Annotated in this window: 65 protein-coding genes (2 of these 65 only partly in view); 7 read left to right on the plus strand and 58 right to left on the minus strand. The window is 47.5% G+C overall.

Going from position 1 to position 56,846, the window contains the following annotated elements; translation table 11 throughout:
* From B3G15_RS02745 to B3G15_RS02780, 8 genes are all read right to left on the minus strand, one after another.
* A protein-coding gene (locus B3G15_RS02745) for a dihydrolipoamide acetyltransferase family protein (protein ID WP_035398284.1) crosses the window boundary here: on the minus strand, positions 1-206 show its start. It extends 1,063 nt beyond the left edge of the window; 206 of the gene's 1,269 nt are visible here — the first part of the coding sequence; it begins with the start codon at positions 204-206; its stop codon lies beyond the left edge, outside the window.
* Positions 207-220: 14 nt separating this feature from the next.
* Positions 221-1,204 carry an alpha-ketoacid dehydrogenase subunit beta gene (locus B3G15_RS02750; RefSeq protein ID WP_023467596.1) on the minus strand — a complete coding sequence of 328 codons (984 nt, stop codon included), beginning with the start codon at positions 1,202-1,204 and terminating at the stop codon, positions 221-223.
* Positions 1,201-2,214 (minus strand): thiamine pyrophosphate-dependent dehydrogenase E1 component subunit alpha, encoded by a 1,014-nt coding sequence (locus tag B3G15_RS02755; RefSeq protein ID WP_290715381.1) that lies wholly within the window; start codon positions 2,212-2,214, stop codon positions 1,201-1,203. Before B3G15_RS02755 ends, B3G15_RS02750 begins: the two co-directional genes overlap by 4 nt.
* A 13-nt stretch (positions 2,215-2,227) precedes the next feature.
* Positions 2,228-3,649 (minus strand): dihydrolipoyl dehydrogenase, encoded by a 1,422-nt coding sequence (lpdA, locus tag B3G15_RS02760; protein WP_058713637.1) that lies wholly within the window; start codon positions 3,647-3,649, stop codon positions 2,228-2,230.
* Positions 3,619-4,722, minus strand: coding sequence for a butyrate kinase (gene buk / locus B3G15_RS02765; RefSeq protein WP_290715388.1), 1,104 nt, complete (start codon positions 4,720-4,722; stop codon positions 3,619-3,621). Before buk ends, lpdA begins: the two co-directional genes overlap by 31 nt.
* 16 nt (positions 4,723-4,738) lie before the next feature.
* The gene (locus B3G15_RS02770; protein WP_023467593.1) at positions 4,739-5,863 is read right to left on the minus strand and encodes a Leu/Phe/Val dehydrogenase; all 1,125 of its coding nucleotides are present in this window, start codon (positions 5,861-5,863) and stop codon (positions 4,739-4,741) included.
* Positions 5,864-5,876: 13 nt separating this feature from the next.
* Positions 5,877-6,797: a phosphate butyryltransferase gene (yqiS, locus tag B3G15_RS02775; protein WP_041255026.1), complete on the minus strand. Its 921-nt coding sequence runs from the start codon at positions 6,795-6,797 to the stop codon at positions 5,877-5,879.
* Positions 6,798-6,941: 144 nt separating this feature from the next.
* Positions 6,942-8,597 carry a sigma 54-interacting transcriptional regulator gene (locus B3G15_RS02780; RefSeq protein WP_290715395.1) on the minus strand — a complete coding sequence of 552 codons (1,656 nt, stop codon included), beginning with the start codon at positions 8,595-8,597 and terminating at the stop codon, positions 6,942-6,944.
* A gap of 122 nt (positions 8,598-8,719) precedes the next feature.
* Between B3G15_RS02780 and B3G15_RS02785 the strand changes: the two genes are divergently transcribed.
* Both B3G15_RS02785 and B3G15_RS02790 read left to right on the plus strand, forming a co-directional pair.
* Positions 8,720-8,974 (plus strand): DUF2627 family protein, encoded by a 255-nt coding sequence (locus B3G15_RS02785; RefSeq protein ID WP_023467590.1) that lies wholly within the window; start codon positions 8,720-8,722, stop codon positions 8,972-8,974.
* 675 nt (positions 8,975-9,649) lie between these two features.
* Positions 9,650-10,228 carry a dihydrofolate reductase family protein gene (locus B3G15_RS02790; RefSeq protein WP_035398293.1) on the plus strand — a complete coding sequence of 193 codons (579 nt, stop codon included), beginning with the start codon at positions 9,650-9,652 and terminating at the stop codon, positions 10,226-10,228.
* A gap of 36 nt (positions 10,229-10,264) precedes the next feature.
* On the opposite strand, the gene spo0A is transcribed toward B3G15_RS02790, so the two are convergent.
* The 15 genes from spo0A to aroQ form a co-directional block, all read right to left on the minus strand.
* Positions 10,265-10,987, minus strand: a complete 723-nt coding sequence (spo0A, locus tag B3G15_RS02795) for a sporulation transcription factor Spo0A (RefSeq protein WP_035398295.1) — start codon at positions 10,985-10,987, stop codon at positions 10,265-10,267.
* A 3-nt stretch (positions 10,988-10,990) separates the two neighbouring features.
* Complete coding sequence (recN, locus tag B3G15_RS02800) at positions 10,991-12,697, minus strand: DNA repair protein RecN (protein WP_290715401.1); 1,707 nt, start codon at positions 12,695-12,697, stop codon at positions 10,991-10,993.
* Between the two features lie 12 nt (positions 12,698-12,709).
* Complete coding sequence (gene ahrC / locus B3G15_RS02805) at positions 12,710-13,159, minus strand: transcriptional regulator AhrC/ArgR (protein WP_023467586.1); 450 nt, start codon at positions 13,157-13,159, stop codon at positions 12,710-12,712.
* A gap of 154 nt (positions 13,160-13,313) precedes the next feature.
* Positions 13,314-14,120 (minus strand): TlyA family RNA methyltransferase, encoded by an 807-nt coding sequence (locus B3G15_RS02810; RefSeq protein WP_064300283.1) that lies wholly within the window; start codon positions 14,118-14,120, stop codon positions 13,314-13,316.
* Between the two features lie 6 nt (positions 14,121-14,126).
* Complete coding sequence (dxs, locus tag B3G15_RS02815; protein WP_290715406.1) at positions 14,127-16,013, minus strand: 1-deoxy-D-xylulose-5-phosphate synthase; 1,887 nt, start codon at positions 16,011-16,013, stop codon at positions 14,127-14,129.
* 117 nt (positions 16,014-16,130) lie between these two features.
* Positions 16,131-17,000, minus strand: a complete 870-nt coding sequence (locus B3G15_RS02820; RefSeq protein ID WP_064300285.1) for a polyprenyl synthetase family protein — start codon at positions 16,998-17,000, stop codon at positions 16,131-16,133.
* A complete protein-coding gene (gene xseB, locus B3G15_RS02825) occupies positions 16,997-17,218 on the minus strand; it encodes an exodeoxyribonuclease VII small subunit (RefSeq protein ID WP_023467583.1) in 222 nt (73 codons plus the stop codon). Before xseB ends, B3G15_RS02820 begins: the two co-directional genes overlap by 4 nt.
* A gap of 2 nt (positions 17,219-17,220) precedes the next feature.
* On the minus strand, positions 17,221-18,543 hold the full coding sequence (xseA, locus tag B3G15_RS02830; protein WP_290715414.1) for an exodeoxyribonuclease VII large subunit: 1,323 nt from the start codon (positions 18,541-18,543) through the stop codon (positions 17,221-17,223).
* The gene (gene folD, locus B3G15_RS02835) at positions 18,540-19,373 is read right to left on the minus strand and encodes a bifunctional methylenetetrahydrofolate dehydrogenase/methenyltetrahydrofolate cyclohydrolase FolD (protein ID WP_082665880.1); all 834 of its coding nucleotides are present in this window, start codon (positions 19,371-19,373) and stop codon (positions 18,540-18,542) included. Before folD ends, xseA begins: the two co-directional genes overlap by 4 nt.
* 69 nt (positions 19,374-19,442) lie before the next feature.
* Entirely contained in the window at positions 19,443-19,847 is a 405-nt protein-coding gene (gene nusB, locus B3G15_RS02840) for a transcription antitermination factor NusB (RefSeq protein WP_023467580.1), read from the minus strand.
* A gap of 120 nt (positions 19,848-19,967) precedes the next feature.
* Positions 19,968-21,320 (minus strand): acetyl-CoA carboxylase biotin carboxylase subunit, encoded by a 1,353-nt coding sequence (gene accC / locus B3G15_RS02845; RefSeq protein WP_290715420.1) that lies wholly within the window; start codon positions 21,318-21,320, stop codon positions 19,968-19,970.
* Positions 21,321-21,335: 15 nt separating this feature from the next.
* Entirely contained in the window at positions 21,336-21,785 is a 450-nt protein-coding gene (gene accB / locus B3G15_RS02850; protein WP_029341092.1) for an acetyl-CoA carboxylase biotin carboxyl carrier protein, read from the minus strand.
* A gap of 168 nt (positions 21,786-21,953) precedes the next feature.
* Positions 21,954-22,520: an elongation factor P gene (efp, locus tag B3G15_RS02855; RefSeq protein WP_023467577.1), complete on the minus strand. Its 567-nt coding sequence runs from the start codon at positions 22,518-22,520 to the stop codon at positions 21,954-21,956.
* Positions 22,521-22,555: 35 nt separating this feature from the next.
* The gene (locus tag B3G15_RS02860) at positions 22,556-23,620 is read right to left on the minus strand and encodes a M24 family metallopeptidase (protein WP_290715425.1); all 1,065 of its coding nucleotides are present in this window, start codon (positions 23,618-23,620) and stop codon (positions 22,556-22,558) included.
* The gene (gene aroQ / locus B3G15_RS02865) at positions 23,617-24,063 is read right to left on the minus strand and encodes a type II 3-dehydroquinate dehydratase (protein ID WP_214857097.1); all 447 of its coding nucleotides are present in this window, start codon (positions 24,061-24,063) and stop codon (positions 23,617-23,619) included. The genes B3G15_RS02860 and aroQ overlap by 4 nt, the downstream gene beginning before the upstream one ends.
* 156 nt (positions 24,064-24,219) lie before the next feature.
* On the opposite strand from aroQ, the gene B3G15_RS02870 reads away from it, so the two are divergent.
* Both B3G15_RS02870 and B3G15_RS02875 read left to right on the plus strand, forming a co-directional pair.
* Positions 24,220-25,152, plus strand: a complete 933-nt coding sequence (locus B3G15_RS02870; protein ID WP_064300286.1) for a DUF1385 domain-containing protein — start codon at positions 24,220-24,222, stop codon at positions 25,150-25,152.
* Between the two features lie 20 nt (positions 25,153-25,172).
* The gene (locus B3G15_RS02875; RefSeq protein ID WP_023467573.1) at positions 25,173-25,574 is read left to right on the plus strand and encodes an SA1362 family protein; all 402 of its coding nucleotides are present in this window, start codon (positions 25,173-25,175) and stop codon (positions 25,572-25,574) included.
* Positions 25,575-25,631: 57 nt separating this feature from the next.
* Here B3G15_RS02875 and hpt read toward each other — a convergent pair whose 3' ends face one another.
* The 3 genes from hpt to B3G15_RS02890 all read right to left on the minus strand — a co-directional run bounded on the left by hpt (position 25,632) and on the right by B3G15_RS02890 (position 27,587).
* Positions 25,632-26,159, minus strand: coding sequence for a hypoxanthine phosphoribosyltransferase (gene hpt / locus B3G15_RS02880; RefSeq protein WP_290715437.1), 528 nt, complete (start codon positions 26,157-26,159; stop codon positions 25,632-25,634).
* A 150-nt stretch (positions 26,160-26,309) separates the two neighbouring features.
* Entirely contained in the window at positions 26,310-26,732 is a 423-nt protein-coding gene (gene mntR / locus B3G15_RS02885; protein ID WP_035398709.1) for a transcriptional regulator MntR, read from the minus strand.
* Between the two features lie 24 nt (positions 26,733-26,756).
* Positions 26,757-27,587, minus strand: coding sequence for a lipoate--protein ligase family protein (locus tag B3G15_RS02890; RefSeq protein ID WP_290715446.1), 831 nt, complete (start codon positions 27,585-27,587; stop codon positions 26,757-26,759).
* A gap of 138 nt (positions 27,588-27,725) precedes the next feature.
* Here B3G15_RS02890 and B3G15_RS02895 point away from each other — a divergent pair, with 138 nt between their 5' ends.
* Entirely contained in the window at positions 27,726-28,106 is a 381-nt protein-coding gene (locus tag B3G15_RS02895) for a rhodanese-like domain-containing protein (RefSeq protein WP_023467569.1), read from the plus strand.
* Between the two features lie 66 nt (positions 28,107-28,172).
* On the opposite strand, the gene gcvPB is transcribed toward B3G15_RS02895, so the two are convergent.
* From gcvPB to B3G15_RS02960, 13 genes are all read right to left on the minus strand, one after another.
* The gene (gcvPB, locus tag B3G15_RS02900; protein ID WP_029341085.1) at positions 28,173-29,642 is read right to left on the minus strand and encodes an aminomethyl-transferring glycine dehydrogenase subunit GcvPB; all 1,470 of its coding nucleotides are present in this window, start codon (positions 29,640-29,642) and stop codon (positions 28,173-28,175) included.
* Positions 29,635-30,981, minus strand: coding sequence for an aminomethyl-transferring glycine dehydrogenase subunit GcvPA (gene gcvPA / locus B3G15_RS02905; RefSeq protein WP_056060214.1), 1,347 nt, complete (start codon positions 30,979-30,981; stop codon positions 29,635-29,637). Before gcvPA ends, gcvPB begins: the two co-directional genes overlap by 8 nt.
* 13 nt (positions 30,982-30,994) lie before the next feature.
* Positions 30,995-32,077: a glycine cleavage system aminomethyltransferase GcvT gene (gene gcvT, locus B3G15_RS02910; protein WP_035409121.1), complete on the minus strand. Its 1,083-nt coding sequence runs from the start codon at positions 32,075-32,077 to the stop codon at positions 30,995-30,997.
* A 184-nt stretch (positions 32,078-32,261) separates the two neighbouring features.
* Positions 32,262-32,576 (minus strand): hypothetical protein, encoded by a 315-nt coding sequence (locus tag B3G15_RS02915; protein ID WP_023467565.1) that lies wholly within the window; start codon positions 32,574-32,576, stop codon positions 32,262-32,264.
* On the minus strand, positions 32,573-33,058 hold the full coding sequence (locus B3G15_RS02920) for a shikimate kinase (RefSeq protein ID WP_214857095.1): 486 nt from the start codon (positions 33,056-33,058) through the stop codon (positions 32,573-32,575). The genes B3G15_RS02915 and B3G15_RS02920 overlap by 4 nt, the downstream gene beginning before the upstream one ends.
* Positions 33,051-33,323 (minus strand): hypothetical protein, encoded by a 273-nt coding sequence (locus tag B3G15_RS02925; protein WP_231884698.1) that lies wholly within the window; start codon positions 33,321-33,323, stop codon positions 33,051-33,053. Before B3G15_RS02925 ends, B3G15_RS02920 begins: the two co-directional genes overlap by 8 nt.
* The gene (locus B3G15_RS02930) at positions 33,320-33,613 is read right to left on the minus strand and encodes a hypothetical protein (protein ID WP_290715461.1); all 294 of its coding nucleotides are present in this window, start codon (positions 33,611-33,613) and stop codon (positions 33,320-33,322) included. Before B3G15_RS02930 ends, B3G15_RS02925 begins: the two co-directional genes overlap by 4 nt.
* Positions 33,606-33,965: a type II secretion system protein gene (locus tag B3G15_RS02935; protein WP_290715464.1), complete on the minus strand. Its 360-nt coding sequence runs from the start codon at positions 33,963-33,965 to the stop codon at positions 33,606-33,608. The genes B3G15_RS02930 and B3G15_RS02935 overlap by 8 nt, the downstream gene beginning before the upstream one ends.
* A gap of 5 nt (positions 33,966-33,970) precedes the next feature.
* Positions 33,971-34,432 (minus strand): type II secretion system protein, encoded by a 462-nt coding sequence (locus B3G15_RS02940; RefSeq protein WP_290715467.1) that lies wholly within the window; start codon positions 34,430-34,432, stop codon positions 33,971-33,973.
* On the minus strand, positions 34,401-34,712 hold the full coding sequence (locus B3G15_RS02945) for a competence type IV pilus major pilin ComGC (RefSeq protein ID WP_290715469.1): 312 nt from the start codon (positions 34,710-34,712) through the stop codon (positions 34,401-34,403). The genes B3G15_RS02940 and B3G15_RS02945 overlap by 32 nt, the downstream gene beginning before the upstream one ends.
* Positions 34,713-34,729: 17 nt before the next feature.
* Positions 34,730-35,671, minus strand: coding sequence for a type II secretion system F family protein (locus tag B3G15_RS02950; protein WP_290715472.1), 942 nt, complete (start codon positions 35,669-35,671; stop codon positions 34,730-34,732).
* 14 nt (positions 35,672-35,685) lie between these two features.
* Positions 35,686-36,528: an ATPase, T2SS/T4P/T4SS family gene (locus tag B3G15_RS02955; RefSeq protein ID WP_035398321.1), complete on the minus strand. Its 843-nt coding sequence runs from the start codon at positions 36,526-36,528 to the stop codon at positions 35,686-35,688.
* A gap of 62 nt (positions 36,529-36,590) precedes the next feature.
* Entirely contained in the window at positions 36,591-36,977 is a 387-nt protein-coding gene (locus B3G15_RS02960; RefSeq protein ID WP_023467556.1) for a Spx/MgsR family RNA polymerase-binding regulatory protein, read from the minus strand.
* 224 nt (positions 36,978-37,201) lie between these two features.
* On the opposite strand from B3G15_RS02960, the gene B3G15_RS02965 reads away from it, so the two are divergent.
* Positions 37,202-37,465, plus strand: coding sequence for a DUF2626 family protein (locus tag B3G15_RS02965; RefSeq protein WP_023467555.1), 264 nt, complete (start codon positions 37,202-37,204; stop codon positions 37,463-37,465).
* 41 nt (positions 37,466-37,506) lie between these two features.
* Here the strand turns inward: B3G15_RS02965 and B3G15_RS02970 are convergent, their stop codons facing one another.
* Entirely contained in the window at positions 37,507-38,124 is a 618-nt protein-coding gene (locus tag B3G15_RS02970) for an MBL fold metallo-hydrolase (RefSeq protein WP_058713645.1), read from the minus strand.
* A gap of 168 nt (positions 38,125-38,292) precedes the next feature.
* On the opposite strand from B3G15_RS02970, the gene B3G15_RS02975 reads away from it, so the two are divergent.
* The gene (locus tag B3G15_RS02975) at positions 38,293-38,472 is read left to right on the plus strand and encodes a DUF2759 domain-containing protein (RefSeq protein ID WP_023467553.1); all 180 of its coding nucleotides are present in this window, start codon (positions 38,293-38,295) and stop codon (positions 38,470-38,472) included.
* 359 nt (positions 38,473-38,831) lie between these two features.
* On the opposite strand, the gene B3G15_RS02980 is transcribed toward B3G15_RS02975, so the two are convergent.
* The 18 genes from B3G15_RS02980 to B3G15_RS03065 form a co-directional block, all read right to left on the minus strand.
* Positions 38,832-40,757, minus strand: coding sequence for an LTA synthase family protein (locus B3G15_RS02980; RefSeq protein WP_023467552.1), 1,926 nt, complete (start codon positions 40,755-40,757; stop codon positions 38,832-38,834).
* A gap of 216 nt (positions 40,758-40,973) precedes the next feature.
* Positions 40,974-41,924, minus strand: coding sequence for an ROK family glucokinase (locus B3G15_RS02985; RefSeq protein ID WP_290715484.1), 951 nt, complete (start codon positions 41,922-41,924; stop codon positions 40,974-40,976).
* An 83-nt stretch (positions 41,925-42,007) separates the two neighbouring features.
* Positions 42,008-42,211 carry a YqgQ family protein gene (locus tag B3G15_RS02990; RefSeq protein ID WP_023467550.1) on the minus strand — a complete coding sequence of 68 codons (204 nt, stop codon included), beginning with the start codon at positions 42,209-42,211 and terminating at the stop codon, positions 42,008-42,010.
* Positions 42,195-43,232: a M42 family metallopeptidase gene (locus B3G15_RS02995; RefSeq protein ID WP_195865654.1), complete on the minus strand. Its 1,038-nt coding sequence runs from the start codon at positions 43,230-43,232 to the stop codon at positions 42,195-42,197. The genes B3G15_RS02990 and B3G15_RS02995 overlap by 17 nt, the downstream gene beginning before the upstream one ends.
* 160 nt (positions 43,233-43,392) lie before the next feature.
* Positions 43,393-43,902: a GNAT family N-acetyltransferase gene (locus B3G15_RS03000; protein WP_023467548.1), complete on the minus strand. Its 510-nt coding sequence runs from the start codon at positions 43,900-43,902 to the stop codon at positions 43,393-43,395.
* A gap of 256 nt (positions 43,903-44,158) precedes the next feature.
* Complete coding sequence (locus tag B3G15_RS03005) at positions 44,159-45,115, minus strand: L-lactate dehydrogenase (RefSeq protein WP_023467547.1); 957 nt, start codon at positions 45,113-45,115, stop codon at positions 44,159-44,161.
* Positions 45,116-45,280: 165 nt separating this feature from the next.
* Positions 45,281-46,060: a DUF92 domain-containing protein gene (locus B3G15_RS03010; protein WP_290715495.1), complete on the minus strand. Its 780-nt coding sequence runs from the start codon at positions 46,058-46,060 to the stop codon at positions 45,281-45,283.
* A complete protein-coding gene (locus B3G15_RS03015; protein ID WP_290715498.1) occupies positions 46,054-46,599 on the minus strand; it encodes a 5-formyltetrahydrofolate cyclo-ligase in 546 nt (181 codons plus the stop codon). Before B3G15_RS03015 ends, B3G15_RS03010 begins: the two co-directional genes overlap by 7 nt.
* A gap of 57 nt (positions 46,600-46,656) precedes the next feature.
* The gene (gene rpmG, locus B3G15_RS03020; RefSeq protein WP_012369771.1) at positions 46,657-46,806 is read right to left on the minus strand and encodes a 50S ribosomal protein L33; all 150 of its coding nucleotides are present in this window, start codon (positions 46,804-46,806) and stop codon (positions 46,657-46,659) included.
* Between the two features lie 104 nt (positions 46,807-46,910).
* On the minus strand, positions 46,911-49,094 hold the full coding sequence (locus B3G15_RS03025) for a 1,4-alpha-glucan branching protein domain-containing protein (protein WP_290715516.1): 2,184 nt from the start codon (positions 49,092-49,094) through the stop codon (positions 46,911-46,913).
* A 32-nt stretch (positions 49,095-49,126) separates the two neighbouring features.
* Positions 49,127-49,852, minus strand: coding sequence for a DUF4912 domain-containing protein (locus B3G15_RS03030; RefSeq protein ID WP_050678393.1), 726 nt, complete (start codon positions 49,850-49,852; stop codon positions 49,127-49,129).
* A gap of 107 nt (positions 49,853-49,959) precedes the next feature.
* Entirely contained in the window at positions 49,960-50,622 is a 663-nt protein-coding gene (gene phoU / locus B3G15_RS03035) for a phosphate signaling complex protein PhoU (RefSeq protein WP_050678392.1), read from the minus strand.
* A gap of 18 nt (positions 50,623-50,640) precedes the next feature.
* Positions 50,641-51,417, minus strand: a complete 777-nt coding sequence (gene pstB, locus B3G15_RS03040; protein WP_053454494.1) for a phosphate ABC transporter ATP-binding protein PstB — start codon at positions 51,415-51,417, stop codon at positions 50,641-50,643.
* Positions 51,418-51,516: 99 nt separating this feature from the next.
* Positions 51,517-52,425, minus strand: a complete 909-nt coding sequence (gene pstA / locus B3G15_RS03045; protein ID WP_029341063.1) for a phosphate ABC transporter permease PstA — start codon at positions 52,423-52,425, stop codon at positions 51,517-51,519.
* Position 52,426: 1 nt separating this feature from the next.
* Entirely contained in the window at positions 52,427-53,368 is a 942-nt protein-coding gene (gene pstC, locus B3G15_RS03050) for a phosphate ABC transporter permease subunit PstC (protein ID WP_047396437.1), read from the minus strand.
* A gap of 90 nt (positions 53,369-53,458) precedes the next feature.
* On the minus strand, positions 53,459-54,403 hold the full coding sequence (locus tag B3G15_RS03055) for a PstS family phosphate ABC transporter substrate-binding protein (RefSeq protein WP_214728095.1): 945 nt from the start codon (positions 54,401-54,403) through the stop codon (positions 53,459-53,461).
* Positions 54,404-54,628: 225 nt separating this feature from the next.
* Positions 54,629-56,701 (minus strand): peptidoglycan D,D-transpeptidase FtsI family protein, encoded by a 2,073-nt coding sequence (locus B3G15_RS03060; RefSeq protein WP_290715535.1) that lies wholly within the window; start codon positions 56,699-56,701, stop codon positions 54,629-54,631.
* Between the two features lie 135 nt (positions 56,702-56,836).
* Positions 56,837-56,846: the 3' portion of a superoxide dismutase gene (locus B3G15_RS03065; protein ID WP_064300301.1), read on the minus strand. The gene runs 599 nt beyond the window's last position; the window shows 10 of its 609 coding nt (coding positions 600-609); the start codon falls outside the window, past its right edge; it ends in the stop codon at positions 56,837-56,839.

The following is a 56,846-nucleotide window of genomic DNA, read 5'->3' on the forward strand; positions in this document are numbered from 1 at the left end:
TGCAACGTATCCCCTTCTTCTGCAAGCAGTTTTTCAATCACACCATCAAATGAAGATGGGACTTCTGCCGTTACCTTATCGGTAATGACTTCTGCAATCGGATCATATTTTTTGACAGTATCGCCCGGTTTGACAAGCCACATCGAAATCGTTCCTTCAGTAACACTTTCCCCGAGTTGTGGCATCGTAAGTGTTTCAGTCTTCATCGGTCAGTTCCCCCTTAGTATGCGTGTAACGTCCGGATTTTATCTTCAATTTTCTCGCTTGAGATGTTGAAGAACTTCTCCATCGTCGGAGCGTATGGCATCGCTGGGACGTCTGGACCACAGAGTCGTTCGATTGGTGCATCGAGATCGAACAATGCTTCTTCTGCAATGATCGCCGACACTTCACTCATGACGCTACCTTCTTTATTGTCTTCCGTGACGAGCAAGACTTTCCCCGTCTTTTTCGCTGCTTCGACGACTGCTTCGCGGTCGATTGGATACACCGTCCGCAAGTCAAGGATGTGGACATCGATTCCGTCTTTTTCAAGGCGTGTTGCCGCCTCAAGTGCCATATGGACACATAGCCCGTAAGTGATGATCGTCACGTCTTCGCCCTCACGCTTGACGTCTGCTTTACCGATTTCGACCGTATAGTCGCCTTCAGGAACATCTCCTTTTAACAGACGATAGCCTCGTTTGTGCTCAAAGAACAAGACCGGATCATTCGAACGAATCGCTGCCTTTAGCAATCCTTTTGCGTCATATGGATTCGATGGGATGACGATTTTCAGACCTGGCGTCGAGTTGAACATCGCTTCGACCGACTGAGAATGATAAAGTGCCCCGTGAATACCGCCGCCGAACGGTGCGCGGATGACGATCGGACACGTCCAGTCATTGTTCGAACGGTACCGAATCTTCGCTGCCTCACTGACGATTTGGTTGACCGCTGGCATGATGAAATCAGCGAATTGCATTTCAGCAATCGGACGCATTCCGTACATCGCAGCCCCGATTCCGACTCCGGCAATCGCACTCTCAGCAAGTGGTGCATCGATGACGCGCTCTTCTCCGAATTGTTCGAGCAATCCTTGTGTCGCTCGGAAGACACCACCACGGACACCAACGTCTTCACCGAGGATGAAGACCGACTCGTCGCGTTCCATCTCTTCTTTGATTGCACTATTGATCGCTTCGATTAAACTTAACGTCGTCATTTCGTTTCCTCCTCGTCGTACACGTAACGTAATGCATTTTCTGGCGCATCGTAAGCTGCTGCTTCCGCATAAGCTGTTGCTTCATCGACTTCTTTTTCCATCGCTTGTTCGATTTCAGTCGCTGACTCTTCTGTCAGGACGCCCATTTCGATCAGACGCGCCCGGAAGAGTTTGATCCCGTCACGTGCTTTTAAGGCATCGAGTTCTTCAGCAGAACGGTATGATTTATCGTCATCATCCGATGAGTGTGGCACGAGGCGTTCGACTTCAACTTCAATCAAGGTCGGACCTTCTCCCCGTAATCCGCGCTCACGTGCTTCCTTGACGACCTTATAGACAGCGAGTGGATCGATGCCGTCCACCGTATAACCAGGCATTCCGTAGCCGATCGCACGATCAGCGACGTGTTTCGCCGACAGCTGTTTCGAGAGAGGTGTCGAGATCGCGTATTTATTGTTTTCACAGAACAAGATGACCGGGAGCTTATGAATTCCGGCGAAGTTCGCCCCTTCATGGAAGTCTCCTTGGTTTGAAGAGCCCTCTCCGAACGAGACGTAAGCAACGAGTGGTTCCTTACGCATCTTCGCAGCAAGTGCGATCCCGACAGCATGCGGGACTTGTGTCGTAACCGGACTTGAACCCGTGACGATATTCAAGGCACGTGAACCGTAATGTCCTGGCATTTGACGACCACCTGAGTTCGGATCTTCTGCCTTTGCGAATGCCGACAGCATGATATCGCGTGACGTTTGACCGAAGTGCAAGACGACGCCTAAATCACGGTAATACGGCAAAATGTAGTCCGTTCCTTTTTCAAGGGCGAACGAAGCACCGACTTGAGCCGCTTCTTGTCCTTGACATGAGACGAGGAAGGGAATTTTACCCGCTCGGTTCAACTTCCACATCCGTTCGTCGATCTTCCGCGCACGGACCATCGTTTCGAACATCTGAATCGCGTCCTGTTCCGTTAATCCGAGTTCTACTAATTCTTTGAATTCTATTTTTTCCATCCGTAATTCCTCCTTAGGCGTGAACCGCAAGTCCGTCGACGGCAAGTGCTGCTTCTCCGAATGCTTCTGACAAGGCAGGGTGCGGATGCACGAGCTGTCCGACTTCCCATGCCGTTGCATTGAGTACGAGCGCTAATCCACCTTCACTGATCAGTTCCGTTGCTTTTGGTCCGACGATGTGAACGCCGACGAGATCATCTGTCTTCGCATCCGAGACGAGCTTGATGAAGCCTGCCGCCTCTCCTTCGATCCGCGCTTTCCCTAATCCATTGAACGAGAAGCTCCCTACCTTGACGTCCATTCCGGCACGTTTTGCTTCGTCTTCCGTTAAACCGACCGATGCCGCTTCCGGTACGCTGTAGATACAACGTGGTACGAACGCATATTCAAGTGGTGTCGTCGTTCCGTTTACGATCGCCTCGACCGCTTTGACACCTTCTGCTGACGCAACGTGCGCCAGTTGTAAGCGACCGATGACATCCCCGATCGCATAGATATGTTGATCCTTCGTCCGGAAATGGTCATCGACTTGGATGAAGCCATTTTCGACGACGATATTCGTGTTTTCAATCCCGATGCCTTCGACGTTCGCCATTCGACCGATGGCGACAAGCAATTTATCCGCTTCAAGCGTCGTTTGTTCTCCGTTACGGTCGATCGCGATCGAGACACCGTCTTCTGACATTCGGAACGTGTCACTTTGTGCAGCTGCGCCGGTATGAATCTTGACGCCCCGCTTTTTCAATTGACGGGCGACTTCACGACTGACTGCCGCATCTTCCGTCGGTAAAATCCGGTCGCTGAATTCGACGACCGTTACTGCGACGTCAAAATCTGTCAACATCGATGCCCATTCGACACCGATGACGCCGCCACCGATGATGACGATTGATTTTGGCAACTCTGCCATATCGAGTGCATCATCCGAACTGAGGACATACTCTGAATCAAAAGCAAGACCGTTTAATGGACGTGGACGCGACCCTGTCGCGACGATCAATTGACGCGGAAGGATCAACTCGCCTTCGCCTTCTTCCGGCTCAACGCTGATCGTTCCCGGCATCGGTGAAAAGATACTTGGTCCAAGAATCGAACCCCGACCATGAAAGACTTCAATCTTTCCTTTTTTCATCAGATGCTGAATGCCTGCCTCTAATCCATCTACGATCTCTTGTTTACGTTGTTTGACCTGTTCGAATCGTAAAAACGATTCCGGTACGTCCACGCCATATGTAGCAGCGTGTTTGACCGTCTGATAGACTGCTGCTGATTTCAAAAAGGCTTTAGATGGGATACAGCCACGATGTAAGCATGTCCCGCCTAATTTTCCTTGTTCCACGATTGCTACCGACTTCCCGGCTTGTGCCGCACGAATCGCGGCGACATATCCACCGGGTCCGCCACCTAGGACAACGACGTCGAATTCTCTAGCCATGTTGGTTCGCCTCCATATTCCTTAACTTCTTCTTCCCCACGTAAGACACGCAACACTCCTTCTGCGAGCGCCTGCAACTCATCTTCACCAGGACTACGTACGACTTGACCGAGGTGGGCGATGCGTTCTTCGATCGCACGCGTCAATCGATCACTATAGGCAAGTCCGCCTGTTAGGATGATCGCGTCGATCTGCCCGAACAAGACGGCACTTTGACCAGCGATCTCTTTTGCGATCCGGTACGCCATCGCGTCATATAACAACGTCGCTTTTTCGTCGCCTTCTTCAATCCGGCGCTCGATCTCGATCGCGTCAAACGTTCCCAAGTGCGCGACAAGTCCGCCTGACCCAACGACCAGACGCTTCATCTCTTCAAGTTTATACTTGGTACTATAACATAGTTCTACTAGTTGACCAACAGGTAGCGATCCGCTGCGTTCCGGCGAAAACGGTCCTTCTCCATCGAGCCCATTGTTGACATCGATGACACGCCCCTCTTGGTGCGCACCGACCGTAATGCCGCCGCCCATGTGTGCGATGATCAGACGTAGTTCCTCATATGGACGTCCGATTTCCTTCGCGTACCGCTTCGCGACAGCTTTTTGATTCAAGGCATGGAAAATACTCTTTCGTTCAAGTTCAGGTAAGCCTGTAATTCGCGCAATCGGCTCAAGTTCGTCAACGACGACTGGATCAACGATGAACGATGGGATATCGAGTGTCCGAGCAATCTCATCCGCGAGGAGTCCACCGAGGTTCGAGGCATGGACGCCAAAAATACCGCTGAGTAAGTCTTCTCGCATTTCCCGGTTAACGGCGTACGTACCGCTAACGAGTGGTCGGAGTAGTCCTCCGCGTCCCACGACTGCGGTAAGCGCTTTCAAATCGATCTGTTCTTCAGCTAACACTTCGAGTAACACATGACGACGCATCTCCAGCTGCGCTGGAAGCGGTCCTCCGACCGCCTCCGCTGGATGGCGTAACGTCTTCGTGAACACCTGATTCGCCCCTTCGAAGATACCAATCTTCGTCGACGTCGAACCGGGATTGATCGTTAAAATACGTTCGCTCATGGATATCCTCCTCTGATCAGCCGCGTGATCCTAGAATGTTTTTATCACGACGCAGGAACTGGCTGCGGGCACTACGCATCGTCGCAATGCGCTCTTCTGCCATTTTCTCAGCCGCCCGGTATGTCGGTAAATGATCGCGTTTTGCGATTTCGAACACTTTCGTGACTGCATCGTAGACGAGTTCAACTTTTTTCATGGCACGATCACGGTTGTATCCGTCGAGTTCATCGGCAACGTTGATGACACCACCGGCATTGATGACGAAGTCTGGTACGTATAAGATATCGCGTTCTTCAAGCATGTCACCGTGACGGTCTTCTTTGAGTTGGTTATTTGCTGCACCAGCGATGATCTTGACTTTCAATTGTGGAATCGTCTCGTCGTTCAATGTCGCACCGAGGGCACATGGTGCAAAGATATCCGCTTCGACACTGTAGATGTCTTCTGGTGCGACGATCAAGGCACCGAATGCTTCTTCTGCACGTTGAAGTGCTTCTTGGTTGATGTCCGTGACGATCAGTTTCGCCCCTTCTTCATGTAAATGACGGCATAGATTGAAGGCAACGTTACCGACACCTTGGATCGCAATCGTTTTTCCACCAAGTGAATCTGTTCCGTACACTTCTTTTGCCGCTGCTTTCATTCCACGGTAGACACCGTATGCCGTAACCGGTGATGGGTTACCACTTGATCCGAATGCTGGGCTGACACCAGTAACGAAATCTGTCTCCATGTGGATGTAATCCATGTCTGCAACTGTCGTATTGACATCTTCTGCTGTGATGTAACGACCGTTCAGTGACTGGACGTAACGTCCGAATGCCCGGAAGAGTGCTTCTGACTTTTGTGTCTTCGCATCGCCGATGATGACCGCTTTACCACCACCAAGGTTCAACCCAGCGGCTGCGTTCTTATACGTCATTCCTTTTGATAAACGGAGCGCATCAATCAATGCCTCTTCGTCTGATGCATAGTTCCACATGCGAAGTCCACCGAGTGCAGGTCCGAGTGTCGTGTCATGAATCGCAATGATTGCTTTTAGTCCTGATACTTTATCGTGGCAAAAAACGACTTGTTCGTAATCTTCCATCTCCATTGTTTCAAAGATACTGAAGCGTGACTCTACGTTTGTTTCGACCATTTTAAGTTCCTCCTCAGATTGTTTGTTTTACTTTTTTCGTCTGTTGGGCATTTAATAGCGCAAAGGCTAGTGAGTACATTTTTGCTTCTGCTGTATCGGCACGGCTAGTCAAAACGACTGGCGCCCGCGCTCCGACGAGAATCGCCGCAACCGAGGCATGTGCGAAATACATGAGTGATTTGTAGATGACGTTTCCGACTTCAATTTGCGGAACGACGAGTAAATCCGCCTGACCTGCTACGTCTCCCGTTAGCCCTTTTTGCTGGGCAGCGACGAGATTTACGGCATTGTCGAGTGCGAGTGGTCCGTCCACAAGGCAATCCTTGATTTGACCACGTCGGTTCATTTGTGTTAGCAGAGCTGCATCAATCGTCGCCTGCATCGTTGGATTGACGACTTCGACAGCTGCTAAGACTGCGACTTTTGGTAAGCCGTATCCAAGCGCTCGTAAGGCGGAGACACCGTTTTCGATGATCTTCACTTTGTCTTCGAGTGTCGGTTGGATATGAATCGCTGCATCGGTTAATCCGATTGCTGATTCACGCCCCGGTACTTCGAACAACGCGACATGCGACAAGACATTCCCTGAACGCAGACCCGTTTCTTTGTTCAAGACAGCTTTCATGAACGTTGCTGTCGGAACAAGACCTTTCATCAAGACGCTCGCATCCCCTTTGCGAACGGCATGAGCGGCACGTTCTGCCGCTTCTTGCGATGTAGAAGTATGAGTGATCACGAACTGTGACTCTCGTAATGCTCGTTTTTGAATCATCTGCTGAATCCGTGTCGCATCCCCGAACAAATGAAAACGCGCTAAATCGTTCTCAATTGCTAATGCGACAGCATCCATCACTTCTTCGTCATCCGCAGCTGCAATCGCAACGACGGAATCTTCGAGTCGAGCTGCCTGCTCGACCATTTCACTGAATCTCACCGTATTCCCCCCTCACCTGTCATACATAAATAGTAATAGCAATTTTCGTGCCAATTCAAAAGAGACGGTAGGTTAAGCAAGAACGTCTTTAATTTTGCACGCTTTTGCATTTTTTGCAATATATTGCACGCAAAAATTTGCGCTTCACGAATAGATGTTAAATCGTTCCACTTTGTAATAAAGTGCCCGAAGAGAAATTCCGAGTTGTTTCGCCGCTTCTGTTTTGTTGCCATTAAAGGCAGTAAGCGCTTCCCGAATCAACCGTTCTTCGACGTGTGACATCTCGTCCGATAGATGCTTGATTTCCTTTTTCTGTCTCGTCGTGACTTTCGTTGTTTGTGGCACGACAAGCTGAAGATGACCTTTTCGCAAGACGGTTTCTGTTTTATCCGTAAAAATCAACGCGCGACCGATGACATTTTCAAGCTCGCGGACATTTCCTTTCCACGGTTGCTTCTTCATTGCTTCAAGTACATCATCTGAGATCCGTCCGACCGATCGTCCATAACTTTGATTCAATTTACGGAGTAAGTGCAAGGTCAATGGTGCGATATCATCCGGTCGCTCACGTAGTGCCGGTATGTGAATCGGTAAACGATTGATCCGGTAGTAGAGATCTTCTCGGAACTCATTCATGATGATCTTTTGCTCTAGATTCGCATTCGTCGCCGCGATAATCCGGACATCGACTGGAATCGCCTTCGTCCCACCGACGCGAACGACTTCATTTTCCTGTAACACCCGTAATAGTTTGGCCTGGACGTCGAGTGGTAGTTCGCCAATCTCATCTAAGAATAGCGAACCTCCATGTGCTTCTTCGAAATATCCCCGCTTCCCACCACGTCGCGCTCCTGAGAACGCGCCTTCCTCGTAGCCGAATAGTTCACTTTCGAGTAACGTCGGTGCGATTGCCGCACAGTTGACGCGGACGAATTGTTCATATTTACGTTCGCTCGCTGCATGGATCGCATGTGCAAACAGTTCCTTGCCGGTTCCGGATTCACCGCGAATCAAGACGTTGACGGGCATCGTTGCCGCAAGCTTTGCTTGATCGACGACGAAGCGCATCGCTTCACTCTCAGCGATGATATCGTCAAAAGTATATTTGGCTTCGAGCGTCCGGATTTTTTGTCGCGCTGCCTTCAATTCTTTGGCGAGTGCCTTCATTTCTGAAATATCCCGAATGACCCCAACGGAACCGCGGACTTGTCCATCGACGATGACGGGTGCCGCATTGACGATGATATCACGTTGATCTTGCCCGATCTTCATGCGAACATCCCGCACGTTCTCGCCCGTATTCAAGACTTTCAAATGAACGGATTCCTGCATTCCGATATCGGCACTTGCCGGTTTTCCGACAACGTCTCGCTCCGTGAAACCAGTCATACGCGTATATGCTGGATTGATCAGCATCGTCTGTCCGTCTTGATCGGCGACGGAAATCGCCTCGCTCGTACAATGAATGATCGCTTCGAGCATTTTCTCTTTTTCAGTCAATCGCTCGAGCAACACTCTGACGAATTCCCCCGGTAAGACCGCCGCTCCCGGAAAATCATGAATCAATTGCTCAAGTACGCCAGTTTCTCCTGTAGCGTCAATGATGAAATCGACATCCGCTCCTTCAAAAGCTGACCAGCTCGTTTCGATCCGAATGTCCGCACGCCGTGCAAGCGCCACCCCAGGCGCATCCATGTTTGGATCGACAAGACCAATGACCGTTAATAATGGTGAACGTTGAAACGCGTGCAGGACTTCTGTTCCCCCTTGACCAGCCCCGACGACGAGTAGATGATGCATATGAATTCCCCCTTTGAAACTGCTTACATTTCTATCGTACTCGGAATAAAATAGGGAAGCAAACCCGATTCGCAGAACGATCGATTTTTTGATACAATACGCTTGGAAAGGAGTGGCGTCCTATGCGTATCATTGGTTTGCTCTCATTATTAATCCCCGGCATCATCGGCGCGATTGGTATTAAGCTCATGCGTGATAGTGTTTTTCTAATTGCACAAGTGCCGTTTAAATACTTAGGCGATGCGGCTTACGTATATGTATTGCAAGGTCTCGTTGGTTTGATTCTTGCGATGGGTGGCATTGGATTTGTCGCAGGATATGTTTTTTATCGCGATCGAAAACGTGGAAAAGTCTCCGATCGCTATCAAAAAAAATGAACACAGAAAAAGGTCCCCATCTCTTGAACTCATTTCAAGCGCGGGACCTTTTACTCATATAAAATTGGTTTCACTTACGGATGAACTCCTCTCATAGTTAGAACTATTCGTGTACTCCAAAACCTTAGGTGTTCCTCTTAATGAAGAGGTAGAAAGAAATCAGATCTGGCTATCGGGCTAACGATAGAATGGTGTTTCAGTTCCATCATCTGACTGTACTCGGGACCTAGGTGGAGCGTAATGTCATCCGCTTGAAGCAGTCAAACATTCGGTTGCTAACAATCACTGCTAGACAACACTCCTTTTCACGAACTGTACTTTTCATTTTAGACGATCCGTTACCTTCCACTTTTCCCTAGCTTCGAAATCATGGAAGCTCCCATTCATTCGAGATTTCTCATCTAGAATGAACAAGATACCTTGGTACGACTTCTACCAAGAGAATGTCGTCCGGCATTCTTGAGCCATTTACAGTTGGCGTTCTGAGATGATGTTCATCAACAGGATTTCCGGAGTCCTTGTCGACTCGACGTTCATCTGACGTCTTGCCAAATCATTTGGTACCTTTATTATAACAAACATTTCAGTTTATGCAATATTTATTTGCAAGCGCTATTATATATTTTTAGCTTTACGGTATGCTATAAGCAGATCGTAATCGAAAGGAGACCCTTCATGCGAAAAATCATCGTATTCGAACATCTATCGTTAGACGGTGTCATTCAAGCACCGAGCGGAAAGAATGAGGATGTGAGCAACGACTTCGAACAGGGTGGATGGACTGCTCCATTTCAACATCCTGAGATTGGTCAGGTCATCCGTGGATGGATGCAAGAGGATTGTTCCCTGTTACTCGGTCGCAAGACATACGAGCAATGGTCAAGTTACTGGCCACTCCACCCAGATATCTGGCCAGTTGCCGATCGTGCCATGAAGTATGTTGCTACGCGTCATACACCACCTATTCTTTGGCAACCGACGACTTATTTGAATCAACCAACTTCTGAACTAACACGCTTGAAACAACAGGACGGACCACCGCTTCACGTCTGGGGGAGTAGTCAACTCGTTCATACGCTTTATCAAGCCGATCTGATCGATGAACTTCGATTGATCCTCTATCCCGTCATCATCGGTTCTGGTAAACGTCTATTTCCCGACAACGGAATGACGCCCGTCACTTGGAATGTCACGAAACGACACACGTTTGATAACGGCGTATTGATCGCTTGCTATGAACGGGATAGGAACTAAAAACACACCGTCTATCATTCAGACGGTGTGTTTCCTTTAACCAGATTGTTCTTGATTCATATGACTCGAAACATACGAGATGAATTCCGAGTTCTTCGGACTTTTCTCTTGTTCGATTCGGCCATTGAAGAGCTCGTGCTGTTGCATCCCTTCGTTCCAGGCGGACTTGATGGCGTGACGCATCGCTCGTTCGACACGAGAAGCCGTCGTTTGGTGTTTCTTCGCGATCGTCGGATAGAGTTCCTTTGTGATCAATCCGAGTAAATCTTCCCGTTCAAGCACCATTAAGACAGCGTCCTTCAAATACGTGAAGCCTTTAATATGCGGAGCAATCCCCACTTCTCGAAGTGTCGTACCGACTTTTAAATCAATCGTTTCGACGATCGGTGCTTGTCCTTGATTCGTCACGAGACGAATTTTTTGAACGAGCTGATCCATGCTGAACGGTTTAAGTAAGAAGTACGATGCTCCGAGGGTGACCGCCTGTTGCGAGACCTCGTCTTTACCGAAGGCACTCAACATGATGACAGCAGGGTTCTTCTTTTTCTTCATCAATTCTTCGAGAACACCAAGCCCATCTAAATGAGGCATGATGATGTCGAGGAGCAATACATCCACTTCGTGTTCTTTCATACGTTCGAGACAACTCTCGCCATTGTAGGCGACGCAAACGACTTCCATGTCTTCTTGCGCAGAGATATGCTGGCGAATCAGTTCGACCATTTCGCGATTATCATCTGCTATCCCGACTTTAATCAATCCTTACACCCCATTTTTAAGCGATTCTTTCATCGTCTTCGCCTGATCCATCAATTCCTCGGCATGGCGTAACGTCAAATCCGTCATATGTGCACCGGAAATCATCCGTCCTAGTTCGTTTCCTCGATCTGACTGAGACAAGACGTTGACCTGTGTCGTCGTACGATCCGTCTCCTCGATTTTCCGAATATAGAGATGTTGATCGGCCATCGAAGCGACTTGCGGTAAGTGCGTAATACAAAGCACTTGTCCGTCTACCGATAAACGATAGATTTTTTCAGCCATCGCTTGTGCGACACGACCCGATACTCCTGTATCGACTTCATCGAAAATGATCGAAGCAACTCCGACCGAGCGCGAGAAGATTGACTTCAATCCGAGCATGATACGAGATAACTCCCCGCCCGATGCAACTTTTCCGAGCGACTTGAATGGCTCTCCCGCATTCGTCATGATGAAGAACTCCACTTGGTCGATTCCGTTCTTGCGTAGCATCGGTGTCTTCCCGTCTTGAAGAAAACGAATTTCAAACCGTGCTTTTTCCATGTAGAGCTCACGCAACTCCAGATGAATCGCTTCGCTTAATTGAACGGCCGCTTTTCGACGCTGTTGCGAGAGACGCCCACCTATCTCAAACAATTCGCCTTCGAGCTGTTCGACTTCGGCTTTTAAGCGTTCAATCCGTTCATCTCGATTCGTCATCGTATCGAGTTCAACTCGAATCTTCTCCCCATACGCGATGACTTCCTCGATCGTCGCCCCGTATTTTCGTTTCAGTTGTTGAAAGACGGATAAACGTTGTTCGATCTCATCGAGTCGATTGGAATCGAACTCAAGTGTTTCGAGTTGATCTCGAATCGCATACCCGACTTCTTCGAGTCCATAAAAAGCGCTTGCGATCGCGTCACTCTGCTGCGAAAACTGTTCGTCGATGCTTGATGCTTGTTGTAATTCACGCATCGCGTCTCCGACAGAGTCGATGCCGCGCATCTCATCATGCAAAGCATCGTACGCTGTCTTTAACGACGCATATAGCTTCTCGAAATTCGCGAGACGATTTCGTTCGACGAGCAACTCGTCTTCCTCATGTGCTCGAAGTTTTGCGCCTTCAATCTCTTCCGTCTGGAACGATAGTAGATCAATCCGTTGAGCGAGTTCTTGCTCACTTTGCGCGAGCGATTGCAGCGCCATCCGTTTTTCTTCATACGCTTGATAACCGGATTGATAGACTTGAAGGAGCGGTGCAATCGTCTCTTGCGCGAAGTCATCGAGAATCGCTTGATGATACGTACTGTCCATTAAATGCTGATGTTCATGTTGCCCGTGCATGTCGACGAGGACACGCCCGAACTCCCGTAAGATCGTCAGTGTGACCAGCTTATTGTTGACGCGACAAACACTTTTCCCGGTCGCGAACAGATCACGTCGTAAGATGATCAATCCATCTTCGATATCGATACCATACTCTTCTGCGAGATCATAGACGAGATGGTCGTCTTCAATCAGAAACAATCCTTCTAGTTCCGCCCGATCTTCCCCGTATCGAACGAATTCCGCGGATCCACGTCCACCAATCAATAAACCGATCGCGTCGAGAACGATCGATTTACCGGCACCTGTTTCCCCAGTCAAGACGGTCATTCCTTTTTTAAAGTCGATCTGTAGCTCGTCAATGATCGCAAATTGTTTGATCGATAATTCAGCTAGCATCCTGTCAACTCCTTACAGCATTTCTAAAATTCGTTCCGTCACTTCTTTCGCTTGTTCCTCACTTCGTGCGATCAATAGGATCGTATCGTCCCCACACACCGTGCCAAGCAGTTCGTTCCAGCTCAAATGGTCCAGTAAGACAGCGACTGCATTCGCATTTCCCGGCAGGACATGCATGACAATCAGATTTTGAGCAGAATCAATCGAGATGAAGCTGTCCCCGAGCAGACGCCGCAATTTCCCGAGTGGGTTGAAGCGTTGGTCGGCAGGTAAGCTGTATTTATAACGTCCATCATTCAACGGGACCTTAACGAGGTGAAGTTCCTTGATATCTCGTGATACCGTTGCCTGTGTCACCTTATATCCTGCATTCCGTAATTCCTCTACCAATTCATCTTGGGTTTCTACTTCCGACTGGGTGATGATCTCCCGAATCTTAATCAACCGTTGCCCCTTTGTCATCCCTGCACCTCACAGTATTCTTCGATGTTACTATTGTAATCCAATAAATCATTAAAAGTCCACGTTTGCCATTTTATTATACGGTTTTCGTCGCTTCGAACAATAAGGAAGACGGACCCATGAACCGGATCCGCCCTCGTTTTCATCTGTTCGTTTAAAGACTAGCATGTGCTTGCTTGACTGTCTCCGTCGCATGGACAGATGGATCAAGTCCTGGTTGACCAAGGCGCGCATGCAATAAGAACTCGATGTTCCCCTCTCCACCAGTAATCGGCGAATAGTCGAGCTGTTTCACATAGAATCCTTGTTGAATGAAGAATTCGACCATCTCCTCGAGGACACGGACATGAATCCGTTCATCACGCACGATGCCTTTTTTACCGATATCATCACGCCCCGCTTCGAATTGCGGCTTGACGAGCGCCATGACATCTCCTCCTTCGACGAGGATCGTCTTCAGCGGCGGAAGCATCAACCGTAACGAGATGAATGACACATCGATCGTCGCAAACTGCGGCGCAACAGGGAACATGTCTGGTGTCGCATGCCGGAAGTTCGTTTTCTCCATCACCGTCACACGGTCATCCGAGCGAAGCTTCCAGTCCAGCTGATTGGAACCGACATCCAGCGCATACATATGTGCTGCTCCATTTTGTAAGGAGCAGTCGGTAAAGCCACCCGTTGACGATCCAATATCGAGACCTGTTTTACCCGTGACATCGAAATCGAATACTTGAAGTGCCTTTTCCATCTTGAAGCCTCCACGACCGACATAAGGCATCAACTGACCTTTGACGTGCAGATCGATGTCCGACTTGACCTTCTCACCGGCCTTCTCTAATCGTTCCGTACCACTAAAGACCAGTCCAGCCATGATCGATCGCTTTGCTTTTTCACGCGTTTCAAACAAACCGCGCTCGACGAGAAGAACGTCGAGGCGGATTTTTTTTACATTTTCCATGAATCGTCACACACTCTGTTTCTTTCCTTGATTGACGAAAGCGCGTACTTCTTCTGCGATTTGTCCAGGTAATAATCCGATTTCTTCCAGTAATTCGTTCACACCGCCATGCTCGATATACCAATCCGGAATACCAAAGCGTTTGACGCGCGGGAATGCTTCCTGCTCGTTCGCATGCTCAAGGACAGCTGATCCGAATCCACCTTTTAAGACGGCTTCTTCGAGCGTCACGAGTGGAATGCCTTCTGCGTAAAGGGCATTCAGCATCTTCTCATCAAGCGGTTTGATCGTCCGAGCATTGATGACACGAACCGACAGTTCGTCTGCTAGGAGATCCGCGATTTTGAGCGCATCTTGTACTTGTGGTCCAAACGCAAGGATCGCGACGTCCGTTCCTTCACGTTCGACTTCCCATGTATCAAGCGAAATTTCATGCGGTGTCTCGTCCATTGGTACACCGATACCTTCTCCACGTGGGAAACGAACGGCGATTGGTCCTTCATATTTGACGGCCGAATAGAGCAAGTGTTGCAGTTCGTTCTCATCCTTCGCCATGACGATCCGGATGTTCGGTACGTGACGCATGAAGGCAATATCGAAGACGCCTTGGTGTGTTTCACCATCTGCGCCAACGAGACCTGATCGGTCAATCGTAAACGTCACATCTAGATTTTGACGCGCCACGTCGTGAACAAGCTGATCGTATGCACGTTGGAAGAAGGTCGAGTAGATCGATACGACAGGTTTCATGCCTTGCGTCGCCTGACCAGCTGCAAATGTCACAGCATGTTGTTCTGCAATCCCGACGTCAAACATCCGCTCTGGGAATTCTTTTTCAAAACAATCGAGTTTTGAACCGACGCTCATTGCTGGCGTGATCAACGTCAGCTTTTCATCATCGCGTGCCATCTTCGTCAAAGTATCCGCTACCGTAAAGGAGTAACTAGGTGCTTTTGATTTTCCTTTAATGACTTCGCCAGACTCCATCTTGTATGGTCCAAGACCATGCCACGTGCCGACGCCATCGAACTCTGCCGGACGATAGCCTTTCCCTTTTTTCGTGATGACATGAAGCAGGACAGGACCTTCTTCTTTTTTCACGTAATTGAGCTGTTCGATTAAATCATCAAGATCGTGCCCATCGACTGGACCATAATAGTTGAAGCCGAGCTCTTCAAAGAACATGCCAGGAACAAGTGCGCCTTTAACGGCTTCCTTCAACTTCTCGCTTCCTTTTTCAAGGCGTCCGCCAATGACCGGAATCTTTTTGATCAACGTTTCAAGCTCGTCTTGGGCAAAACGCACTTTACGTGATGAACGAATTCGTCCAAGCATTTGATGCATCGCCCCAACGTTTGGTGCAATCGACATCTCGTTATCGTTTAAGATGACGATGACGTTTTGTTGTTCTGCTCCAATATGATTCAATGCTTCGAGTGCCATACCACCTGTCAAAGCACCGTCACCAATGATCGCGACTGCACGATCACTCTTACCGCTCAGTTCGTTCGAAACAGCAATCCCCATTGCTGCTGACAAGGACGTCGAGCTGTGTCCTGTCTCCCAGACGTCATGCACACTCTCATTGCGTTTCGGGAACCCACAGAGTCCTTTGTGCTGACGGAGCGTATCAAACTGGCTCGCTCGTCCTGTCAAAATCTTATGCACGTATGCTTGGTGCCCGACATCCCAGACGAACTTGTCATTCGGACTGTCGAATTCACGATGCAACGCAAGCGTCAACTCGACGACACCGAGGTTCGGTGCCAAGTGTCCACCTGTCGTCGCTAATTCTTCAATCAAAAAGCGTCGAATATCGCCTGCGAGTACTTCGAGTTCGGAGACCGACATACGCTTTAAAAATGACGGATCCTGTATTTCTGTCAATTTCATACCTTACCGCCTCTTTTCCTTACAATCTTATAGGGTTTGTACCCTACATTGTACTAGAACAATCTATCGAGCGCCATTGTCAGCATAGAAAAAGACGACGCAGATGCGTCGTCCTGCTTAATGGTCGCGCTTGACCACGAAGTCGAGCAGTTCCTTAAGTGTCGTCGCTTCGACTGATAATGCATCAATCGCTTGTTCCGCTGCTTCCACCTGAGCTGTCAGTGCGCGTTTCGCTCCTTCAAGACCCAGTAATTTTGGATACGTTGCTTTTTCGTTCCCTTCGTCGCTACCAACCGGTTTGCCGATTTTTTCAGCATCTCCCGTCACGTCCAAGATGTCATCTTGGATTTGGAATGCGATTCCGAGATGGCGACCGTATTGCTTCAAGTGCTCAAGATCCGTCGAGCTGACCGAGGCAAGCAAACCACCCGCTTCGACTGCAAAGACGAGGAGTGCTCCTGTTTTCCGACGGTGAATCGACTCAAGCTCCGCTACGTCATTGATGCCGCCACGCTCACCGAGCATATCGTCGAGCTGACCACCGACCATACCCGTAGCACCAGCCGCTGCTGCTAACCGTTCGACAAGTGCAAGCTTCACTTCTGACGAAGCTGGTGTCTCAAGAAGACAGCTGAAGGCGTTCGTGAGCAAGGCATCTCCTGCTAAAATCGCTGTCGCTTCATCAAAAGCGATATGATTAGTCGGACGCCCTCGACGCAAATCATCATCGTCCATTGCGGGAAGATCATCGTGAATCAGTGAGTATGTATGAATCATCTCAAGTGCCGCAGCAGTCGCGTCACCTTTTGAACGATCGATGGAAAAAGCATCGAGTACCGCATAAATCAAGGCTGGGCGAATTCGTTTCCCACCCGCATCGAGTGAATACCGCATCGAATCGCGTAAACGATCCGGTGCGTCGAGTCGCTCCATGAACTCTTCCATTTTGTTTTCGACTTGTGTCTTCCACTCATTCAAAGCAATCATTGCGCTCCTCCTTTTTCCCGAAGCGTACCATCTTGCTCCAGGATTTGATCGAGTTTTTTCTCAGCAACGGATAACTTTCCTTGGCAGAGGGCTGTCAGTTTGACGCCTTCTTCATATAGAGCCATCGCTTGTTCAAGAGGAGCTTCGCCCTCTTCAAGTAACGTGACGATTTCTTCTAATCGCTCCAGTGCTTCTTCAAAAGATTGTTCCGTCTCCATTCTTACTCCCCATCCTCTCGTTTAGCACGAATCGTTCCATCATGGAATCGGATATCGAACGAAGACGCTGTCAATGCCTTCGCGGAACGGACGATTTGTCCATCCTGTTCGACATACGTATAGCCGCGCATTAGAACATGCGTCGGACTGACGGAGTCGAGTCGCGCGAGCACATGACGCACTTGTTGTTGCTTGGATTGCAAGAGTCGACGCACGATTTCGAGTCGACGCCGTGATTGTTCAATCGTCGCTCGTTGTTGCACGAAGCGATCCCGCATCGGCACACGCCTTAAGCGTGTTTCAAGACGCTCCACCTGTTGCTGGTGTTGCGCTACTACTTGCTTGATCTCCTTTTGGAGTGACATCTCTGCCCGGTCTAGTTGCTCCTGCTTCAGTCCGAGTAGGACGCGTGGTGATTTCAGACCGTAGCTCGCGGCAAGCCGTGTCACTTGCTCTTGTTTACTTTTGAGGAGTTGTGCATACGTTCGTTCTAAACGTCGCTCTACATCCTGCACACGTCGAGTGAGTGCCTCTGCTTCCGGAGTGACGAGTTCTGCCGCTGCCGTTGGTGTAGCAGCACGAACGTCGGCGACGAAATCACTGATCGTAAAATCCGTTTCGTGACCGACAGCAGAGACGATCGGAATGCGTGATTCAAACACGGCTGTCACGACAGACATCTCATTGAATGCCCACAGCTCCTCAATCGAACCACCACCACGACCAATAATCAACACATCACAGGCATCATGCTCATTCATCAGCTGAATGGCACGACTGATTTGTGGTGCCGCGTCCGCTCCCTGTACAAGGACCGGGGCGAAGACGATGGCCGCTTGCGGATAACGGCGCCGGAGTGTCGTTGCGATATCATGAAGCGCTGCTCCTTTTGGCGACGTGATGATCCCGATTCGCTCGGGAAACGCTGGCAACGATTGTTTGATGGCTGGATCAAACCAGCCACGCTCTTCAAGATCCACCTTCAAGCGTGAGAACGCCTCATATAGCGCTCCTACACCATCTTCCGTCATCCGTTCGACATAGAGTTGCATCTCTCCAGAAGAGACATAGACGGATAAGCGCGCGGTGACGACGACACGCATTCCATCGCGAACGTCTGCTTTGACTCGACTCGCATCCCGGGCAAACATGACGGCTTTCATCCGTGACTGCTCGTCCTTCAACGTAAAATAAAGGTGACCGGAAGAGTGTCGTTTAAAGTTCGACACTTCTCCCACCACCTGGACTTGTTGCAGAAGGGCGTCGCCTTCTAGTTCACGTTTGACATAGTGGACTAAATCGGAAACGTGAAGAGGTTCGCTCATCGCGCAGCCTCGATCGTGTTATGCAGTAGCATCGTGATCGTCATCGGACCAACGCCACCCGGAACAGGTGTAATCATCGATGCAACGTCTTGTACCGTATCAAACTCGACATCACCGACGAGTTTGCCATCGACACGGTTGACACCAACGTCAATGACGACAGCATCCGGTTTCACCATATCCGCCGTAATCAGCTTCGGTACGCCGACTGCGACGATCAAGATATCCGCTTGACGCGTCATCGCACCGAGATCTTTTGTCTTGGAATGACAATAGGAAACGGTAGCTGATTCATTCAAGAACAACATACCGACGGGTTTACCGACGATTTGGCTACGACCGACGACAACGACGTGTTGACCGGCAATCGGTACGTTCATCTCTTTGACAAGATGAAGAATACCGTTTGGTGTACACGGTAAAAATGTCGGTTCACCAATCATCATTTTCCCGACAGAGACAGGATGAAAACCATCGACGTCCTTTTCAGGAGAAATCGCAAAAATGACCTTACTCTCATCAATGTGGTCAGGCAACGGCAATTGGACGAGAATCCCATGGACACTCGCATCAACGTTCAGACGTTCGATCAAGTGAAGAAGCTCTGATTCCGTTGTTTCTGCCGGAAGTCGGATCAACTCCGAATCCATGCCGATTTCCTTCGCCGCCTTTTCTTTACCACGTACATAGGACTGACTAGCAGGATCTTCGCCAATCAGGATGACAGTCAATTGCGGTTGAATCCGCTGTTCTTTCAGACGTGCGACTTCTTCTTTCAGCTTCATACGATATGAATGGGCTACCTGTTTTCCATCGATTACTACTGCCATGATTTGTCCACTCCCCCAAAAAGTTCGATTCACTCTTCTGTCTGTTTGTCTCTATTCGGTTTTACACGTTTATGAATTTTCTTTGACGACGCCTTGTGCGACCTTACCGAGAACACCGTTCACGATTTTTGTCGCTTCTTCGTCAGCAAACGCCTTCGTCAATTCAATCGCTTCGTTGATCGTCACTCGAACTGGAATGTTCGTTTCGAATAACAATTCGTAGACGGCTAAGCGAAGAATCGTCCGCTCGATGTTTCCGAGTCGTTCGAATGACCAGTTGACCAGTGCTTCTCGGATGTGTTGGTCAATCGTTGCTTTGTTCGTTTCGACACCGTTCACCAATTGCTCGACGAATGTGTCATATTCCTTACCTTCTACCGCGAATTCAATGGCCTCTTGTGCAGTCAGATCCGAAAGCTCCATTTGGAACAAAGATTGGACTGCGAGTTCGCGTGCCATGTGTCGTTTCATCATGATTTTGCGTGCTCCTTTTTTTGTCGTTCTCAATCAGTTAGTTTAGCACATTCCTCTTTTAAAAAACATAGAGAACGCCAAAAAAAGACGGGAGTTCGTCGCACAAACTCCCGTCCTGATTCAGTTAACGATCGTACCTTTTAGCTCACGCTCTGCGAATTTCGTCGTGAACGTGCCACGCCGGAATACCGGGTGACTGAGAACACGTTCGTGGAACGGGATCGTCGTCTTGACACCTTCGATCCAAAATTCAGCTAGTGCACGTTCCATCTTCGCACATGCTTCTTCCCGTGTTTCCGCATGGACGATCAACTTCGCAACCATCGAGTCATAATATGGTGGAATCATATATCCTGGATAGACCGCGCTATCGATGCGCACACCCATTCCGCCTGGTGTCACGTATTGTGTGACGCGTCCAGCAGACGGACGGAAATCATGGTCTGGATCCTCGGCATTGATTCGGCATTCGATCGAATGACCGTGGAACTTGATATCCTTTTGTTTGACGGCAAGCGGATGATCGAGCGCCACTTGCAATTGTGCTTGAACGAGGTCGAATCCAGTGATCATCTCCGTTACCGGGTGTTCGACTTGAATGCGCGTGTTCATCTCCATGAAGAAGAACTCTTCCGTCTCTTCGACGAAGATGAATTCGATCGTTCCAGCTCCCGTGTATTGAATCGCTTTTGCGGCTTTTACGGCAGCCTCGCCCATTTTTAATCGTGTCGCTTCACTGACCGCAGGTGATGGCGCTTCCTCGATCAGTTTCTGCATCCGACGCTGGACGGTACAATCCCGTTCACCGAGGTGAATGACATTCCCGTGACGGTCAGCGAGGACCTGTACCTCGACATGGCGGAATTCTTCGATGAAACGTTCTAAATAGACATCCCCGTTTCCGAAAGCTTGTTTTGCTTCACGGCGTGTCTCACTTAGCCCGTTGATCAGCTCTTCTTCCGAACGAGCGACCCGAATCCCTTTACCTCCACCACCTGCTGTTGCTTTGATGATGACCGGATAACCAATTTCTTGCGCCAGTGCGAACGCTTCTTCGTCCGTGACCGTTCCATCTGAACCAGGTACGACAGGCACACCACACTCGATCATCGTTTTCTTCGCAACGTCCTTGATTCCCATCTGACGGATCGCATCCGACGTCGGACCAACGAACTTGATCCCGCACGCTTCACACATCTCAGCAAAATCGACGTTCTCGGCTAAGAAACCATAACCCGGATGGATCATCGTCACTTGACGGTTCGTTGCGATCGCAAGGATATTCGTAACGTTTAAGTAGGATGAAGCAGAACTCGCCTCACCGATGCAGTACGCCTCATCGGCTAAACGAACGTGTAGGGCTTCTTTATCCGCTGTCGAGTAGACAGCAACGGTTTGTATTCCAAGTTCCTTTGCCGCTCGAATGATGCGGACGGCGATTTCTCCACGGTTGGCAATCAATAATTTTTCCATGCTGTTCACCCCCGTTTACGGACGGATCCGGAAGAGTGGTTGACCAAATTCAACGAGATCTCCATCGGCGACAAGAATCTCGACGACCGTTCCAGATACTTCCGAGTTTAAGTTATTGAAGAGTTTCATTGCTTCAAGGACACAAACGATCTGACCCACTTCAATCTGATCACCGACTTTGACGTATGCCGGCTTATCTGGATTCGGACGCGAATAAAACGTTCCGACCATCAAGGCATTGATCGTGACCGTATCATCCGCAGTCGCCTCTTCCTCGACTGGTGCTGCCGCTTGCTTCACAGGAGCAGGCGCCGCCACTGGAGCAGCAGGTGCTTGATGCGAGACCGTCACTGTTTCTCCTTGTTTCTTCAACTTTAATTTATACGTATCCGTCTCGAGTGAGAGTTCATTTACACTCGACTGATCGAGCATTTCGAGTACTTGTTTCAACTGATCGATTTTCATCTGTCATTCTTCCCCCATCTATGCTGTATTCACAATTATTATACCAGGTGCTAATGCCTACTCAAATACTTATATTAACTGGTCATACCATTGGATGCAAGTCAAGCTGAATGAAAAAAGACGTCTCTCGACCTGATAGAAGGTGAGAGACGTCTTGTCGTTTCAATATTATCCGTTGTAACGACCTGTGAAATCACCTGTACGTGTATCAACCGTTACTTTTTCGCCTGCTTCGATGAAGAGTGGGACTTGAATGATATGACCTGTCTCCACTGTCGCATTTTTCTTGACGTTCGAAGCTGTATCACCCTTAACGCCAGGCTCTGCTTCAACGATCGTCATGACGACTGTGTTCGGTAATTCAAGACCGAGGATTTCGCCGTTGTAAACCGCGATTTGAACTTCCATGTTTTCAAGCAAGTATGGAAGAGCTGCTTCGACTTGCGCCGTCGTCAATTCCAATTGCTCATACGATTCTGTGTCCATGAAGACGTAAGTCTCGCCCATTGGGTAAAGGTATTGCATCTTGTTACGCTCGATGTGTGCACGCTCGACACGCTCACCACCACGGAATGTCATCTCTTGGATGTTTCCGTTACGGATGTTACGCATTTTCGTCCGAACGAAAGCTGCCCCTTTACCTGGTTTAACATGTTGGAATTCAAGTACTTGCCAAATCATACCGTCTGAAGTCTTAATCGTTAATCCTGTTTTTAAATCGTTTACTGATACCATGAATGGTTCCTCCTAAAATGTCCCGTCACTCTGAATTAGAGAGTGATCAGTTCTTTTGGTGAAGACGAAAGAATTTCTCGACCTGTTTCCGTGATCAAGACGTCATCTTCAATCCGGCATCCGCCAACTTGCGGCACGTAGATACCTGGTTCGACCGTAACGATCATGCCTGGTTCAAGTTTCGTCTCAGAGCGGAACGACAAGCCAGGTCCTTCATGTACTTCTAGACCAATACCGTGTCCCGTCGAGTGACCGAAGTACTCACCGTAACCTGCTTCTTTGATGATATCACGTGTCAACGCGTCCGCTTCGATCCCAGTGATGCCTGGTTTTAAGCCGTCGACACCCGCTAGTTGCGCTTGTAAGACCGTATCGTAGATTTTCTGCAACTCGGCATTGATCGGACCGACTGCGACAGTCCGTGTGATATCTGAAACATAACCGTTCAAGAGCGCTCCGAAATCAAGCGTGACGAGTTCACCTGTCGCAATGGCCTTCGAGCTGGCAACACCGTGCGGCAAGGCAGAACGATAGCCCGATGCCACGATCGTATCGAAAGAAGAAGACGTCGCTCCATGCTTACGCATGAAGAATTCTAGTTCATTTGATACTTCAAGTTCCGTTCGTCCTGGTTGAATGTACGTCAAGATGTGTTGGAAGGTCGCGTCTGCGAGCTCCACCGCTTCCTTAATCATCTTAATCTCTGACGAATCCTTAATCAAGCGTAGGTTTTCAATGATTCCTGTCGTCGGAACAAGCTCGATTGCCGAAGCTTGATCGTATGCTTCAAAAGCACCGAGTGTCATCGCATCCTTTTCGACACCAACCGCGCGAACACGCGCTCCTGCCATCAATTCGCCCATTGTCTCTGGAATCGAACGTTCGATTTGAACGATCTCCATTCCTTTGACTTGGTCTGCCGCTTGCTCCGTGTAACGGAAATCCGTCACGAAGTACGCTTGCTCTTCTGTTACGAGACATGCACCGCTTGAGCCCGTGAAGCCGGAAATGTATCGAATGTTCTCTGCCTTCGTGACGAGTAATCCTGGAAGGTCCCGTTCCTTTAAAGCTGCTTGTAACGCCTCGATCCGTTGTTTCATGATTGATTTCCCCCTTGTTCCGATTGTTGTAAAGCTTGGAGTGCCTCCGTTGCCAGACGATATCCCGTCATGCCAAGTCCAGCGATGACTCCTTGGCAGACAGGTGCAATCATCGAGTGATGCCGGAAGGATTCACGTGCATGGACATTCGATAGATGGACCTCGATGACGGGCGCTTCGATTGCAGCAATCGCGTCACGTAACGAGATACTCGTATGCGTGTAGGCAGCCGCATTGAAGACGATGCCGTCCGCTCCCCGTTCCTCGTGAAGAACATCAATCAGTCGTCCTTCATGGTTCGATTGTTCAAACCGAAACTGAATGTTCGGAAAATAAGTGCGAAGGTCGTGTTCTAAGTCGGCTAATGTCGCCGTTCCATATGTATCCGGTTCGCGTGTTCCGAGTAAATTCAAGTTTGGTCCGTTTAATATCAAGACACGCAAAAAAACACCTCCTCGAATTCCTTTTCATTGTATCATAACCCGATTTCCGACTCCTAAAGATTACCTCGTTTTGACGAGTCGAACATAGTTTTTTTGTCGTAAATCAAGTACACTGACGATACACCTAATTTTAATGAAGACGGGATGCGTTCTATTATGAAAACGACTAATCCGCCGGTCGGTGGTCAAGCCATCGTCGAAGGCGTCATGTTCCAAAATGCGACCCACGCGGTCTCTGCGATTCGTCGAAATGATGAGTCGATCGAGACGTTCGCCCAACAAAAGCCGGTTCGACCACGAATCGCTAAAGGTAAAAAAATCCCACTTCTGCGTGGCTTGTTTGCTTTAATGGAGTCCTCAGCGAATGGCGCCAGTCATATGAACTTCGCAAGTGACCGATACGGTGTCAAACCTGGTGAAGAAGAGCCGGAAGAAACGACTGCCAGCCCTTTGACGAAATGGCTCGGCGTAGCTGTCGTCGGGATCCTATCATTCTTCTTCGGTAAATTACTCTTTACGTTACTACCTGCTTTCCTTGCGTCACTATTCGATGTGTTCCCTGCTTTATCGGGACATGTCATTCAAAATGTCATCGAAGCAACAATCAAATTAACGCTTTTGTTCAGTTACCTCTACGTGATTTCATTGACTCCGCTCGTCAAACGACTCTTTCAATATCACGGTGCAGAGCATAAGGTCATCAACTGCGTCGAATCAGGACGCCCACTCACGGTCGAAAACGTTCGCGTCAGCAGTCGTCTTCATTACCGTTGCGGCTCGAGTTTCTTGATCTTCACCGTCATCGTCGGATTTTTCGTCTATCTGATCGTGCCAACGGATCCGCTTTGGTTGCGTCTCGTCTGTCGGATCGCCTTATTACCGGTCGTCATCGGTCTTTCATTTGAAGTGTTACAGCTGACGAATAAAGCGCAGCACATCAAAGGACTTCGCGTCATCGCCTTGCCTGGCCTATGGTTACAATACTTGACGACGAAAGAACCGGACGATGCACAGATCGAGGTTGCGATTTATGCGTTTGAAGCATTGGAAAAACAGGAACATAACCTACATGAGAATGCACTGGGTTAATCGATAACAGGGGTGATATTATGATCAGACAACGCATTGGTTCTACATTTGCACTCGTCGTGTTACTGTTCGCTTTTGTCGGCTTCGGATATAAACTCGTCAATAATCCAAGTAGTCTGTTTTCACAATTGCTGTTCTTCGGGATTACCGCCGGGATCATCTTCTTGCTCTTTAAGTTCCTGACTCGTAATCGAAGCGTCGGAACGGGCGCAAATGCTCAGTACCGAAAATCCGTCGCTCAATCAAAAAAAATGCATGGCTCTTCGAATTCTGTTCGCCGGACAGACTTTAAGAAAAAACCGGTCAAGTCTTCAAAAGCGCCGGCATCGAATAAAGTCAGACCGTTGCGCGATCGTTCAAAAGCGCCTCATCTGACAGTGATCGAAGGAAAAAAAGGCAAAAAGAAAAAACGTGCTTTTTAATTTCAGAAGTACATTAAAAAGGAGATTCGTCATGCGACGAACCTCCTTTTTTCGTGTTCAATCCGTTTCGACCCAACCGATATACGGTAGATTGCGATATTCCTCCGCACAATCGATTCCGTACCCAACAACGAAGTAATCCGGAATCTCGAAACCGACATAGTCTGCGTCGAGTTCTACTTCACGACGTGCCGGTTTATCAAGCAATGTACATACTTTGAGAACTCCGGGTTGATGCAATTTCATGTGATCACATAAGAAATGGAGCGTCCGCCCTGTGTCGATGATATCTTCGATGACGACGACATATTTCCCTTGCACATCGAGATCGAGATCTTTCTTCAACTGAACACGCCCGGAAGAGACGGTCTTTGTTCCGTAAGAAGAGCACGCGATTGTATCAATTTGAACGCTTCCTTTGATTTCGCGCATCAAATCCGCAGCAAAGACCATCGACCCTTTCAACACGACGACGAGAACGATTTGACGCCCAGCCGCATCCACTTCGATCTGTTGTGCTAATTCACGAACCTTTTCTTTCAGTTGTGACTCCGACACTAATTTTTCTTTAATCGTGATTTCCATGACAAGGTGCGAACACCCGCCACCCCCTTCGTCCATTTTCAGGCTCAGTATAGCATATCTAACTTAAAATGCGCACTTTATCATAAAAATGTAATGGATCGTTCGTGTTTGAGAACTTTTTTTTAGCAAGGAACTATAAAAAAACAAGCCTCAATCCTCTGGATGGGCTTGTTGATAGCGATGCAGTTCCTCTTTCAAACCAGGACGTTCCGCAAAGAACTGAATCATTCCGTTAATCTTATCCAACGCTTCGATACTAATATGATGCTCGATTCCTTCGACATCCTTATAAATCAGTTCTTCATCCACACCAACGAGACGAAGAAAATCTTCAAGTAAGGCGTGTCGTTCCACGAGACGCTTTCCGATTTTGCGTCCTTTAGGTGTCAGCATGAGACCCCGATACTTTTCGTAAACAAGGTACGTCTCCCGGTCGAGTTTTTGAACCATCTTCGTTACCGAGGACGGGTGAACTCCTAACGACTCCGCTATATCCGATACGCGGGCATATCCCTTATCTTCAATCAGTTTATAAATTTGTTCCAAATAATCTTCCATACTCGGAGTTGGCACGACATCACCTTCCCATTTCATTCATTAGCGTTTCCAGTTCCACTCATCACTACGGTATTTCTCGGCAAGACGCTCAATCTCCTGCCACTGCTCACTCGTGAATGTCAACGGAACGAACGACAAATCAAGCGCCTCTTCGAAGCCTTTCGTGAACGCTTCTCGTACCTCGTCAAATGCGACAGCGTGACCTGCTAGCTCATTCAAAGCGACAGCTTTTCCTGAAAAACGCGCTTTCATCCGCTCGCGCGTCGACTCATCATCATACAAGAAACAATCAAACAATTCACCTTCATCGACAGAGAGTGGGACCGAACCGTGCTGTAAGACAACGCCTTGATGGCGGACTTGTGCACTTCCTGCGACTTTCCGTTTTCCTACAGCGAGTTCATAATACGATGCTGCATCAAAACAGACGGCTGATTTCGGCTTCCGTAATTCTTCTTTTTCCTCTTCCGTCAACGGAACGGAAAATTCGACCGGAATGCCGAGGTGATGGTATCCTTTGCGAATCCCTTCCGTCAACATCCGATAACTTTCGATGACCGTGCGTGGTAAACCTTCTGTATCTTCCGGGATGACGACACTGTATGTCAACTCGTCTGCATGCAAGACAGCGCGCCCTCCTGTCATCCGACGCACGATCGGAATCCCGAGCTCTGCAATCCGCTCTCGATCGATATCACGGGTTGCCCGTTGAAAATGACCAACACTTAATCCACGTGGTTCCCATGAGTAAAAACGAAGCGTCGGTGCGATCTCCCCCCGCCCGACGAACTGAATCAATGCTTCATCGATTGCCATGTTCATTGCCGGCTCCATCGCCGGCGTCGTCAACACTTGCCACTCTCTGTTCACTTGAGCACCCCCAAAACGTTTCCGTCTTAGTGTATCAAACCCATTCTCGGTCGCGCAATCACGAGTCGATTGCCGAAATCGATTTCGTTGACTATAATGAAACAGAGGTTAAACGAACGAAGGGGTTGGAAGTCGAATATGGAAACTGGAACTATCATTACGATCGTATTATGGGTCGCGCTGATCGCCTACATCGCTTGGCGTTTCATGCCGGTCAAAGGCATCACGAAATTGTCGCAAGAAGAATTCCGTGCGAACTACCGTAAAGCACAAATCGTCGATGTTCGCGAAACACAGGAATTCAAAGGCGGACACATCGTTGGTGCCCGTAACATCCCGGTCAGCCAAATGAAGATGCGCTCGAAGGAATTACGAAAAGACATGCCGATTTACTTGTATTGTCAAGGGAGCATGCGTTCTTCACAGGCTGCAAAAGTCTTGAAAAAAGCAGGCTATACGAATCTGTATCAGTTAAAAGGCGGATTCAAGCAGTGGTCAGGAAAAATCAAACGGAGCTAATGCTTCGTTTATCGCAAAAAGAGGATCTCTCCTTCGTCGGAGAGGTCCTCTTTTTTATGAAACAGCTTATGCGTGTACTTCTTGTTTTGGTTCGTAGCGTAAGACTGGTTTTCGAGCAGCAAGTGTCTCGTCCATCCGTTTGACGACCGTCGTGTGTGGTGCGTTCAAGACGACATCCGGTGTCTCTTCGACCTCTTTTGCAATCTGAAGCATCGCATCACAGAAGGCATCGAGTGTTTCTTTCGACTCTGTTTCCGTCGGTTCGATCATGATACACTCCTCGACGTTCAACGGGAAGTAGATCGTTGGTGGATGGTATCCAAAGTCAAGCAGACGTTTAGCGATGTCAAGCGTCCGGACACCTAGTGCTTTTTGACGTTTACCCGACAAGACGAATTCGTGCTTGCAATAGACGTCGTATGGCGCGTCATACGCACCTTTGAGACGAGCCAACATATAGTTCGCATTCAAGACCGCTTCTTTCGAGACGCGAGCAAGACCTGCTCCACCCATCGTCCGAATATAGCTATAGGCACGAACGTTGATGCCGAAGTTACCGTAGAATGGTTTGACACGACCGATTGCTTCCGGACGATCGTAGTCGAGGACATAACGCTCTTCCTCTTTGCGGACGATTGGTTTCGGTAAATACGGAATCAAATCTTGTTTGACCCCTACTGGACCCGATCCTGGTCCGCCGCCACCGTGCGGTCCTGTGAACGTCTTATGCAAGTTCAAGTGAACGACATCAAAGCCCATGTCCCCTGGTCGAGCGATGCCCATGATCGCATTCGAGTTCGCACCATCGTAGTACAGTTTTCCGCCTGCCTCATGAACCGCTTTGGCGATTTCGACGATATCCGACTCAAATAAACCGAGCGTGTTTGGATTCGTCAACATGAGTGCCGCTGTATCGTCACCGACTTTTTTCTTTAAGTCCGCTAAATCAACGAGACCACGTTCATCCGATAAGACCGTCACGGTATCAAATCCAGCGACAGATGCCGATGCGGGGTTCGTTCCGTGTGCCGAGTCCGGTACGAGGACTTTCGTCCGTTTAAAGTCACCACGTGCATGATGGTAGGCCTTAATCAGCATCAAGCCTGTCCATTCACCGTGTGCTCCCGCCGCCGGCTGAAGCGTCACTTCATCCATTCCTGTGATGACTGCGAGTTTTTCTTGCAGATCATACATCAAACCGAGTGCCCCTTGGACACTTTCGACTGGTTGAAGCGGGTGAATGTGTGCAAACCCAGGGAGGCGTGCCATATCTTCATTGATTTTCGGATTGTATTTCATTGTACATGACCCGAGTGGATAGAATCCAGAATCCACACCATGGTTACGGTTCGAGAGTGCCGTGTAGTGACGGACGAGATCCAGTTCAGATACTTCCGGTAGCGCCACGTCTTCCTTCCGTAACATCGAGGTCGGTAACAATTCTTCTACTGCCACCTCATCGACAGTCGGTAACGGTAAGCTATAGGCGATACGACCCGGTTTAGAAATTTCAAAGATCAATGTTTGCTCATTCATGTGTGAGTCCCCCTAACGCTGTCACGAATTGATCCAACTCTTCATTCGTCCGTAATTCCGTTGCACAAACAAGCATTTCATTTTGACGTGCCGCGTCATACGATCCTAACGGCAAACCGCCGATGATCCCGTGATCGAGCAATTGTTGACTCGCACGTGTCGCGTCGATTGGTAGCGTAACGACGAATTCATTGAAGCTCGGTCCATCGTCAACGATCGTAAAGCCAGCCTGTTTCAGCTTTTGTTTTAATGCATGTGCCGTTTGCAAGTTACGTGTCGCGAGTTCCCGGATACCCCGTTTTCCGAGTGCACTCATCGCGATCGAAGCAGCGAGTGCATTCAACGCTTGGTTCGAACAGATGTTAGATGTCGCCTTGTCACGGCGAATGTGTTGTTCACGTGCTTGTAACGTCAGAACGAAACCGCGTTTCCCATTCTCATCGACGGTCTGTCCAACGAGACGTCCCGGAATCTTACGCATCAACGCTTTTGTCGTCGTGAAATAACCACATGTCGGTCCACCAAAGCTTTGTGGAATTCCGAACGGTTGGCAATCTCCGATCGTAATGTCAGCGCCAAGTTTACCTGGCGCTTCTAAGATACCGAGTGCCAGTGGATTCGCAGAGACGATGAACAGCGCACCACGAGCATGAGTCGCATCGGCCAATGCTTGTAGTTCTTCGACACGACCGTAGAAGTTCGGATACTGCACGATGACACAGGCGACGTCTTCGATGGCATCGAGTTGATCGATCCGTGTGACACCTTGCTCAAGCGCCAACGTCTCGACGTTTAGTCCTGGACCGTTCGCATACGTCCGAACGACATCGTGCGCTTCCGGGTGAACGCCGTCTGAAAGAACGATCGTCTTTTTCTTCGTATGGGCACAAGCAAGCATGGCCGCTTCCGCTAACGCCGTGATACCGTCATACATCGACGAGTTCGCGACATCCATCCCTGTCAATTCACAAATCATCGATTGGAATTCAAAAATCGCTTGTAGCTCACCTTGCGAAATCTCTGGCTGATATGGTGTATAGGCAGTGTAAAACTCTGAGCGCAGTAACATATGATTGACGACAGCAGGTGCATAGTGATCATAGATGCCTGCGCCAAGGAACGATGGATATTGTTTCGTATTCATGTTTTGGTCGGCAAGCTTCGATAGCGTCCGAATCAAGTCCGTTTCCGGAAGTGGCACACCGACTTCTTCCAATGTACCGTTATCACGGACGGATGCCGGGATATCAGCGAGTAAATCTTCGATCGATGCTGCACCGATCGTCTGTAACATCGCCTGCTCATCTTCTGCTGTCATTGGTAAATAACGAAAATCCATAGAAATATCCCCCTTATTTCGTGCGACGATAAAACGGTGTCGCTGTTCGTTTCGCTGCTAAACGTTTTCCGCGTACTTCCACTTCAAATTGCTCTTGTTCCGCTACTTCTGCAGGAACGAGTGCCCAAGCAATCGCTTTTCCGACTGTCGGCGGCAACGTACCTGTCGTCACCACACCAACGACTTCCCCGTCATGCCAAACCGGTGCATCTTGACGCGCAATCCCTTTATCGAGTAATTCAAGACCGATCAAGCGTCGCGGTGCTCCTTGTTCTTTCTGTTGCAACAAGACCTCTGAACCGACGAACGGTTTGACTTGTGGTTTGACCGCAAAGCCCATTCCCGCTTCGATTGGTGAAATCGTTGCTGATAATTCATGTCCGTAAAGTGGCAGACATGCCTCAAAACGTAATGTGTCACGTGCCCCGAGCCCGCATGGTACGACACCTTGCTCAAGCAGTGCTTGCCAGACAGCAGGTGCGTCACCAGCTGCCATGTAGAGTTCGAATCCATCTTCCCCTGTGTACCCACTGCGTGAGACGATCATTTCCACTCCTGCAACCGTCCCCCGTTGGAACTTGAAAAATCCGATCTCTGATAAGACAAGTGGTGTCATGCCGGAAAGGATGGCTTCCGCACGTGGTCCTTGGACCGCAATTTGACCATATTGTTCCGATTGATTCTCAAGCGTGACGTCCCCTGTTAGATAGTGACGTAAATGTTGTTCGTCTTTTTCAATGTTCGAAGCATTGACGACGAGAAGATAGTCCGTTTCTGCCAAACGATAGACGAGTAAATCATCCACTGTCCCACCGTCTTCTTGGCATAAGACGTTATATTGCGCTTGCCCCACCGCAATCTTCGAAATATCGTTCGATAATGTAGCTTGTAAAAACGTCAGAGCATCCGGTCCGCTGACGAACAGTTCTCCCATGTGCGAGACATCGAACATGCCGACGTTCTCCCTTACTGCAACGTGTTCTTCTTTAATCGAGGAAAACAAAACTGGCATTTCAAATCCCGCAAAATCCACCATCTTACCGGTTTGCGAAACCGTCTCGAATAACGGTGTTCTTTTCAATGTCGTTTGACTCATACAAATCCCCCTATTTACGAACGTTTTCGCTCTCTCTTCTCTTTAATGTTCCATTTTCAAATCCATCTTACCAATTAAAATCATAATTATCTAGTATTATTCGGAAAAAGGAACATACGAAAAAGAGAGAAAGGACCCTGTCCCTTCTCTCCTATTGTTTCATATTCTTCCCATGAAAGCCATTTCAAAATTGTTTGATTCCGGCAGTTCGTTTGATTTCCTCCTGGAGTCGACGACCTTCCGTCACCAATTGGCTCGCTCCTTGCTTCACACGATTTCCTTCTTCAGTGATTCGATTGATATTCCCTTTGATTTGATCGATTCGCTGCGTCGTATGGTCAATGTTCGTCTGCAAGGTTTGCTGACGAATCGTAAAGCGCTCCATCAGTTGTTTTAACTGCCGAATATCCTGAGACAGCTTCTTTTTGTAAAGACTGAATCCGAACAACACGAGTCCTATGATAGCCAATAAAATAATACCTAACGTAATCCAAATCATGACTTCTCCTCCAATACAGTTTCAATCGCACGCGTTAATTCTTCGATTGATGCCGTTCCTTCAAGTCGGACAGTAGCTACTCCAGCATATAAGGAATAGCGACGTTCAAACAATCGTCTCACTTGTTCCCGTTCTGTCACGAGTGGACGATTCGGATCAGCGGCGATACGTTCCCAAATCAAATCAAAGGGTGTATCGATCCAGACGACTGTTCCGGACTCCTGCATGTACAGTCGGTTCTCTTCCCGTTCGACGATCCCGCCACCTGTGACGACCACTTCCGCATTGCTACTCTTCAACAATTCGCTTTCATGTGTACGAAACCCTGCTTCGCCATGCTCAGCGAAAAAAGCGGTAATCGTTTGTCCATGTTCCTGTTCGAACCGTTCATCCAGTTCGTCGACCTCGTATTGTGAACCCAATCGATGTCCGACGGCTGTTTTACCAGTTCCCATAAACCCAATCAAATAAACCTTACTCATGTGTGACGACCGCCTCGATTCTTTGACCATTCTCTAATCTCGCTTCCATTTTAAAGCCTTTATCGGTCGCTGTACAGCTGACTTGTCCGATTGGGTAGTGGAGCGTCTCGTCCTTCGTACAATCTGCTTTCGCTGCTCGGATGAGAGACTCGAGTTGGAGTGCTTCTTGCTCTAACTGATGATGCCGCATCTCTTCGTCAATCTGCTGACAAGAAATCAAGAGCACGACTCCCATTCCTAGAAGTAACAGTAACGTTTGAATCAAGACGAATCCTTCCTGATGCATCGGAAGGAACGTCTGCTGTCGTTCAACTGAATCGAGAGAACCTCGGCATCCCCTGTCACGACATAGTGTTTGACGTCGCGGGCGTATGTCAGTTCACCTCCCTGTTCTTTCTTGAGACGTAGTTGATCTTGCACACGGACGAGACGCCACTTTTCAGCCGTCTCTCCCGGATTGACGTCCATTCCACGAATCTCGTCTCCGACGCGCTCGCACATCGTACTGCGCCACATCAGTCGTTCCACGGTATGAAAGAACAATTCTTCATTCATTCGGTTGACTTCCGGCGGACGAACGAGTGGGGTCAATGTCAAGATTGCCAGCAGAAGAAGTGGGCTCAGCCATAGGACGAATGACAGTTCGAGAAGGGTCATTCCGGATTCCGCTCGCAAGACACATCGTTTCATTGCACCACGCTCCTTGTTTCAGGACATAGGACGCTGTTCGGTTTTCAACTTGATCCGTCGCCATCTGCTCAAGCTGTTCCGTCTCTTGTTCCCATTTCATTTGTTTCGTCCGTAAATCGAGATAAGGATCAATCGCTAACATCATGAAGATACCGATTGCAACGATTGAGAGCATCACTTCAAGCAAAGAGAAGCCCGCTTGGCGTTCGTTCTGCATACTTCTCACCTCACTTTACGGATTGCCATTTGATAGTTCCCAAGTAAGAATTTGATTTCATATTCGGCTGTTGCCGAACGGCAAGACCAGGTCGCTGCATAGATCGAGTGATAGCTTTTAAAATAGATGATGCGATTCGAGGGCGGAACGGTACACGTATGACCATTTTGGAATGTTCGTTGCCATAACAACCGGTCATCCGCAAGGACAAGATATCCCGTACCATCCCCTCGAAATCGAAACTGCATCAATGCTTGATCTTGCTTTGAGTACTGCATCAGTCGAAGTGTCTGAATATCTTGTTCCATCAGACGAACCTCTTGTTCAAGCGGAATCCAGTCCGGTCGTTTTTCAAACAGTGCCGGCAACAAAAAAACAAGTAAACAAGCAATGATTGTCAGCACCGCCGTCATCTCAAATAATGTAAATCCTTGTTCACTTCGTAAGTTCGCCAGTCTTCGGCTCATACGTATACGTCTCCTGATCACAGACGAGAGCATTCGGTTTATCAGCTGTTCCGCGATTGATCGTCTGAAGCGATTCTGGGTACTTCTTCTCTTTGGCATAGTAAAGGTTTACTTCTGACCGAATGACTCGAATGTTCGCCTCACAACTGACACCTTTCGCCTGGTCTTTTCCACTTGTCATCGTTGGAATCAAAACGAGCAGTAATAACGAAATGATCAATAAGACGGCTGCCATCTCAAGTAAGGTGAATCCATCCTGTCGCTTTAAGAATTGTTTCATCGTATCGTCTCCTCTGTTTAGAATGGAAGCTGCTGTATCGCTAGCTGTATCGGATAATACAAGATGAGAAACAACGTTCCCGTCATGATCGTCAATCCACCGTACAAAATCGGCTCGATCCATAACAACTTTTTCTCTAGTTCCTCTTCCATCGACTCATGTAAGAGTGTCGCTTGTTCAAGCAACAACGGTCCAAGATCGCCACTTTCCCGCGCCAAATGGACGATTCCAATCGTCTCGGCTTCGATGATCTCATCTTCGCCAAGCGCTTCTGCAAGTGGTTCCCCTGCCTGTTGTTTAGCATGTAGACGAGCATAGAGATGTCCTTTTTTATTCGCTTGTCCTTGCTCTAGATGGCGAAAGGTCTCTTCGAGCGAGAAGCCAGCATCGATGAACGATCCTACTTCGATCGTGAATAAATAGCTGTAGTAGAGGCGAATCAAACGCTGTAGCGGTTTCAGTCGTAAAATACGGTTTAACGGAAAGAAGCGAAAAAAGAGGTACCCGGAGGTCAACAAAATAACGGGAATACTTGCGAGCAGATATTTCGCAGAGGGGTGAAGAAGGAGATGAAGAAATGAAGGGAGAGTCTTCGGGTCCGACATCTCGAGGAGAGACGGAAATACGTAGAGGGCGTAAAAGAAGAACAGAAGGAATAGACTGGTCGCTAGAACAAGCGGATACCGAATCATCTTCCAAAACTTCGATCGCATTTCTGTTTCGAGGTCGAGCAGTTTCACGATTTGGCGAAGAACGAGCAACGGGCGCTCTGTCCTTTCTCCAACAAAAAGAAGTCGTTTTAAGGTATTCGTTAACGCAAGCGGTTCAAGAGATGCTGCAAAGGAGTCTCCTTTTTCAAGACGTTGTTCCATTTCTCCGACTACTTCCGCGAACGGATGACGCTCGAATCGTTTTAAAATGAGTAACGTCTCTTTCGCGGAAATGCCTTTTGATAACAAGCGATGATATCGTTTTAAGAACCGACTTTGATCGCGGCTTGTAAGTTTCTGACGGTACAGCGGACATCCTCTCCTTTTCGCTCGAGATGAATGATGCGTTGACAGACAGCCAGTTCTGACTCTTCGATTCCTAAACTGCGCAATCGCAATCGCGCCTCATCAATACTTCCAGCGTGTAACGTAAATAACACGACGTGACCACTAAGTGCGGCATTCATCGTCAAACGTGCTGCCTCTCTCGTCCGCACCTCACCAAAAGCAATCCAATCCGGATCCGCTCGCAATATTTCTTCAAAACATCGCGTAGCAGTGAACCCTGCTTTTTCATTTAGTTCCAGTTGCAAGACGTTTGGTACCGTACACTCCACCGGATCTTCAATCGAGATGATTCGTTTTTCTTCCATCGCACTCATCAAGGAATATAACATCGTCGTCTTTCCTGCGCCTGTCGATCCAGAAATGACGATACACCCGTGTCGTTGTTCAGCTAACCAAGCGAAGTCCAATTGATCGTGTAACGTTCGTAAAGCCGTTTCTTGAGAGACCGTCGAACGATAAAATCGCCACGACATTGCGTCTCCTTGTCGACTCGGTAACAACGAGACGCGCATTCCCTTTTTCCCGTGCGGATACAAACCACTTTGCGGAATCCGCTCATTTTGTTCCTTTAAGTTCGCCTCATAGCGAACATGACTGACAAGCGTTCGATAACGCGTCAATTCCACCTCTTCTTGTTCACACAGACCGTCACCCGTTCGACAAATGATCCGGACGCAAGCTTCATTCGGTACGAAATGAACGTCTGTTGCACCAAGTGATTCGAATCGTTCCATGAGTTGTGTCGTCCATTCCTTCATTTCTCTTCACCTCCCTACCGCAAACAATACACAAAAAAAAGAAGCCGACCAAACCGGCTTCTTTACGATACGTGTGCGATTGTACGATGTTTACGCTTCGCCAATGTCTCAAGACCTGGTTTATCGTATCCGATAACAAGTTGTTTTCCATCAGTGATGATTGGGCGGCGTAATAATTTCGGATTGTCACTCATGAGGCGTAATAACTCACTGAGTTTCATGTCTTCAATATCAATGCCGAGATCTTTGAAGGCTTGACTGCGTGTTGCGAGCAAACTTTCAATCCCATCCGTCGATAATTTCAACAGTTCCATGAGTTCATCAACTGTTGGAGCATTTCTGAACAGATGACGTTCCTCTACATCAACATGTTCCTCTTTTAACCATGATTTCGTTTTACGACATGATGTACAGCTTGGGTATGTGAAAAAGACTAACTCATTCGTCATTTTTGCTCCTCCTCTCAAAGTGTGGGGTTTCATTACAGTTACTATAGCACGCCATTTTAACTTTGTACACCTTTTGTACAACTATTGTACAACTTTTTTTGAAACTTCATCTTTTGTTCACAGTTATTCCTTAACAATCACTAGAACAGGATGGACGGATGATTGTTTGCTTGGTAAAATAAGTACGTATATTGACTATCTGTCGGATTTAGGGGGTTATAGGAATGGGGAGAATGTACCGCGTACTCGGTTTCTGGACTGGTATCATCGCAGTCATGGCATTTATCGGCGCATTGGGTGGCGATGCAAGCTCAAGTGAGCATACGGATTCATTTTTAGTCATGGGCTTCGTCTTCTTAGCACAAACTGTCTTTTTTGCAGCGCTTGGTTACTTGCGCTTAACTGAAAAAACGTATGTCTATATCTTTGGAGCTTACTTAACTGTATTTTTCATCGTCTTTACGTACTGGTCGAACTTCCAGATGTAATGAAAAAACTCGTCATCCTTTTGGATGGCGAGTTTTTTTAATCAGAGGAATGGATTCGATTTCATTTCTTGACGAATCGTCGTACTCGGACCATGTCCTGGATAGATCGTCGTATCTGCCGGTAGTTCCGCGATGAGTCGATCCAGTGAACGCATCAATACGTCTTGATCCCCACCATGAAGATCCGTCCGTCCGACGCCTTGCTGGAACAAAAGATCTCCACCGAACGCGATTCGCTCTCCTTTGAAGTAGAACGTCACACTTCCTGGTGAGTGCCCTGGCGTCTCAAGAACATGCATCGAAAAGCTACCGATCGTCAACCGTCCTGGTTGCAACAAATGGTCTGCTGGTTTCATCCGCATCGGCGGCATTCCGAATTTTGCCGAACCATTCCATTCTGGATTACCGAGCCATCCTGCTTCTTCCGTATGCACGTAGACAGGAGCTTCCGTGAAGCGTCGTAACATATCGACACCTCCGATATGGTCAAAATGCGCATGCGTCAACAAAATCGCTTTTAAAGTCGCTCCCCGACTTTCAATCTCATCGAAAAACCGCATATCTTCTGTACCTGGATCAATGACAAGACATTCCTTGTCTTTAAATAATAAATAACCATTTTCAGATGCCATACCGGAAGTGATCATTACGATTTCCATTCTATAAAACCCCTTTACAATAGACTCTTCTCCTACTATACACGAAATTGTCAAAAGTTCCTGCAACGCCCTCTCGACTTTATCCCGCGAGTCGGATAAACTAAAAAGTGAGATTTAAGTGAAATCTTCGTGAAATTCATAACGTGATTGTTTAAGGGGGAGTACGTCATGCATTTGGATCAACCAATCGGTTGGCTTTTCTTCTTCGTCGCACTCGTCGGCGTTTGGGCCGTCGTTCGTTCACTTAAGAAACGCCAAATGTTTCCACTCGTATTCGCAGGTCTGACTGTCGTCTTATTCGGCTGGTTCGGGATTGCGACATTGATTTACGGCGGTATTCCATCGTAATCAAGATACGCTAAAAAGAGGCTGACTCAAAAGTCAGTATCTACAAAGATAAGGGAGGCAGATTGATGATCTGCCTCCCTTATCTCGTAATAAAAAGAATGACGCGTTACACGCCACTCCTACAGGAAAAAGCGCAATTTTGCGCTGTCAGAGACGAACAAGACCCGCTTTCCTGCTTAAATAAAGCAGGAAAACTAGCTTGTGTCTCGCCAGAGGAAAGGGCGTGAAAAGATGCGTCATTTTTTGGTGTCAGCCCTTTTATTTAAAATCTGATGAGAGATGCCTCGCGCATCTCTCTTTTTATTTGCCTTTCTACAAAAAAAACGAATCCACTCGAAAGTAGATTCGTTCTCCTCATCTTATTTTGAAGTTTGAAGGAAACGGAGCAAGTCACCATAGATGACTTTATCCGAAAGTCCTAACTCCTTCTCGGATTGTTTCGTAGATTGTTTACACATCTCCGCTAACTCTCCATCTTTTACTTCTTCACCTGTCTGACGATCATAACATGTTTCCTGCGTATAGACCGTTTTGTCTGTTATGACGGAACCATCGCGGAACAGCGCATAATCCTTGTGCTGTTTCGAGAAGAGATCGGTACCGAACAATACTTCATTCTTGAAGTCTTGTCCTAACAGGTGAAGCAATGTCGGTTTAATGTCGATTTGGCTCGCGACGTCTTCATGTTTGACACCTTTCGTTTGACCCGGTAAATGGATCACGAATGGTACACGTTGTAATTGTGCAACATCATACGGCGTCAACTCATCTTTGTTCATGAGTTCTGCCATCGCAGCATTGTGGTTCGTCGAGATACCATAGTGGTCACCATAGACCATGAAGATCGTATCATCCCACGTACCATCTTTTTTCAGACCCTCGATGAATTTACCGAGTGCCATATCTTGATACGCTAGTGCCTGAACGTAGTGGTTCAGCGTCGTAGAACTTGTCTCAAGCGGTGGTACAAGTTCATCTTCTGGTTTTGGCATCTCAAATGGATAGTGGTTCGTCAATGTGATGAACTTCGAATAGAACGGACGTGGTAAATCTTTCAACATCGGCAATGACTGTTCAAAGAATTTATCATCGAGCAAGCCCCACTCCGTCAAATCTGCTGGATCACCTAAGTCATAATCCGTCTCTGAGAAGAAACGATCGACGCCAAAGCTATTGTAGACGATGTCTCGGTTCCAGAACGATTTGTTGTTTGCATGGAAAACAGCTGAATAATAGCCATCTTCTTTCAACATTTCAGGAGTTGCCCGGAATTCGTTTTCTCCGTTCGTAAAGAATGCTGCACCGCGTCCAAGTGGATAGATCGAGTTTTCGAGAATGAACTCAGCATCTGCCGTTTTCCCTTGTCCTGTGTTGTGATAGAAGTTATCCCATGAATGCGATTCCTTGATCAACTTATTCAGGTTCGGTGTAATCTCTTGTCCGTTTGGTGCCTTTAATCCAACTGCAAAGGATTGTGCCGACTCAAAGGAAACGACGATGACGTTCTTTCCTTTGTACTTTCCGAACATAGCTGGGTTCGGTTCGGCATGTTTTGAATCAATGAAGCTTTGAACTTCCGACAGTTCAGAACTGTCTGCGAGTGCTTTTTGCGCAGATGTCTTCGACTGAATGAGTGCATCATACATATGGAAGTTAAATGTTCCGATGTTTTTAACGAGCAATTCTCGGTCGAAGGCACGTGTGAGCAATTCTGGACGTTCTGTCTCAGCGAGCGTCAAGTTTCCAAGGAAAACGACAACTGCTGCAACGAATGCGAGAATCGCGCGTCCACGTGACGCAACATTTTTTGACATGTCCATTTTCCGTAGGAAGAACGGTAAGATGATCAAGTCTCCGACGATCAATAAATCGGACCAGTTCAAGAGTGACCCGAGCGACGCAGAAACGGTCTCTGCATTCGATGTTTGGAACAATACCGGCAACGTCAGATAGTCATTAAAGAAGCGGAAGAAAATGATGTCCGCATATAAAATGAGTGTCGCGACGAACAATGTACCGTAGATGAACCATTTTTGAACATTTCCCCGGAAGAAGAAGCTGAACCCGAACATGAAGAGCGCTGAACTAATTGGGTTAATTAGTAGAATGAATGCTTGCGCAGAGTTTGTTACGGGAACGTTGAAGAAAAGTGTATACGCTAAATACGTTTTTAACCAAATCAATAAGGTCGCAATCCAAAAGAGCTTATGCTCTTTATAGGTGCTGCGAACGCCTTGACCCATCTTTAGGCGCATTCGCGACCAGATGTTTGCGTCTTGCTGCATAAAAACCTGCCTCCTAATTTACATGTGCTTTCTGCTTTCAGTTCACACAACTTACATCATAATTTACATATACCCATATCACGTGAAAATTTTACGCTTAGTTTTACAAAAATGCAACTGGAATCCGGAAGATACTTAACAATCACATAATTACTGTACGTTTGTAAACAAAAAAAAGATTCGCCGAAGCGAACCTTTTACTGAAATTGAATATTATCATTTTTTGAGAAACATCTGCTTCGCAAGCCATGCACAGCCGATGACTCCGGCATCGTTTCCAAGCTCGGCAATCTTGAACGTCGTCGATCCGAAAACCCGTGGTAAAGCGAAGCGTTCGAACTGTTGACGGAGTGGTACAAGCAATGTCTCGCCCGCTTTTGAGACACCACCACCGATGACGATGATTTCCGGGTTGATACTGTTCGCTAAGTTGGAGATGGCAAGACCGAGGTGGAACGTCACTTCTTCAACGACTTCCGTTGCGATCCGGTCTCCTTTCTCATACGCTTCGAATACGTCTTTCGCCGTTACTGCCTTGATGTCGTTGAGTAACGTTTCCTTCCCTTTACGCTTCTCAAGACCAAGACGGGCAATTCCTGTTGCTGACGCGATCGTCTCAAGACATCCTTTGCGACCACATCCACATAGGACGCCACCTTCAGGCAACATCGTGATATGACCGATTTCTCCAGCCATTCCGACTGTACCATGCACGATTTGTCCGTTTGTGATCAGACCACCACCGACACCCGTACCGAGTGTGACAGCAAGGAGTTCGGTTGCTCCACTACCGGCACCTTTCCACATCTCACCGATTGCCGCTGCGTTCGCATCATTTTCAATAACAGCCGGTAAACCCGTCAAACGCTCGAATTCACCGATGAGTTCAAAGTTATTCCAACCGATATTGACCGCTTTCTCAACGACACCTGTATTGAAATCAATGAATCCCGGCGCACCGATGCCTGCTCCGACGAAATCTTCTGGTCGTTTATTGCTCTCTTGACACTTCTCAAAGAAGGATTTTGCGATATCTCCAGGAATTTGTACGCCATCATTCAAAACGACCGTCTCGATTTCCCATTTTTCTACGATGATCCCTTGCAAATCCAAAATTGCCATCTTGACTGTCGTTCCGCCGATATCAATGCCGAGTAACCATTTCATTGCTTCGTCTCCCCTATACTCATATAATGTCTGCTTCCTCATTTTACCGGACATAACCCGTTTGCGCAAAGGGTTGCACAACCTTAAATGTTATCGGATTGTGAACGCTTTAATTCATGTCGCAAGATTAGTTTTGCTGAATCGTACTGTCGCTGTTCCAAAACGCCTGCTTCTTGTAACTCATCGAGTTCAAGCATCATCATCGCGATATCGGACGCCCGGTCCCCAAGATAGATGAATGTCCCGTATGTCTTGAGTAATTGCTGTACGTCATACAGTGTCTTCATCGACCATCGGCTCCTTTACATAGGCATGTAGCAAATCATATGTCGCTTGTAACGACGTCTCATGTGTACGTTCGTACGAATGACTCGATTCGATTCCCGGACCGAACAATCCGTGCCGGACGTCGTGACCCGCACTTACTGCTGCCGAGGCATCCGAGCTATAGAACGGATAGATATCAACTTTATATGGAATACTATTTCGTTGTGCTAAGCGCGTTAACTGGTGTCGTAAAGCCAAGTCATATGGACCTGAACCATCTTTCGCACAGATCGAGACCGTGAATTCATCCGAATGCTGACCGTCTCCTAGTGCCCCCATGTCGACCGCGATGTATTCTGCGACCTCGTCCGTGAATCCAGCATTCCCACCGAATCCAACTTCTTCGTAATTTGAAATCAGAATCTGGATCGTGTGTGGTAGCTCGATTGTTTTCCATTCCTTGATCAATTCAAGTAACAAAGCAACGGATGCTTTATCATCGAGATGGCGCGACTTCACAAATCCCGTTTCCGTATAGAGGAATCGCGGATCAAACGTTACGATGTCTCCTACTTCAATCCCCGCAACGCGCGTCTCTTCTGCTGTCGTTGAACGGATATCGAGCCGTACTTCGATATTATCAGCGGATCGTTCCGTTTTGTTCGTCTCGCGCGACGTATGAACACTCGAATGATGGAACACGATCGTACCTGAAACCGTTTGACCGTCCATCTTGTGAATGAGACAGTTCTCACCTTCGATCGCTGTCCAAGCATATCCCCCTAGTTGTGATAAACGAAGTCGTCCTGTTGGTAGAATCTCTTTCACCATCGCTCCTAGTGTGTCGACGTGTGCCGTCAGTAACCGCGTACGCGTTGAAGCACCAGGTAGTGTCGCTAAAATCGCTCCTTTTTCAAGTTTTCGATACGTGACCCCTTCTGCGATCAATCGCTTTTCTACATATGTAATCGCTTCTTTTGTCGAACCTGTTGGACTCGGAATCGAGACAAGCTCTTCAATCGTTCGTATGACTTCTTTCATGTTCATTCGCTCCCTTTCAATCGGACTACGACGTGACATCCGCTTTGTTCTCATGATAACAAATATTCATTCTTTGCCGATACTGATATCCTACGGATACCATACGAAAAAGCTGTAGCACTTTTTTTGCTACAGCTTCTTTCCACATCATCTGAAGAAATTAGACGTACTTCTTCATCCAAATATCATCACGATATGTGCCGTCTTCTAATTTTACGGAATCTGGATCTTCGGCATATACTTCAAAACCGAGCGACTCATAAAGATTTTGTGCGGCCTCGTTCCCTGATAAAACGGCAAGAATGACTTGCTCGACGTCCGGTAACTTCTTCGCTTCCTCGATTAAGGCTTCCATTAAAGCGCGACCAGTACCACCGCGATATTCAGGTGATACGTATACTCCAGAAATCATCGCTTTATGCGATTCACGTGACAATTCATATGGTTTGACCTGACCAAACCCAAATAATGTATCACCGTCGAACATACCAAGCCAAACCTCATCGGAGTCGGGTTCTCCCTCAAGTCCTTCTTGTACTTCGCGGAGCGGGGTTTGCTGTTCATCATCAAACGAATGACCGAATGCATCTGGATGATTTTTTAATCCCTCAAGGCGTAGATTCCAGTATTGTTCTGCATCCTCTTTAGTTAGTTTTCGAAAAGTATACATGACTGTCGGTTCTCTCCTTTTTGGGTATCATGACGTACAAAAAAATGACGTAAAAATGCTTCTATCTCTTACTTAACCCTTTTCTAGTAAAATAAAACCTAGATTTTTTTCTTTTTACTACCGGATGAATAGATGTGATTTTTTATGTATTCGTTCTCTACATCAAAAAAACTCAAGTGTGGACAATATGAAGCAAGTCCGATACTTGAGTTTTTTGCTACTTTATTTCGTAATACCTTCATCATGATGCGTACGCTTATCCTTGCAAGACGGGTTCAAGCGTCTGACGTAATACATCAGCAGAATGATGGAATTTCTTCAACTCTTCTTCCGTCAATGAGACTTCAATGATTTCACGCACACCTTGACGATTGATGATGGCGGGAACTCCAATATGGATACCGGAAATTCCGTACTGCCCATCGACATGCGCACCGACCGTCAATAGACAGTTCTCATTTCCGAGGATGGCACGAACGATCCGAACGAGTCCCAGCCCGATCGCATAGTAGGTTGCCCCTTTGCGCTCGATGATATGATAAGCAGCATCTCGGACGTTGATGTAGATTTGATCAAGATCTGCTTGAGAATAACGATCGTCTTCAGCAAGTAGTTCATCAATCGTTTTTCCATAAATGCGACTGTTACTCCAGGCTGCGAATTCCGTGTCACCATGTTCGCCAAGAATATAGGCATGGGCATTTCGAGAATCAATGTGAAAGTATTCTCCAAGCATTTGACGCAGACGTGCTGTATCCAGCACCGTTCCTGATCCAAATACGCGGGATTTCGGAAGACCAGAATATTTCCAGGCAAGATGCGCCATGATATCAACCGGATTGGAAGCCACGACGATGATCCCATCAAAACCAGAATCCATGATTTGACGAATCATTTCTTTCATGATCAAGGCATTCTTTGCAACGAGATCGAGTCTTGTCTCACCTGGTTTTTGTGGAGCGCCTGCCGTGATGACGACGACTTCCGCTTCGCGGCAGTCTGCGTAGTCGCCCGCCCATATTCGCATCGGTGAAGAGCTAAATGGTGTTCCGTGGTTTAAGTCCATTGCCTCGCCCTCTGCTTTGGCTTTGTTGACATCAATGATGACAAGTTCTTCACAAAGTCCAGCTGTTGACATCTGATAGGCAAAGCTTGAACCGACTGCACCAGCTCCAATGAGGGCTACCCGTGTCACTTTCGCATGTAATTCCATATCGTTATGTCCACCCTTTCATTCGTTATAAGAGTTTGTTAACTATCTCACAAGTAAATTGTAACATCTTTCACATTCTTTGTATCATGTGAAATTAATCACATTTGTCCATTTTGTGTCATTGATATCCTAACATAAGGAATTACATACTCATATACTTTCCAGTTACCAGAATCGAACGATGATAAACCCGATTCCACTTGCCAAACCGCTCGTTAAGACATTGACAGCATCATTCCCTAAAAATCGAATGCCCGAAACGTAAGCTGTCGGTTGACCGTGATGCTCTCGCTTTTCCGTGTATTCTCCACAAACCGTACATCGGTAAACACGTTGCCCTACTGCTCCAAATAGTGTATCCAGCAGACTCCCGAGTACACCGATGCTTGTTACGAGTAAGACGTCTCTTAAAGAAAGAGAAAATATCCAATGCGCTGCTATCGCGATGAACGCAGCTCCTGCGATCGTACCGACCGTCCCAATCAGCGACATCGCTCCACTCGTTCCTGCTGGTACCCGTCGTAACGTTTTGAGAGACCATGGATCACGTTTTGAGAGCGGTCCGATTTCGGATGCCCACGTATCAGCATTCGATGCTGCGATGACGAATAGAAATAACAAGAGATACGCAAAATCCATCGTTATAGCATACGCTAAGGCAGCACCGAACGCTACCCCTCCATTCGCAAGGACCTGCCATCCGTCACGCGCGCCGTCTTTCTCAACGATGGAGTCGACCGATTGTTTTCTGGACTGTCCGACCTTCGATAACAAGCTCGAGCTACCAAAGAAGAGCAAAAGAACTACTAATCCTTGCCATCCAAATCCGAATGAGACACCACTACCGACGAGCAGGGTCATGATCGCACCACTTGTCGTCAATAAACGAAAAGATCGCCCGGTCCAAGCAAGCAATAGACAAAACAAAATGGTCGCGCTCAACATCGGATGACCTCTAAGTCAGTGACGATCAGGTCAACTGGGATATCAAAGGCTTCGACTTCAAAATCGGAAAGAAGTTGTTCAGAAAAGGCAATCGATACTTTACATCCTGCATAGGTCACGAGTGCACGATCGTAATAGCCTCCTCCCCACCCTAAACGATATCCGTCCCGTCGATAGGCGCGACCCGGAACGAGACAAAGCTCTGCTTGAGCAAGTGAAGCCCGACGTGCTGAAGCGGTCGGTTCAGCAATCCCCATCTGATTTGCTTGCAGTTGATCTTCTGGTCCATGTTCATAAAAGACCATCTCGTCTCCCACTACTTTTGGTATCAAGACCGTCTTGCCCTCTTGCCACGCCTGTTCAATCAGCATTCTTGTATCACATTCATTTCGAAAAGCTAATGTGATCGCGACACAGGTCGCTTGTTGCCACTCAGGTAACAACAAAACATGTTCGTGAATCAACCGTTCCTTCTCCGCACGGTTCTCCATCACATCGAGTCGTTCTTTGATCAGACGGCGTACTTCTTGTTTATTCATGACTGTCTTCCTTTCCACAAAAAAAGCCATCACACGAAGTGACGGCTTCCATCTCAATTATTTCACTTCACGGTGAAGTGTGTGCTTACGGAGACGTGGGTTGTATTTCTTCAACTCAAGACGCTCTGGGTTGTTACGCTTGTTCTTTTTAGTGATATAAGTACGGTCACCAGTTTCAGTGCAAGCTAATGTGATTTTAACGCGCATGGGATTCCCTCCTATCTAGCTCTCGATGTATCAAGTGATTTTGCTTTACATAAGGTTAAGCATACTCAAGTATCGTACCAAGAAAGGAAAGGAATTGCAACTGTTCATCCGTTCTTTTTCGGATTCGTCACGTGTTGATATGGTTTTTCAAGGTTCTCTTCAAAACGCAGTGGCTTCTTTTCGACGTGATACTCTTGTTCCACCCCGTGACGTGACTCTTCTCGTTCTAGATAAACGACCGCTGATTGGCGCAACGCATCTCCTTCAAGTCGTTTTAAGGCAACGACCAGACCACCTGAACGATCAGGAGAACGCTCACTTTCGACATCGTAGACGTTACTGACGAGTGGCAACTCTTTGATCTTCGCGATAGCTTGGGCAGCTGATGCGGTCTCCATGTTGAAGTTGTGGATGACTGCGAAATCAACGATCTTACTCAAGGCTTGCGCTTGGCGTAAGAAGGCTAAATTTAGTGCCGCCAGTTGGTTATAGGTCTGAACGAGCGGTAGACCCGTCACTTGCACTCCGTAAACGTGAACACCTTCTTCAAATCGATACGCTTCCGGATGTTCCGTGACGACATAGACGTTCTCACCAGCAGCAGCAAGTCGTCGAGCGAGCTCCGAAGCTGGCCGGTCTGACGCATCATATTGTCGGACGAATAACAAGATGGCGTCCGTATTCCAAGATTTCTCACGCTTCACTGCCACGTAGTAATCATGTGCCGTCAAGAAGACATCCGGTTCAATATCTGAATCTTGAAGGAAAGGATATTCGCGATATCGATCATCCAACCATTCCACCGTCAGCTCCTCAGCATCCAGGCGACGCTCGGTTTCTTCAAAACGTAGGATGTGCTCACGGAAACGATTCGCAGCATATTGCGCTGTCGTCTGTCCATCGAGGATGAACGGCCAGTCGCTCGAGACAGCGAGGAGGTATTCTCGAATGAGTTGACGCTTCGCTTTGACAGTCAACGCATCTTGATGACGATTTCGGGCTACGATACCTGCCAGTCTCTTCTCAAGTTGATGGAGATGACGAATCATCCAGTCATTCCGTTCATTGATCCAGACTTCCGCATAGCCTTTTCGCCCCCACGTTCCCATCGCGACGTGTGCCGTGTCGATGTCCTGGAAGTGACGTTCGAGGAAGATTGCCGGTGAAATCGACTCAATTCCTTGATCTTCTAAACGTTCCATCGCTTTACCGAGGAAGTCGGGACCTTCAAACCACCAGTGACCGAACAATTCGGCATCAAATGGTGCTGTGACAAGAAATGGTGGGAAGTCTTGTCCTTGATGCGCATCTAAATGTTCACCGAGTGCTTGTGCGAAGTCTGCTGCGTGCTCACTTGTCCGTTGCCATGCCCAATCACGGACGTAATAGTCTTTTTGATCCGTTTCTCCTGTTACGCGATGCAATTTCAATCCTGTATCATAACGTAGTCCTTCTGGGTGCATGAACTCAGCGATTTGATCCCACTCTCGATCGTACGCAAGGTCACGATAAAACTCGCGGTAATCCGGATGACCCGGGTATCCGATGACAGAGCTCCAAATCTTCCCGGAAATGATTTGATCACGCGGGAAGAGTGCCACACCGTGCGGCGAATAGACCGGTGCTCCGATTCCGTGTTTCGGTGACGGATCCGCGTTTAAGATGGAATGTTCGTCAACGAATGTATAACGAATGCCCTCTTCGTACAAAATACGGTCAAGTCCTGGCGTATACGCACACTCTGGCATCCAAAGACCAGTTGGACGGAATCCGTAATGACGTTCAAAACAGTTCAATCCTGTCTGAATTTCAGAACGTGCCGCTTGTTCGGACAACATGTGCGGACTGAATCCGTGCGTCGCCGTACACGTAATCAAATCAAGATAACCTTGCTCCTTGTAATGACGGAATGCGCGGTTCAAATCTTTTTCCCAGTGAAGGAACGTATTCATTAAGTCTTGATAACGGTCTTGATAGAAAAGAAGCGCATCTCGTTCCTTTTGAGCAAGCTCTCGTTTTAGTTCCTGGCGAATCAAACGTAACGTATCCTCGATATGCTCGATATACCGCTCTTGAATCAATGGATCGGCAAGCATCTCGATGACGGGTGGTGAAATGCTGACCGTCCAGCCGAGCGGACGTGATAAGCGATCGACCTCCCACAATAATGGGATGTAGGTTTCTGAAATCGCTTCATACATCCACCGTTCTTCTAGACGATGTGCCTCTTCATGACGGATATATGGTAAATGTGCATGTAAGACGAGTGAAAAATATCCTTTTCGCATAGCTTCTCTTCCTTTCCCTCTCTCTAATTCCATTACCGGACGCGATCGAAATAGGAATAAGGACGTAATACTTCGACCCATTCCGGTTGTTCGACCTCTCCATATTGCCAATGATGCACGACTTCCGCGAACCGTCCGTCCGTGACTGGCTCGTCACGTGGCGTTTCGACTGGTTTTGAACGCAGTACTGGGACAAAGTCCCCGTCGATCGTTTGAATGCCCCATTCAATGATGTATGTAGTATTCGGGGCGACTGGTCGAACGAACCAAGCATTCGTCATTTCTGGTAGCTCGAACTGATACGTCCGATTTGCCTGTCCTTGTTCGTATTCAACAAGCGTAATATCAATGATGCGTAATTCTTTACGGAACGAATCAAACGTCGTGTGATAGTGCGTCTCTAGCAACTGTTTCGACAGTTCAGATAATTCCCAGTAGACGTATAACGCTGTCGGTGACTGAACGATGGCGTGGAGGATGTCATCCTCGTAATGTGTCGCCATTCCAAACGCATCGCGTTCTAGCGAAGGTACCACTTGCACAGACGGTACGACGTCTAATACCGGTGCAGTCGACTTTTTCGTCTGCTTGACCGTTTTTGATTTTACTTTCGGCGCTGCTACAGAAGGTTGTTCTGTTAACGATTTACGATATTTAGTCCAAGCATATTTGATTTTCCCTTCAGTCGTATCCAATTGAGCTGCGATTTGTTTTGTTGTCAGCCCTTGTTCCTTCATTTTAATGATTTGCTCAAGCATTCCCAATCACCTCTCTGTCATTATTCACTTCTTTCCTATTCTACAAACGTGTTTCGAATCCCTTTACAAAAAAAGTAGGCAGAGGAAATTCCTCCTGCCTACTTGATTCATCCGTTTAAATCATAATGTTTTCCTTTTTCGAGATAGATCAAATGCTCCCCGACGTTCGTCAAGTGATCACCCATCCGCTCGATGTAGCGGCAAATGTTCGTGAATTGCATGACTTCATCGACGACGATCGGCTGAAGTGACATATGACGCATGTACTGGCGAAGTGCCTTATATGTCGTCTCATCAATGACGTTATCGAGATCAGACAAGGCTTTTGCTTTCTCGACATCTCCGTCACGATAGGCGACGATCGCAGTTTCCGTCATATCCAGTAATGTCTCGAATGCTTCCTTCAACAAAGAGATATCAATGACATACGGGAACGTTTCGACACGAAGAACCGCTTTTGAGATATTCCCCGCATAATCTGCAATCCGTTCGAGATCCGACGAAATTTTCATCGCGGTGATGATTCGTCGTAAATCCGTCGCAACGGGTTGTTGCTTCGCGATTAAGAGAATCGCATCATCGTTGATTTCAAGTTCAAGATCATCGAGTTCATTATCGTTTTCGATGACACCACGCGCGATGTCTTGATCATATTTTTCGAGTGCTTCTGCCGTTGTTGCGATCTGTTGCATCGTCTTACGAGCCAGTAAAAAGACCTTTTGATCGAGTATTGCAAGATTTTCTCCAAAAATCGTACGGTTCGCTGCCATTCGTCTCGTCTCCCCTTCTTATCCGAATCGTCCTGAAATGTAATCTTCCGTCCGTTTGTCACTCGGATTTCCAAAGATCCGGTCTGTTTGATCGAACTCGACGACTTCACCATTCAAGAAGAACGCTGTTTTGTCCGAAACACGTGCAGCCTGTTGCATGTTGTGTGTCACGATGATGATCGAGTAGTCTGATTTCAACTCTTGGACGAGTTCTTCTACTTTTAATGTAGAAATCGGGTCAAGTGCCGATGTCGGCTCATCCATCAAGATGACATCTGGCTCGATTGCAAGGCAACGCGCGATACAAAGACGTTGTTGCTGACCACCAGAAAGACCATAAGCATTTTCGTTCAAACGATCTTTGACTTCATCCCAGATCGCCGCACGGCGTAAACTGCGTTCGACGATCTCGTCGAGGATTTTTTTGTTTTTGACACCGTGGACACGGGGACCATAAGCGATGTTGTCATAAATTGATTTTGGGAATGGATTCGGTTGTTGGAAGACCATTCCGACCGATGTCCGTAATTCTTCGACACCGTATTCTTTATCAAAGATATTGCGTCCGTGATACTCGATTGCACCATTCGTCCGTACGATCGGAACGAGTTCGACCATTCGATTCAATGTTTTGATGAATGTCGATTTCCCGCATCCAGACGGTCCAATGATTGCCGTGACTTCATTTTTCTTAATGTCGAGATTAACATCTTTCAGCGCATGATCGTCACCGTACCATAAGTTTAAGTCTTTGACGTTATAGACGCTCTCACGTGCTGCTACTGGTTGATTCATACGCTCTGTCCCTTCTGTAACGACTGATTTCGTATTCAGCTTCGTATCCATCATCTGTCTTCCTCCTTAAAAGAAATCCCTTCTATCTATCTCGTTCGATTAGTAGCGTTTTGAGAATCGGTTCCGAATCCAGATTGCAAGTGAGTTCATCGTCAAGAGGATGACCATTAAGACGATGATACCTGCCGCTGCAAGTCCTTGGAAATCTGCTTGCGGACGACTTGTCCAGTTGTAGATTTGAATCGGTAATGCTGTGAATTCTGAGAAAATACTTTCTGGCGCACGAGCAATGAAAATCGCAGCTCCGACCATGATGAGTGGTGCTGTCTCGCCAATCGCTCGAGATACGGCCAAGATGATCCCAGTGATGACACCCGGAAGTGACGCCGGAAGAACGACTTTGAATGTCGTTTGCCATTTCGAAGCACCGAGTGCAAGTGATGCATGACGCATCGCTTGTGGAACGGCACGGATTGCCTCTTGAGACGAGACAATGACGACCGGAAGACTCATCAATGCGAGTGTCAATGCTCCTGCAATCAATGTTGAACCGAAGCCCATGTTACGTACGAAGAACGTCAAACCAAGTAAACCGAAGACGATTGACGGAACACCAGCAAGGTTTGAGATGTTGACTTCGATGAATGAAGTCATCCGACTCTTTTTCGCGTACTCTTCTAGGTAAATCGCTGCCCCGACACCAATGATGAAAATCATCGGGATGATGAGGAGCATCAAGAAGATGGAGCCCATTAACGCCGGATAAATCCCGGCACGTTCCGAACGGCGTGATGGTGCATTTTGTAGAAACTCAAGTGATAACCATGATGCACCGTCACGGATGACGCCGAACAAGAGAATACCCAAGACGACGAGACCGAAGAACAGTCCAGCAAGGAAAATGACTTTTGTGACGTTGTTGACGACGAGTCGCTGGCTAATGGATTTCTTCACCGCGACCGGGTCAATGAATTTCTTTGAGACAGGTTGCTTTTCTGGTAAGGCCATCTTAGTACTCCTCTCTGAAGCGGCGTGTGATCCAGTTCGCAAGTAAGTTCATCACTAATGTGAAGACGAACAAGAGTGTACCAACCGCATAGATACTGTAATATTCGACAGTTCCAAATCCAGCATCACCTAAGGCGACCTGAACGATATACGCTGTCATCGTTTGGACTGGCTCGAGTGGATCGATCGCAGCTGTCGGATTCGAACCACCAGCAATCGTTACGATCATCGTCTCACCGATTGCCCGTGACATACCGAGTACGATCGATGCAATGATACCTGATAAGGCAGCTGGAACGACGACTTTCAATGCAACTTCAAGACGTGTCGAACCGAGTGCAAGCGCACCATCACGAATCTTTTTCGGAACAGAGCTCATCGCATCCTCAGAAATCGAAGCAATCATCGGAATGATCATGATTCCGACGACGATCCCCGGACTGAGCGCATTGTAAATTTGAATACCTGGAATCAATTTTACGAGTAATGGTGTGACGAACGTCAACGCGAAGAATCCGAAGACGATTGTTGGAACACCTGCTAACACTTCAAGAATTGGTTTTAAGATACGGCGTGCGCGGTCTGACGCGTACTCACTTAAATAAATCGCTGATGTGAGACCGATCGGCACGGCAACTAGCATCGCAATCACGGTAATCTCAAGCGTCCCGACGACAAGCGGCCAAATTCCATACTCTGGTTGTGAGTTGAGTGGATACCAGCTCGTACTGCCGAAGAATTCCTTGAACGGAACGACTTCGAAGAAGTGCTCTGTTTCAATGACTAACGTGAGAATGATGCCGATGGTCGTAACGACCGAGACGAACGCACAAAGGAATAACACGATCGGCATGACGCGTTCCATGACGTTTTTCATACTATATTTTTGCTGTCGGTTCTGTTGAATCAGCTCGCGAACCGATTTATTTTGTGTTGAACTCATCCTTCTTCACTCCCTACTCCTTCTTGACATGAGAACGGGACCCAACCGGTACAGACTTCCCCGGTTGGGCCATCCTCATGACTCGATGATTTATTTCATTGCGTCTTCAATTGCTTTTGCGTTTTCATCGTAACGATCTTGCGGCATTTTGATATATCCGACTTCTTCAGCAAGATCACCAGCGTTTTCGTTCGTGAACTGAACGAAGTCAGCGACTTGTTTTTTGTCTTTCATTGATTTGTTATTGATGTACGTGTAGATTTCACGTGACAGTGGATAAGAAAGATCTTTGATCGTTTCTGGTGTTGGATCGACTGCATCTTTTCCTTCCGCAGCAAGTGGTACTTCCTTCAACTTATCTTTGTTCTCTGCGTAGTACGCATATCCGAAGTATCCGATTGCGCCTTTCGTTCCTTCAACACCTTTGACGAGAACGTTATCGTCTTCTGATAATTGAACATCTTTACGCATATCTTTTTTCTCAAGTACTTCCTCAGAGAAGAAGTCGAATGTTCCTGAATCTTTCCCTGGGCTGAAGAATTTAAGTGGTTCAGCCGGATAAGAAGAATCGACATCTTTCCAAGTCTTGATGTTCGGGTCGAGCCAGATTTTCTCAAGTTGCTCCATTGTGAGCTCTTTTACCCATGTATTTTCTTTGCTGACTGCGACAGTCAAACCGTCATATGCGAGTGCCATTTTTGTGAATTCAATATTGTTCTTTTTCGCTTCAGCTGCTTCTTCTTCTTTAATTTCACGCGACGCGTTCGAAAGATCTGTTTCACCAACGACGAAGCGTTTGAATCCGCCACCTGTACCAGAGACACCGACTGTGACATCTACGTCAGGTTGTTCCATCGAATATTCTTCACCGACAGCTTCCATGATCGGGAAGACAGTAGAAGAACCGTCGATTGCGATTTTTCCTTTTAAATCAGATGAACTAGCAGAGCCGCCTTTATCGTTACCACATGCTGCCCCCACTACTGCAATTGATGCTACCGTTGTGATGAGTGCTGTTTTTTTCATCCAAGACATGATTAATTTTCCTCCTCGAAAGTATGTCGCTGACGATGCTACGACTTTTTATCCGTTTTCCTTACAAGACTTATACTACGGATGAACTATTAAAACGAAATGAATCCAACGTAAAAGAATTGTAAAGGCGTGTTTTTTAGTGTTTACAATTCGAAATCCATTAGAAAAAAAGGTCAATGCAAACAAAAAAACGAGAGTGATTGCTCACTCTCGTTTTTCATCTAGTTAATTTGGCTTAGTTTGCCACGGGATATCTTTGACATTAAAGTACGCTTTGACAAGATCGTGACCGATTTTTGAGTTGACGGTTTCTTGTTCCATATAAGGAAGGAACACGGCCCATGCCATCTCTGGATTATCGTACGGCGCCCAGCCAACAAGGTTCGAGTTCAATGAACGAACCGGTTGACCACTTCCGTCACGTAAGGCGATTCCATCATCACCATAGACACTGACCTGCGCTGTACCTGTTTTCGCAGCTGCATCAATACCGGTTTGTGCGATGATTTTTGCTGTACCACGTTCTCCCTTGACGACACGATGCAATCCTTCTCGGACATGATCAATGTTATCTTGACTGACTTCAATCCGATTCAGGTAATTCGTCTTAAAGCTATAATCAACTTGTTTCGTTCCTTTTTCAATCGAATTCGACGCGAGAACTTCTTTTAAGAAGTGCGGCTGAACACGATAGCCACCGTTGGCAAGTGTTGAAATATACTGTGCGACTTGTAGCGGTGTAAAAGCATCATACTGTCCGATGACTCGGTCCATGAGTAGCGTGACACGGTCAGGTGTCCCTTGAACACCTTTTGCTTCGTATGGCAAATCAACACCTGTCGTCACACCTAGTCCGAATTGACTGTAATAGTTTTGCATGATTGCCGCTGCGGCATCAACGCTCGCACCCGCAATCCCGTTGCTCGGATACTTCGCCATCCGCATCGCAATGTTGAACATATACACGTTTGATGAACGCTCAAGTGCCGTCAAGTCCGTGATTGCTCCCATATTGACGTACGATGCTTTTTTCGTACCCCCGATTGTGATCGGCGCATCATTGATGACTTCGTTTTGACGGATGACGCCCTCCTCAAGTCCCATCGCAACCGTTGCACCTTTGATCGTCGAACCGATCTGAAGGGACGTCAACACGTTATTGATTGCGACATCCGAAAACTTACCGGTTGCTGGATCCAGCTTTTGACCAGACATCGCAAGAATCTCACCAGTCTGTGGGTTCATGACGACGGCGTAACCTTCTTTTAGATAACGACTACCCATGCCACGCCCCATTTTAATCGCTTGTTGCATGATTTGGTCGACTTGTTTGTTGTACTCTGCATCCACGGTCAGAACGAGATCTTTACCGGACTCGCCTTCTTCGCGTTTTGGATCACCGACCGGCTCTCCATTGAACGTCTCATACACATCGTACGCGGGTTTCCCGCGCAGAAGATCTTCATACTGTTGTTCAAGGAATGATGTTCCGACACGGTCATTCAAGCTGTAACCTTTTGCTTTGAACTCCGCTTGTTGTTCTGCTGGAATCTTCGAATACTTCCCGAAGATGTTTCGAAGTGTTCCTTCATATGGATAAGAACGCTCATAGAACGGTTCCACCGATACACCTTTTAAATCTTCTAGATTTTCATCGATGATCGCCATCTCTTTTGCGGAAGCACCGAGTTTGACGAGTTGTGGATCAAGCGCATATCCGACTTCCATGTTGTGTTTGATCGCAATGACTTCCATCGTTTGATCGTCATAATCGATATCGTCTTTCGTAATCGCATCTAATCGGATTTGATCCTGTTCTGCGATTGATAGTTTACTTTGTGCTTCTGCTGAAGGATATTTCTGTTTGACGGCTTCTTGATAACGACGATCAGACTCTTTCGTGTTCGTCGCGATCCAGAAGTCCTTAATATCACGTTCTGTGACTTTCCAATCTTTTTTAGGCAAATCAATGATTGCCGCAAGGCGCTGTGCAATCTCAATGCGTTCATCGACTTTCGTCGTTTGTGCTCGACGGTAGACGATGGAGTATTTAGAAATCGTATCAACCAAAAGACGACCATCCCGGTCATAAATCTTTCCGCGTGGCACTTCATATTTTGATGCGATCATTTCTGTTTTTTGAACTTCCCGCGAAATTTTCTCACCATTGACGATTTGCACGACTCCTAAACGGAAAATCAAAATCGCAAACAATAAAAAAACGACGAAGAACATTAAATTCAGACGAAGCGGCAGATGATTACGCCGTCTTCCTCGTACGGTGATTCGTTTAGCCATGGCGTACTCCCCTATCGTTCAAAAGTCATCTTGTTTCATTATATAGAAGGAAACTTTCCATAACAACCTATCCCATCATTTTCCGCATTAAAAAAAGCGTATCGTTCACAATTGAACGATACGCTCGTTTTCACATTACTTCGCG

The organism is Exiguobacterium sp. UBA1053 (genome assembly GCF_002316465.1).
Classification (GTDB): domain Bacteria; phylum Bacillota; class Bacilli; order Exiguobacteriales; family Exiguobacteriaceae; genus Exiguobacterium_A; species Exiguobacterium_A abrahamii.

Coding starts and splice junctions, on each gene's coding strand:
- gcvT (WP_035409121.1), bottom strand. CDS start 32,077: ATGAGTCAAACGACATTGAAAAGAACACCGTTATTCGAGACGGTTTCG.
- accB (WP_029341092.1), bottom strand. CDS start 21,785: ATGAAAATCGATCAGTTGAAACAAGTACTCGAAATGCTCGATCAGTCG.
- B3G15_RS02940 (WP_290715467.1), bottom strand. CDS start 34,432: ATGAGCCGAAGACTGGCGAACTTACGAAGTGAACAAGGATTTACATTA.
- B3G15_RS02755 (WP_290715381.1), bottom strand. CDS start 2,214: ATGGAAAAAATAGAATTCAAAGAATTAGTAGAACTCGGATTAACGGAA.
- pstA (WP_029341063.1), bottom strand. CDS start 52,425: ATGGCCTTACCAGAAAAGCAACCTGTCTCAAAGAAATTCATTGACCCG.
- B3G15_RS02785 (WP_023467590.1), top strand. CDS start 8,720: ATGCGTATCATTGGTTTGCTCTCATTATTAATCCCCGGCATCATCGGC.
- B3G15_RS02960 (WP_023467556.1), bottom strand. CDS start 36,977: ATGACGAATGAGTTAGTCTTTTTCACATACCCAAGCTGTACATCATGT.
- B3G15_RS02810 (WP_064300283.1), bottom strand. CDS start 14,120: ATGGAAAATGTAAAAAAAATCCGCCTCGACGTTCTTCTCGTCGAGCGC.
- B3G15_RS02995 (WP_195865654.1), bottom strand. CDS start 43,232: ATGAAAGAAGTCATACGAACGATTGAAGAGCTTGTCTCGATTCCGAGT.
- recN (WP_290715401.1), bottom strand. CDS start 12,697: ATGCTAGCTGAATTATCGATCAAACAATTTGCGATCATTGACGAGCTA.
- pstC (WP_047396437.1), bottom strand. CDS start 53,368: ATGAGTTCAACACAAAATAAATCGGTTCGCGAGCTGATTCAACAGAAC.
- B3G15_RS02895 (WP_023467569.1), top strand. CDS start 27,726: ATGGAAACTGGAACTATCATTACGATCGTATTATGGGTCGCGCTGATC.
- B3G15_RS02980 (WP_023467552.1), bottom strand. CDS start 40,757: ATGCAGCAAGACGCAAACATCTGGTCGCGAATGCGCCTAAAGATGGGT.
- ahrC (WP_023467586.1), bottom strand. CDS start 13,159: ATGACAAAGGGGCAACGGTTGATTAAGATTCGGGAGATCATCACCCAG.
- efp (WP_023467577.1), bottom strand. CDS start 22,520: ATGGTATCAGTAAACGATTTAAAAACAGGATTAACGATTAAGACTTCA.
- B3G15_RS03010 (WP_290715495.1), bottom strand. CDS start 46,060: ATGTTGAGCGCGACCATTTTGTTTTGTCTATTGCTTGCTTGGACCGGG.
- folD (WP_082665880.1), bottom strand. CDS start 19,373: ATGGCAGTAGTAATCGATGGAAAACAGGTAGCCCATTCATATCGTATG.
- B3G15_RS02920 (WP_214857095.1), bottom strand. CDS start 33,058: ATGAGTAAGGTTTATTTGATTGGGTTTATGGGAACTGGTAAAACAGCC.
- B3G15_RS02770 (WP_023467593.1), bottom strand. CDS start 5,863: ATGGTCGAAACAAACGTAGAGTCACGCTTCAGTATCTTTGAAACAATG.
- hpt (WP_290715437.1), bottom strand. CDS start 26,159: ATGGAAATCACGATTAAAGAAAAATTAGTGTCGGAGTCACAACTGAAA.
- B3G15_RS02990 (WP_023467550.1), bottom strand. CDS start 42,211: ATGAAGACACTGTATGACGTACAGCAATTACTCAAGACATACGGGACA.
- B3G15_RS03060 (WP_290715535.1), bottom strand. CDS start 56,701: ATGGCTAAACGAATCACCGTACGAGGAAGACGGCGTAATCATCTGCCG.
- B3G15_RS02945 (WP_290715469.1), bottom strand. CDS start 34,712: ATGAAACAATTCTTAAAGCGACAGGATGGATTCACCTTACTTGAGATG.
- dxs (WP_290715406.1), bottom strand. CDS start 16,013: ATGAAATTGACAGAAATACAGGATCCGTCATTTTTAAAGCGTATGTCG.
- pstB (WP_053454494.1), bottom strand. CDS start 51,417: ATGAATCAACCAGTAGCAGCACGTGAGAGCGTCTATAACGTCAAAGAC.
- B3G15_RS03015 (WP_290715498.1), bottom strand. CDS start 46,599: ATGAATAAACAAGAAGTACGCCGTCTGATCAAAGAACGACTCGATGTG.
- gcvPB (WP_029341085.1), bottom strand. CDS start 29,642: ATGAATGAGCAAACATTGATCTTTGAAATTTCTAAACCGGGTCGTATC.
- B3G15_RS02930 (WP_290715461.1), bottom strand. CDS start 33,613: ATGAATGAAGAATTGTTCTTTCATACCGTGGAACGACTGATGTGGCGC.
- B3G15_RS02780 (WP_290715395.1), bottom strand. CDS start 8,597: ATGCATCATCTACTCGTCGTCGGGGCTGGTCAAGGGGGAACAGAAGTC.
- xseB (WP_023467583.1), bottom strand. CDS start 17,218: ATGGAGACGGAACAATCTTTTGAAGAAGCACTGGAGCGATTAGAAGAA.
- B3G15_RS02965 (WP_023467555.1), top strand. CDS start 37,202: ATGGGGAGAATGTACCGCGTACTCGGTTTCTGGACTGGTATCATCGCA.
- B3G15_RS03055 (WP_214728095.1), bottom strand. CDS start 54,403: ATGTCTTGGATGAAAAAAACAGCACTCATCACAACGGTAGCATCAATT.
- B3G15_RS02985 (WP_290715484.1), bottom strand. CDS start 41,924: ATGAAATGGTTACTCGGCATTGATATCGGCGGAACGACAGTCAAGATG.
- B3G15_RS03025 (WP_290715516.1), bottom strand. CDS start 49,094: ATGCGAAAAGGATATTTTTCACTCGTCTTACATGCACATTTACCATAT.
- phoU (WP_050678392.1), bottom strand. CDS start 50,622: ATGGCAGCGAACCGTACGATTTTTGGAGAAAATCTTGCAATACTCGAT.
- B3G15_RS03030 (WP_050678393.1), bottom strand. CDS start 49,852: ATGCTTGAGCAAATCATTAAAATGAAGGAACAAGGGCTGACAACAAAA.
- B3G15_RS02970 (WP_058713645.1), bottom strand. CDS start 38,124: ATGGAAATCGTAATGATCACTTCCGGTATGGCATCTGAAAATGGTTAT.
- B3G15_RS02820 (WP_064300285.1), bottom strand. CDS start 17,000: ATGATTGCTTTGAATGAGTGGAAGACACAAGTCGAAAACAAAATGGAA.
- B3G15_RS03005 (WP_023467547.1), bottom strand. CDS start 45,115: ATGGAATTACATGCGAAAGTGACACGGGTAGCCCTCATTGGAGCTGGT.
- B3G15_RS02955 (WP_035398321.1), bottom strand. CDS start 36,528: ATGAAGGAATGGACGACACAACTCATGGAACGATTCGAATCACTTGGT.
- B3G15_RS02935 (WP_290715464.1), bottom strand. CDS start 33,965: ATGCAGAACGAACGCCAAGCGGGCTTCTCTTTGCTTGAAGTGATGCTC.
- accC (WP_290715420.1), bottom strand. CDS start 21,320: ATGGAAAAATTATTGATTGCCAACCGTGGAGAAATCGCCGTCCGCATC.
- B3G15_RS02915 (WP_023467565.1), bottom strand. CDS start 32,576: ATGATTTGGATTACGTTAGGTATTATTTTATTGGCTATCATAGGACTC.
- B3G15_RS03000 (WP_023467548.1), bottom strand. CDS start 43,902: ATGTATACTTTTCGAAAACTAACTAAAGAGGATGCAGAACAATACTGG.
- B3G15_RS02750 (WP_023467596.1), bottom strand. CDS start 1,204: ATGACGACGTTAAGTTTAATCGAAGCGATCAATAGTGCAATCAAAGAA.
- buk (WP_290715388.1), bottom strand. CDS start 4,722: ATGAGCGAACGTATTTTAACGATCAATCCCGGTTCGACGTCGACGAAG.
- B3G15_RS02975 (WP_023467553.1), top strand. CDS start 38,293: ATGCATTTGGATCAACCAATCGGTTGGCTTTTCTTCTTCGTCGCACTC.
- nusB (WP_023467580.1), bottom strand. CDS start 19,847: ATGATGAAACGACACATGGCACGCGAACTCGCAGTCCAATCTTTGTTC.
- B3G15_RS02875 (WP_023467573.1), top strand. CDS start 25,173: ATGATCAGACAACGCATTGGTTCTACATTTGCACTCGTCGTGTTACTG.
- B3G15_RS02860 (WP_290715425.1), bottom strand. CDS start 23,620: ATGAAACAACGGATCGAGGCGTTACAAGCAGCTTTAAAGGAACGGGAC.
- rpmG (WP_012369771.1), bottom strand. CDS start 46,806: ATGCGCGTTAAAATCACATTAGCTTGCACTGAAACTGGTGACCGTACT.
- B3G15_RS02870 (WP_064300286.1), top strand. CDS start 24,220: ATGAAAACGACTAATCCGCCGGTCGGTGGTCAAGCCATCGTCGAAGGC.
- xseA (WP_290715414.1), bottom strand. CDS start 18,543: ATGAGCGAACCTCTTCACGTTTCCGATTTAGTCCACTATGTCAAACGT.
- B3G15_RS02790 (WP_035398293.1), top strand. CDS start 9,650: ATGCGAAAAATCATCGTATTCGAACATCTATCGTTAGACGGTGTCATT.
- gcvPA (WP_056060214.1), bottom strand. CDS start 30,981: ATGGATTTTCGTTATTTACCAATGACAGCAGAAGATGAGCAGGCGATG.
- lpdA (WP_058713637.1), bottom strand. CDS start 3,649: ATGGCTAGAGAATTCGACGTCGTTGTCCTAGGTGGCGGACCCGGTGGA.